Source organism: Ensifer sp. KUDG1, from assembly GCF_050434285.1.
GTDB lineage: Bacteria > Pseudomonadota > Alphaproteobacteria > Rhizobiales > Rhizobiaceae > Ensifer.
This window is the reverse complement of the sequence record NZ_JBNDIG010000010.1, coordinates 1-57,671: the sequence shown is the minus strand read 5'-3', so window position 1 is coordinate 57,671 and position 57,671 is coordinate 1. Positions and strand designations below refer to the sequence as shown.

Here is a 57,671-nt window from a genome sequence, read left to right as displayed (position 1 = left end):
CAGCGCTTCGGCCATCAGATCGCGGCTGGTGCCGAGCTTGATCGAAAGCGTGTCGAGTTCGGCCTCGGTGTTCTGCAGGTCCTGGGCCAGTTGGGCGTCCCAGTCGTTGCGAAGATTGGTCTCGTCCTGCCCCGCCTTGCTGACATCCTGCTTCGCCTTCAGCGAAGCGGTGTCGATGTCGAGAAGAGCGGCCTGCAATTCGGCAACGCGCTGCTCCAACGACAATTTGCGCTGGCTGAGCGCCAAGCCTTTTTCGGCAAGGCTCTCGACCTTCTCGCGGTCTTCGACGACGAGTTCGAGCTGTCGATTCTGGGTTTCCGTCTTCTTTGCCAGCGACTGGATTTCGCTTTCGAGCAGGGACTTCAGATCGGCGAGCGCTTTCAATTGCAGCTTCTGCTTCCTGTCGCGCGACGCCATCAGCGCCGTCTCGTTGGCGAGAAGCTTGTCGATGCCCGGTACCCCTTGAAGGTCCTTCGGTAGCTCGATGCCTTCCTTTTCGGCGATCTCGGCCTGAAGGCGGGCGCGCCGGATCAACAACCGGTTACGCTCGGACGTCTGGACGCTCGAATCGCCATGCGCGTTGATGTAGTCGCGGGCAAAGCGCTGACCGCTTTCGGAGCGACGCAGACCGCCGCCGAGGCTTACGGCCTTCAGCACCGTCAGATTGGGCGCAAAAGGATATTCGCCGGGCTTCTGCACCTCGCCCGCGAGATAGACCGGGCGGTATTGCGCAAGCTCGACGGAGGCGGACGGTCGGTCACGCAGACCGAAGAGCGTCTGCATCTTCTCGCCGATCGCTTCGCCGACTTCGGTCGTCGTCTTGCCGGCTGCCGGCAGGTCGCCGATGAAGGGCAAGGAAAGCGCTCCCGACGGACCGACCGTGTACTCGCCGCTGACAACAGACCAGTCGCGGACGGCTCCTTCAGCGGTCTGCCATTCGGCCACACGGATCCTCAGCCTGTCCATGGTGCCGAGTTGGTACTCGTCGGCCCAAGCCGGAAGAGCGAAAGTGAGCGCCGCGGCGATGAGAGCGGCGCGACGCAGGAAACGGGGCAGCGTACGCGGCATGCGCGACTTTCCCGACAGATTGTGTTTTTTCATTTGGGCTTCCCGAATGAAGGGGCGCCGTCCCGCGACCGGTCGCGCGGGCTTTCCAGGCGCTGTTTCGTCAGTAGCTGCCGCGCGAGAGGCAAACGGCGGGAATGGTCCTGACAACAATGGAAAAGTCGCTCAGCAGCGACCAGTTCTGGACGTATTGGGTGTCGAACGCGATGCGGGTTGCGTAGGAAACGTCGTTGCGCCCGCTAATCTGCCAAAGGCCGGTGAGACCGGGGCGGGATTGCAGGTAGTAGACGGCGGCGCTGTCGTAGAGTTCCAGTTCGTCCTCCACCACCGGGCGCGGACCAACGATGCTCATTTCACCGCGCACGATGTTGAAGAGTTGCGGCAGCTCATCGAGGCTGAGTTTGCGCAGGACGCTGCCGACGACCGTGACACGCGGGTCATCCTGCAGTTTGCGCGTCGCGCGCCATTCCTCATAGGCGGCCGGGTTGGCCTTGAGATAGTCCTGCAGAATCCGGTCTCCGTCAGGGCGCATCGTGCGGAACTTGAGGCACCGGAAGTACTTGCCGCTATGGCCGACGCGGCGGTGGCCGTAGAAGATGCTGCCGCCGTCGGAAAACTTGACGAGCGCCATGAGCATCAGGAACAGCGGGCTTAGAAAAACGAGGGCGAGGGAAGCGGCAAGCACGTCGAAGCCACGCTTCGAAACACCACCCACAGGCGGAACTGCCGCAAACTCTGCGGCACTGAAAAACGGCGAATTGGCCGATCTGGTCGCAGACTTCATAGAGGTGACTCCATTTACGTTTGGCGATTTGTCGGTCTCCCCAGAAGGGGCCTTTAGACCACGCTGAGGCGCGCTCATCGTGAATAATGAACGTTTGGTAAGGATTTGCTTTTTGAAGGCGAAATAAAGGCGGGCATCGGCGCCGTGGCCAAAATGCGTATATCACCACTTTCGAATATGAAATATTTCCCGTGACGGCTGCCGTTATATTATTGCTAGAAAAAGTATCACCTCGCACGTATTCCTGTATTGTTTTCGACATGCCAAATTACATTTCCGGAGAAGTAGCGATATCTTCGCAGGCCGATGTTTTCCTTGAGCTTCGGGCGCGTGATTTTCCCTGCTCCGGAATTGCCGGCAGCCGATATTTCGCAAATTTTGTTGCGGCGCACCAAGTCTTTGCGGCGCACACAAACGCTCGCGACATCGTTCAAACTTGTAATAAAAGTTGATCAGCACGTGAGTGCGGCGGCAACCATCGGGGGACGCGCCGACCGCTTTCCGACGGGAGGTGGAAAATCAGCTGCCGACGTAGGCTCGCGTCACAATGGCGCTTGGGCCAATCAACTGATTTTGATTCGATCGTCGCTGTTCGAAACGCGACATAAAGATTTGCCTGTTTCTATGGAGCAAAGCGGCGGCTATTGCCGGTTGCAGCCGATGTCCGTCGCCAATATATTAACATTTGCAGAGGAAAGGCCGATTTTGCGATGACGTCTGCAACGATAGAACCGATTGCGAGCTAGTGCCATGTACGCACCACGCGTCTTCGTGAGTATGATCGGCGCCCTAACGGTTTTTGCTGTCGTCACCTATTTCCTCAATGGCTCGCTCACATCCACCCTGATCCAGACGGCGATCTGTGCGGTGCTCATTCAGATCGGCTACTTCCTCGCCGTCGTCTTCCTCATCTGGAGGAAGGCGCGCGAGCGTGGAAAAAAGCAGGCTGAAGTGCTGCAGTCGGCCAACGACGACAAGCCGGGCAGCAATAGCCACCGTCTGAACCGCCCCGGCCACTTCAACCGTTGACCGCAAGGCCGGGTCGGCCCGCCTTCCCATTCTTCAAAAAAATCTCTTTCGACGCGGTTGCGACATGATCGCCCTGCATGGTGCCGCCCGTTACGGCAAGATTCAATGCCGGCACTGCATGAACTAAGTCACCGATGATCCGGCTTCATCATGCAGCGATCGAGAACTGGTGCAGTCCATTTGGCCGATAGGCGCCGCGCTGCCCGCGAGACAGGATACTGGAGGCCCCCCATGACCACAGTCGCCCGGACAGATGTCTGCGTCATCATTGCTGCAAAGAATGCCGAGGCGACCATCGCCCGTGCTGTCGCGTCGGCGCTGGCCGAACCGGAAACCGCCGAAGTGATCGTGGTGGACGACGGGTCCACCGATCGGACCGTCGCTGCAGCACGTTCTGCCGACGACAATAGCGGCCGACTGACGATCGCACGCTTCGAGAGCAATCACGGCCCTTCAGCGGCTCGCAACCATGCGATCGCCATCAGCCGCTCCCCGGTTCTGGCGATCCTCGACGCCGACGATTTCTTTCTGCCGGGCAGGCTCGGCCGGCTGCTCGCAGAGGACGAATGGGATTTTATCGCCGACAACATCGCCTTCATGGGCGAGGCCGCAGCGACTGGTGCGGCTCCAAGGGTCGATGACTTCCCGCCGCGGCCGCGCCTTCTCAGCCTCATTGATTTCGTCGAGGGCAATATCTCGCGGCCGGGCGTGAAACGTGGCGAGATCGGCTTCCTGAAGCCGCTGATGCGCCGCCGCTTCCTCGACGAGCATGGCATCCGCTATCAGGAGGCGCTTCGGCTTGGGGAGGATTACGACCTCTATCTTCGCGCGCTGGCCAAGGGCGCGCGCTACAAGGTCATTCAAAGCTGCGGCTATGCGGCGATCGTACGCGGCAATTCGCTGAGCGGCAGCCACCGGACCGAGGATCTCAAGCGCCTCTACGAGGCCGACCGCGTCGTCCTTGCCGCAAACGACCTCGACGGTGAAGCGGCGGCTGCCGTGCGACGGCACGAGCGTCACGTGCGTGGCCGCTACCAGCACCGCCACTTTCTCGACCTGAAGAACGAGCGCGGCGCAATGGCCGCAATCGGCTATCTGATGCGCCGCCCAGGCGCCGCACCGGCCGTGACGGCCGGCATCTTCGCCGACAAGACGGAGCGCTTCAGACCAGGCCAGGATGCGGCACCGAACAGCGGTGCGTCTGTGCGTTACCTTCTGCCCGTCGGCGCCAAGCACGCGCGCTAGCAGCAAGCTTGGCGGCGTCACCGCCGCGCCGAACCATCGTGGGTGGAAAACGCTCCGGCATCCAGTCCGGAGCGCGTTTGCGACGTGCTAGAGGTAGGCGCGCCGCACGGCGGCCAACGCCTCCTGGAAGCGTTCCTTGCGTTCCGCGAGCCGGCTGTCGCTGCTCAATTGCGGCGCTGCCCGGCTCGCCTGCCACAGTGCCAGCGTCGACGGCGCCGCGAGAACCTGCTTGGCAGCACTGCGCAAGAACGTCTGACGCGGTTCTCTGGCCGCAACGATCACCTCGTCGTCAGCGGATCGCAGGTTCGCAGCCTCCGGCACGGTCTGCGCCTCGAAGCCCATGCCCCAGAAACGCGCGCCCTTGATCATGGCTTCGGTACGGCTGGAGACCGGCACATGACGGGGACGGTATTCGACCCCGACGGTTTTTGCCCAGTCGTTCCACTTGAAGCTGTTGATGCTTTCGGATGTCGTCACCGCCACCCAGGGAACGCGGAATGCGTCGGCGAGAATCGCCCCGTGCATCGATTCGGCCACAATGAACTCCGACTGCGCGATCTCGCGGATCACGTTCTTGGCCTCTCCGCGGGGGTCGATGTAGTGCAGGCCGACAGTGCCGCAGGTGACAGGCCACATGCCGGCGATCGCACTTTCCCAATGGGGAATGAAACTGCGCTTGTATAGCTTAGGCAGGTTTTGGAATTCCGGCATGTCGGCGACCATGACCGCGGGATCGACAATGCCGCGCTCCGGCGCAAGGCCGATCTTTTCGGCCGTCAACGGCCCGCGCACGCAGCGAAGATCCCATTCGGCGGCATCGCGCATGTCCGGCAAGGTGCCGTAGCCAAAACCACTGCCGATCACGAGTTTGCGGACGCCGTCGGGCAGAAGCGCGCGGTTGAGCACCGTGCCAACGCCGACGAGGAGGATGTCGTCATGGACATCGCGAAAACCCGGCAGCAGGAAATCCCAAAGCCAGAGGTTGAGGTCGTCGCCGAAATTGCCGTGCTGAGATTCCCAATAATAGGGCTTCATGGGCGGTCCCTTCTTTCAGAATGCGAGATAGGTTCGATGCCGCGCCTGCGGCCTTGTTCTTCCTCCAAAAGGAGTTTCTGTCCGGATCAGCGTGAACGGGAGAACTTGCCGACGGCAAGCTCGAATGCGCTCTGCAACAGCTTCGGATCGCGCAGGACCCAACGCGCCAGCAGCCGGAACTGTGGCGACTTGCGCCGCTTCAGACGGCGCGCCTGGCTCCAGAGCGCCTGGCGCCGGGCCGTATGCTGGTAGGACTGGATCGACGCGACGGCCGATGGCCTGCGCGAAAGCCGGTGCTCCAGCGTTTCGAGGGCAACGAAGGTGTTGAACTGCTGCTGCAGGAACTGCGGCGAATCGTTGTCGATCGAGTGGAAGATGTTGATGCCCTCCCCGCGCACGGCACCGGCCGCATCGCAAAGCACGACGCGGCTGGAAGCCAGAATGCAGTCGCAGAAGAACAGCACGTCCTCGGCGGCAAGACGCAACTCGGCATCAAAGCGAACCGTCTCGAAAAGCCGGCGGCCAATCACCATGCAGGAGAGGTGCAGGAAGCTCCAGTTCCGCAGCATGACATTGGAAAGATCTGGAATTTCGACGACAAGCGGGCTTTCCTGCAGGCGCACGACCGTATCGCTCTCTGCGAGATCGGCGACGCCGAAATGGTAGTAGAACGCCTCGCTGCCGGTGATCGTCGCCCAGTAGCAGTCGGCGCCATAGCGGCTCATGCTGTCGACTGCATTCTGGAGGTGATCGACGGTCCAGATATCATCGGAATCGAGGAATGCGGCGAAGGTCGCGTCGGCCGGAACGTTGTCGAGCCCGGTGTTGCGCGCACCGCCGGGACCCTTGTTTTCCTGACGAATGACCGTCAGGCGCGCCCGCTCGCTATCTGCAAGCGGGCTCAACTCCTCGTCGATCGGGTAAGGAGATTGATCGTCTATCACCAGGACATGGAAGTCTTGATAGCTCTGGGCAAAGACGGACGCGAGCGCGCGCCGAAGAATACCCGGCTCCTTCTGGTAGTAGGGAATAATAACAGTCAGCTTCGCCATCTTTTCGCCCCTGCGGTTTCTCTAAAAGAGTAGTGCGTGGTCTCCTCCCACCGGGTCGCGACCTCTAATCTAGCGCTTGCCCTTTGTCGGAAATCCTTCAAAGGCATCACGGGATGCTCACATGCCTTCAAACGTAAACGCCAAGTCTGTGACTCGGAACGTCGGCTGGAGCGTCCTTTCAAAGACAGGCACATTCGGGCTGAAATTTGTCACCGTGCCAATTCTGGCGCGCATCCTGACGCCGGAAGAGTTCGGAACGGTCGCCGTCGCGCTCACCGTCGTGCAGTTTCTGGCGATGATCGGTGGCGTCGGTCTTGCATCGGCTCTGGTCATCCAGCGCGATGAGGACATGGAGCTCATCCACTCCGCATTCTGGGCCAATCTGGCGGTCTCGCTGATGATGGCGCTGGGGCTTTTCGTCTTCGCCGGACCGCTCGCGACCTTGCTCGGCGCACCGGAGGCAAGCCATCTGCTGCAGATCATGAGCCTGCTCATCCCGCTGCAGCTTGCGGGCGATGTCGCCTATGCGCTGCTTGCCCGCCGGATGAATTTCAGCAAGGACGCAGTCTGGACGATGCTCTCGGAAATCCTCGGCGCCCTCGTCGCGGTCGGGGCAGCGCTTCTCGGCTTCGGGGTGTGGTCGCTGCTTGCGCAGCTTTTCGTTTCGGCGTTCATCCGCCTTGCCGGTCTCTATGCCGTCTCCGGCTACGTCCCGCGTTTCGTGTTTTCGGCACGGCGCGTTCTTTCGCTCTGCCGCTTCAGCTTCGGCATGATGGGCTCCGAAATAGCCAACTTCGTCACCTTCCAATCGCCGATGGTCGTCATCAGTCGCTATCTCGGCCTCTCGGATGCCGGCGCCTTCTCGGCGGCGAACCGCTTTTCCAGCATTCCCAACCAGATCGTCCTTTCGGCGGTTATGGGCGTCCTCTTTCCCGCCTTCAGCCATATGGGCGAAGACCGGCAGCGGCGCTCGCAGGCGCTGATGCTCAGCACGCAGGTCACCACCGTGATGCTCGCGCCGATGATGTTCGGCCTCTGGGCGCTTGCCGAGCCGGCGATGCTCGTGCTCTTCGGCCAGCAATGGGCCTCAGCCTGGCCGGTGCTCGGCTTGCTCGCCCTGTCAAAGGGGCTGCTGACACCCTGCAGCACCTACATTCCCTATCTCAAGGGCATCGGCCATGGCGCGACCCTCTTCTGGTGGGCCGTGATCCGGGCGATCGCCACCACCGCCGCCGTCGCCTATGGCGCGATCGGGGGATCGTTGGTCGAAGCGATGATCGCGCTCTGCCTCGTGAACCTCGCGACGCTTGTCGGCTATTCCTGGGTGGTCTTTCGCGCTGACCAGCTACCCTTCCTGCGCGGCTTCCTGATTTCGGTGAGGCCGCTGGCCTCGGCCTTCATAATGGCCGTCATCGTCCGGCTGCTGCTGGACCACTACGGCGCGCTGCTTCCAAGCGCGGTGCTCCAGGTTCTCGTCGGTGCGGCGATCGGTGGCCTGATCTATCTGGTGCTGGTGCTCGCTACCGAGCGGCCGCTGTTGGCGAAGCTCAACGATATGGTTCGTTCCCGGGGTGCTGCGACCTCGGTGCCGGCCGCAGCCGAGTAGCGGCTGGTAAAGCGCCAAAGGCTGCCCCACCCTTGCCGCATTTCGGCGAGGAATAACGCTTGCGTGATCGTTTCTACTGAAAAGCTGAAGAAAAAGCGCACAACTTCTCAGCGTTACACAGACACTTCGACAAGCATAAGCATCAGAAAATCAGCCGTTGGCAATATTCTCCAACTGACGCCCAGGTCGTGGTTTTTTCCCACTCCGTGCGGGGCGATAGGCCTATTTTCCTAGAATTGTCGCATCTCCTAATGTTGCACCGCAGCGAACCAAGGCCGATTCGTTTGTTGCGACGCCATATTTTGATCCGCGCCCGAGCCTACTCTTCTGGGTGCGGGCTCTGGTCTGCTCTGTTGAAACGGCCGCTTCAAAACGCGCTGCCAGATGGGGGTGACGGACATCGTTGATGTGAACGCGAATATCTCCTCGCGGATCAATCTGATGCGCATCGTGCTGATCTCGGGCATTGTCTTCGTGCATGTGCCCTATGATCCGGCGACCACTCCGTATGTCGGCACCTATGGCGGCATCGACTGGTTGCGCATTTTCCTGGGCGACAGCCTCTTCCGTGTCGGTGTCCCGTGTCTCAGCGCGATTTCCGGTTATCTCCTGTTCCGCCGCGGCCTCGACAATTTCGACTATGGCCGGACGCTGAAGACCAAGGCACGGACCGTTCTGTTGCCGTTTCTGTTGTGGAACCTGGCGTTTCTCGCGTTGGTTTTCGTCGCGCAGACCAAGGACATTAGTTCGGGCTACCTGCCCGAGGTCGTCGGAGCCAGCCCCAGGGAATGGCTGAGCCTGGCCTTCGCGCTTGAGGATCTGCCGATCAATCTGCCGCTCTATTTCCTGCGCGACCTCCTGCTTTGTATCGTTGTTTCGCCGGTGCTCGCCTGGCTGATCAAGCGCTATCCGGCACAGACGCTCGCCGTCCTCTTCGCCTATGCGGTTTTGCCCGTTCCGAACGGCATCTTCCTAAAGAAGTCGATCCTCTTCGGGTTTAGCGCCGGCATTTACATGAGCCTGCATCGCATCGACGTCCGCAGCTTCGATCGCTTTTCCTGGCCTATTACCATCGCGTTCCTGAGCGCAGCCGTGCTCTTGTCCGTCCTGCTCTTTCAGTTTGGGCCGAACTTTCCCGTGTGGCTCGAAATGCTGCGCAGCCTGATTGCGATTTCCGGCATCGTCGGTTCCTGGGCCGTTTCCGCACTGCTCGTGCGCACGAACATCGGCGCGGCGCTCTCGCGCGGCAGTGGCCTCAGCTTCTGGATCTTCTGCACGCACTTTCCGCTGCTCGTGCTCCTCTGGATGATCTGGAACCGATCGGACATCGGCTACTATCCGGCGTTCTACTGCGCGGTTCCGCTCATCACGATCGCCCTCCTCGCCGGCGCCTACGCGCTTTCCGAGCGCTGGCTGCCCGCCCTCACCGCCATTCTCACCGGCAGCCGGACCGGCTCCGCCCGCGACATGCGTGCGCGGACAGGGGCTGTTCGCGCCGGTCCCTCCCCCCAGCAAAGGACCTGACCATGAGATCGAAACGACCTCACCGCCTCGCCCTGCTCACCCTCCTCGCCGCCGGCCTTGCCGGCCCGGCCCTGGCCGAAGGAACCGCTACGGGTACCTCTTTCATCGACAATTTCGATACGCTCGACACTGCCGTTTGGTACGTCTCGGACGGCTGGAACAATGGCGCGCATCAGAACTGCACCTGGTCGAAAAAGCAGGCGAAAGTCGCCAACGGCATCGCCGAACTGACGTTTACCGAAGGAAAACTCGGCGAGCGCAATTACGCCTGCGGCGAAATCCAGACCCGCAAGCGCTTCAGCTACGGCACCTACGAGGCGCGGATCAAGACGGCCGACGGCTCGGGGCTGAACTCCGCCTTCTTCACCTATATCGGGCCAGCCGACAAGAAGCCGCATGACGAGATCGATTTCGAAGTGCTCGGCAAGAACCCGGCGAAGGTGCAGATCAACCAATACGTCTCGGCCAAGGGCGGCAACGAGAAGCTGGTCGATGTGCCGGGAGGCGCCAACCAGGGCTTCAACGACTACGCTTTCGTCTGGGAGAAGGAGCGCATTCGCTATTACGTAAATGGCGAACTGGTCCACGAGGTCACCGACCCCGCAAAGATACCGGCCAATCCGCAGAAGATTTTCTTCAGCCTTTGGGGAACGGACACCCTGACGGATTGGATGGGCGCCTTTGCCTACAAGGGGCCCTCGATGATGCAGGTCGACCGGGTGGCTTTCACCGCACCGGGGGACGACTGCCAGTTCCCTGAGTCGATTGCCTGCAAGACGAACTAGCCGACGAGCGGGAGCACGGTCGGCCGCCTGGCTCTGGCCGCTGCACGGCGCGAAATTTGAACCATGCCCGGCACGGCCGGACAGAAAACTGGATGTTCATGCTGAAGATACTTTACTTCGCACAGGATCTTGCCGACCCCGCCGTTCGCCGGCGGGTGCTGATGTTGCTTGCAGGCGGCGCACAGCTGACGCTTGCAGGCTTCAGGCGCGACGCAAACCCGCTGGCGACGATCGAGGGAATCGTACCGGTCGAGCTCGGCACCACGCATGACGGTCGGTTCGTCCAGCGTGTCGGTGCGATCGCGAAGAGCTGTCTCTCGCTGAAGCAGGCGCTGCGTGGCGTCGAACGTCCAGACCTGATCATTGCCCGCAACCTCGACATGCTGGCGATCGCCAGAATGGCCGTCAGCCTCTTCGGCGGTGACGTGCCGATTGTCTACGAATGCCTCGACATTCACCGCCTGCTCCTGTCCCCCGGCATCGCTGGCAAGACCTTGCGGGCAAGCGAACGCCTGCTTGGGCGCGAGGCGCGCCTTTTGATTACCAGTTCTCCCGCCTTCGTCGAGAACTATTTCCGCCCGCTATCGGGTATCTCGGCCCCGACTATGATGCTTGAGAACAAGGTGCTCGAGCTCGACGAAACCGATGCGCGGCCATCGGTGACCGCCGCCGCCGCGCCGACGGATGGCCCGTGGCGGATCGGCTGGTTCGGTGCCCTGCGCTGCCGCAAATCGCTGGCGCTGCTGGCGTCCTTCTCGCGCCGCATGGAGGGCCGCTTCGAAATCGTTTTGCGCGGCCGGCCGGCCTATCGCGAGTTCGACGACTTCGACGGCTTCATCCAGAACGAACCTTTCATGACGTTCCACGGCCCCTATCGCAGTCCGGAAGAGCTTGGCGCGATTTATTCCGACGTGCACTTCACCTGGGCAATCGACTTCTTCGAGGAAGGCCAGAACTCCAAATGGCTGCTGCCGAACCGGCTCTATGAAGGCTGCCGCTTCGGGCGGGTGCCGATCGCGCTGCGCGGCACCGAGACCGCGCGGTTCCTGGCCATACGCGGCCTTGGCGTGCTGCTCGACGAAGCTGATCCCGCCGCACTTGCCGCGCTCATGGGGTCGATGACCTCAGAGATTTACGACGCCACGTCCCGGAGGATCGCTGCCTGCGCGCCGGAAACCTGGATCTTCAATCGCAGCGATTGCGAGGGTCTCGTGCGCCGCCTGTCGGCCGTTACGTCCGCCGCCCCGCCGCGCATCGCGCTGGAATTCCCGCAAGCACATCAAAATGCCTCAACGCCCCAAAACGAAGGTGGATTGTCATGAGCATGCGTATTCTCATCGTCATTCCCTGCCTCAACGAGGCCGAACATCTGCAAGGCCTCGTTGAGGCCTTGCTACCCGCGGCAACGCGCCTCAACGGTGCCATTCTGATCGCTGACGGCGGCAGCACCGACGGCACCCGCGAGATCGCGGCGCGTCTGGCCGAGAAGTATACGGCCGTGCTGGTGCTCGACAATCCGAAACGCATCCAGAGCGCGGCGATCAATCTCGCCGTCGCGCGCCACGGCGCCGACTTCGACTACATGATCCGCATCGATGCGCACGGCACATATCCGGACGATTACTGCGAGCGTCTCGTCGAAGAGGCGCTTCAGACCGGCGCGGACTCGGTCGTCGTCGCCATGCAGACGGTTGGCTTCACGCCCTTCCAGAAGGCCACGGCCTACGCCCAGAATTCCAAGCTCGGCAATGGCGGAGCCAAGCACCGGCTGGGCGCGACGAGCCACTGGGCCGATCACGGTCACCATGCGTTGATGCGCGTTTCCGCCTTCGAGGCGATCGGCGGCTATGACGAGATCTTCAGCCACAACGAAGATGCGGAGTTCGACTATCGCTTCCGTCAGGCAGGCTACCGCATCTGGATGACCGACCGGACCAGCATGGTCTACTACCCCCGCGCCAAGGTCGGGCCGCTCTTCCGCCAGTATTTCGCCTATGGCCGCGGACGCGCGCGCAATGTGTTGAAGCACCGCGCCTGGCCGAATCTCAGGCAGCTGCTGCCGCTGGCAGTCGCTCCGGTCGCCGTCGGCGCGTTGCTCGCGGTCGTCAGCTGGCTTGCGGTCGTTCCGGTCGCGCTCTGGGCTGCGGCCTGCATCGGCTACGGCATGTGGATGGCGCTCGGCCAGAAGAACCCCTACGGCCCGCTCGCCGCCGTTTCGGCAATGGTCATGCATTTTGCCTGGTCGGCCGGCTTCTGGCGGGAATTGCTCACCACGCGTAACCGGAGGGTGGCACCATGACCAACACCGTCGCGCAGACGCAGATCGACATAGCGGTGTGCACGTTTCGCCGGCCGGAGCTTGCAGAAACGCTGCATTCCCTCGCGCTCATCACCGTGCCTGCAGATGTTGCGATCCGCATTATCGTCGCCGACAACGACGTGACGCCGAGTGCGGAGGCGCTTGTCAACCAGATGCGCCCGACCATGCCTTGCGAGATCCTCTACGTGCATTGCCCGGCGTCGAACATTTCGATCGCCCGCAACGCCTGTCTCGACAACTGCACCGGGCACTATCTCGCCTTCGTCGACGATGACGAGACGGTGTCGAGGACCTGGCTCGTGCAATTGCTCGATACCGCGCAGACGACCGGCGCCGATGTCGTGCTCGGCCCGGTTCGCGCCGAATACACGCTGTCTGCCCCGAATTGGATGCGCCGCGGCGATTTTCATTCGACCCGGCCGGTTTGGGTCGATGGAGAGATCCGCACGGGCTATACCTGCAATGTCCTCATCGATCTCACCCGCGCAGTCGTCTTCAACAGGCGGTTCAACCTCGCGCTCGGGCAGACGGGCGGCGAGGATACGGAGTTCTTCCGCCACATGCATGCGGATGGCGGGCGTCTGGCCTACGCACCCGATGCGCTGGTCTTCGAACCTGTGCCGGAGAAACGTGCGCGGCTTGCCTGGCTGGCGAAACGCCGATTCCGTTCCGGCCAGACCCATGGCCGGCTCTTGGGTGAACCGGGTCAAGCCGGCAGCCGCGTTGCCGAAATCGTCCGCGCGACGGCGAAATCAGGCTATTGCGCGGTCGCCAGTCTGCTGCTGCTTGGCTCGCCGGTCGCCCGCTCCCGCTACGCGCTGCGCGCAATCATGCATGCGGGCGTCGTCAGCGGCCTCATCGGCGTGCGCGAGCTTCAGCAATACGGAGCAGCGACCGCCTGATGACGCAACGCGCCCCCGACGTCAGCTTCGTCATCGCGGCCTATAACGCTGCCGAAACGGTCCGACGCGCGATCGACAGTGCGCTTGCGCAGAAAGGCGTCGATGTCGAAGTGATCGTCGTCGACGATTGCTCGAAGGACGAGACCTGCGCGGTCGTCGAGGAACTCGCAGATCCGCGCGTGCGGCTGCTGCGGCTTGCCGAAAACCGCGGGCCTGGAGGCGCGCGCAATGCCGGCCTCGAAGCGACGCGCGGCACCTGGATCGCCATTCTCGACGCGGACGATACCGTCAGCCCAGAGCGCTTGTCGCGCATGATCGACCTTGCTTCCGCGACCGAGGCTTCGATTGTGGTCGACAACATCGACGTCCTCAATCTCGACGGGCGGTTGGAGCGCATGTTTCCCGAGGCTGAGCTTGAGCGCCGCCGAACGCTGACGCTTGCGGCCTTCATCGGTTCGAACGTGCTTTTCCGCTCGACCTTCAATTTCGGCTACATGAAGCCGATCTTCGAGCGTCGGTTCCTCAACGACCATCGCTTGCGCTTCGAGGAGACGATCCGGATCGGTGAGGATTACATCCTGCTCGCCTCGGCGCTTGCCCGTGGCGGCCGCTGCGCCATCGATCCCTCCGCGGGCTATTGCTATCACATCAGAGAAGGCTCGATCTCGCGCGTGCTCGAACTGCGCCACATCGAAGCGATGATGACGGCCGACCGGGAATTCCTAGCCAGGCACACGCTCGATGTTGAGGCAATGGCGATGCAGCGCCGGCGCGAGAGAAGCCTCGTGGAAGCGCACGCCTTCCTTCGCCTCGTCGAACACCTGAAATCCAGATCGCTGGCCGGAGCCACCCGGGTGGCTCTGACCAACCCCAGAGCGCTTCGGCACCTCAGAATGCCGATCGCCGTGCGAATGCGCCGGCTGCTTGCGCCAATCGCACGCATGACGCCTGCCACCTCGACGGTGGCGGCCGAACGACCCACCTCGGGCGGAAGCCCGCACGTAAGTAAAGGATAAGACCATGGACCGTATCAGGACCGTCAGGAAAGCTGTGATCCCGGTCGCCGGCAATGGAACGCGGTTTCTTCCCGCGACGAAGGCGATACCGAAGGAGATGTTGACGATCGTCGATCGTCCGGTCGTGCAATATGCGGTCGATGAAGCCCGCGAGGCGGGCATCGAGCACATCGTTTTCGTGACCAGCCGCAACAAGCAGGCGATCGAAGACCACTTCGACGACACGCCTGAACTCATCTCGTCGCTGACCCGCTCCGGCAAGAACACCCAGATTTCCGAACTGGAGGAGATGCTGCCGCGCGCCGGTTCCGTCAGCTTTACCCGGCAGCAAGCGCCGCTCGGTCTCGGCCATGCCGTCTGGTGCGCCCGCGATGTCATCGGCGACGAGCCCTTCGCGCTGCTCCTGCCGGACATGCTCTGCCACGGCGGGAGCGGCTGCATGGCCGGTCTTGTCGACCTCTACCGCCAGACCGGCGGCAACGTTGTCGGCGTCGAGCAGTGCGCTCCGGAAGATGCCTCGAAATATGGCATCGTCGGCAAGGGTGCCGCCGTCCCCTATGGCTTCGAAGTCACGCAAATGGTCGAAAAGCCACGCATGGGCGAAGCCCCGTCCAATTTTTATCTGAACGGCCGCTACATCCTGCAGCCGCAGATCTTCGACATCCTCGCCCACCAGCCGCGCGGCGCCGGAAACGAGATCCAGTTGACCGACGGCATGCTGAAACTGTCGCAAAATCAAGCGTTTCACGCCCATCCCTATGATGGACGCACGTTCGACTGCGGCTCCAAGGAAGGCTTCATCGCCGCCAATGTCGCCTTCGCGCTGGCGCGTTCCGATCTCGGCGACGCGGTCTATGCTTCGGTCAAGGACATGGTCCTGTCTCACGAAGGCCGCATCCGCGCCGCATAACTGGCTTCGGCGCCTCTTTTGAAAAGAAGAGGCGCCAGCCTTCGGACCAAAGGGAAACGGACAGAGCGACCCAATGAACCAAAGAAGTCTCCCCTTCAACAGTGTCGTACCGCGCAACGTGGAGGAGCCCGACGGCTTCATCGACCTCGATCGTCTGTTTTCGGTCGTCTTGCGTCGCGCCAGAATGGTCGGCCTGTTCGTGGCGCTCTTCATCGCCCTCGGTGTCGCCTACCTGTTCTTCGCAACACCGCTCTACACATCGGCAACGCAGGTCCTTCTCGACGAGAACCTGTCGAAATTTGCCGAAGAGCAGGCGCCGCCGCAAAACAGCGCCCTGCTCGACACCCAGATTGCCAGCGCCGTGGAAATCCTGAAATCCGGCGAACTTGCCCTGCGTGTCGTCGACAAGATGAACCTTGCCGACAACGATACCGTCCTCAATCCGCCGCGCTCGCCGTTCGACGTCGTCAAGGACGGACTGAAGTCGGTTACGAGCATATTCTCGAGCGGGCCGGAGATTTCCGAGGACATGGCCCGTAACGGCCGGAGACAAAAGGCAGCGGCACTTCTGCAGCAGGGACTGGCCGTCGAACGCGTGACGCGAAGCTCCGTCGTTTCGCTGGCCTATCGCTCGAGCGATCCGCAGCTCGCCGCTGGCATCGTTCGCACCTATGCCGACGCCTATCTCAACGACCAGCTCAACGCCAACTTCGAGGCGACGGAACGAGCCTCTGTCTGGTTGCAGGAACGTCTTGCAGACCTTCGACAACGCACGCAGGCCGCCGCGCTGGAGGTGGAAAAATACCGCAGCGAAAACGGCCTGACGCTGGCGCGCGGCGAACTCATGTCGGAACAGCAACTGGCTGATCTCAACAGCCAGCTGATCATTGCCCAGGCCGATAGCGCAAGCGCCTCGGCGCGCTACAAGCAGTTCCAAGCGATCGTCGACCAGGGACCGGAGACGGCCGTCAAGAATGCAACGATTTCCGCCAAGGAAGGCGACAACTCGGTCATCCGTGATCTGCGCACGCGCTACCTTGCGGTCAGCAAGCGTGAACAGGACGTGAGCCAGAGTTTCGGCGCCGACCACCCGCAGGCCGTGTCGCTGCGCAAGGAGAAGACCGATGTCGGCCGCCAGATCTTCCAGGAACTGCAGCAACTGACGGCAAGCTACCGCAACGAATACGAGGTGGCGCGCTCACGCGAAGCGTCGCTGCGCGAAAACATCGAAGGCACCACCGGCCGCAACGCGAACGCCAATCTCTCGCTCGTGCACCTGCGCGAACTGGAGCAGAGGGCGGCCGCACTGAAGACGCTCTATGAAACCTATCTGAACCGCTACGAGCAGGCCTCGCAGCAGCGCTCCTTCCCGATTGCGAAGGCGCGGGTGATTTCCAGCGCCGGCGTCCCGACCTCGCCGTCGAGCCCGAAGAAGACCATGGTGCTGGCGCTTTCGGCGGTGCTCGGCCTGATGGCGGGCGGCGCCTTTGCCGCCTTCCAGGAATTCCGCGAGCGGACGTTCCGGCTCGAAGGCGACGTGCGCGCCATCCTCGGTCACCGGTCGTTCGGCTACATTCCGTTGGTTGGCCCCCGCCATCCGGGAACGACGGATCTCGTTCGCGCCAAGCTGATGAAGAACAAGATGCCGCCACCGGTCACGCAAGGGGCTCCATCGTTCGAACGGCTCAGCCGTATCGTGCTCGACGCTCCCCGCTCTTCCTTCACCGAGACCTTCCGCAACGCCAAGCTCGCCTGCGACAGGATGCTGACCGGCAACGGCTCGCGCGTCATCGGCATCGCTTCGGCGGTGCCCGATGAAGGCAAGTCGATCATCGCCGCGAACTTCGCGGCCCTTCTTGCCGCAAGCGGCAAGAAGACCCTTTTGATCGATGCCGACATCCGCAAGCCAGGTCTGAGCAAGATGATCAATCCGCCGCCGAAGGCGGGTCTGGTTGAAGCGTTGACCGGGCAGGCATCCTGGCCGGCGGGCATCAAGATCGACCAGCAGACGAAACTTGCGATCCTGCCGGTCGGCGGTGAAGCTGTGGACGGCAACGGGCCTTATGACAGCCATGAGCTGCTCGCCTCGCCGGCCATGGCAGAGCTCATCGACAACGCCCGCAAGTCGTTCGACTATGTCGTCGTCGATCTTGCGGCCCTCGCCCCGGTCGTCGATGCCAAGGCCTTCTCGCCGCTTGCGGACGGTTTCCTCTTCGTCGCCGAATGGGGACGGACGCCGTCGCGGCTGGTGCGCGACCTCTTGCATTCGGAGCCGCAGATCAACGCCAAGATCCTCGGCGTGATTCTCAACAAGACCGATATGCAGGAACTGGCAAAGTACAGCGACTTTGGCGGTGCCGAGCATTATCGCCACCGCTACGAGAAGTACTACATCGAAAGCGCCGGCACGCGCCGCAAGACCGAGGCCGCCTGACAGGGCGCGCCTCGTTTCGACCTGTCGCTCAGTTCCTCCAGAAGAGCGGTGTCAGGATGACGAGCACCGTCAGGATCTCCAGACGGCCGAGCAGCATCATGAGCGACAGGAGATAGAGCGCCGGGTCGGTGAGCGTGGAGAAGTTGCCGGCCGGCCCGATGATCGGGCCGAGCCCGGCGCCAACGTTGGAAAGCGCCGTTGCGACCGCCGACACCGCCGTGACGAGATCGTAACCCATGGCGCCCATCGCCAGGCTGCCGAAGGCCCAGATGAACATGTAGGCCGTGAAAAACATGAACACGGTGCGCTGCACGTCGATATCGACCAAGGTTTTTCCGTAGCGCACGGTGTGGATCGCGTTCGGGTAGATCAGCTTGAAAAGGCCTGCGCGGATCGAATTGAAGATGATGATGAAGCGGTAGGCCTTCATGCCGCCCGCCGTCGAGCCGGAACAGCCGCCCATGAAGGTGGCCGCAAAGGCAAGCGCGACAATAAACTCACCCCAGAGCATGTAATCGTCGCTGGCAAAACCGGTGGTCGACAGGATGGAGGAGACGGTGAAGAAGCCGTGCGCCAACGCCTCGTGCGCCGAGACCCCGTTGACGATCCGCTGGTAAAGGCTTGCGGCGAGCGCGAGGGCCGTCAGATAGGACAGAAAGACAATGATCTGCGGATCCTTCAGCGTGTCGAGCCGGCCACGGACAATGAAGAGGATGAGCACGGAAAACGGCAGGCTGCTGAGCGTCATGAAAAAGGTTGCAACCCAGAGGATCGGTACGCTCTTGAAATAGCCGAGCGAGGCATCGTGGGTGGAAAAGCCACCGGTCGCGACCGTCGACATCGCGTGGTTGATCGCGTCGAAGCGGCTCATGCCCAGATAGGAAAAGATGATCGTGCACGTCACCGTCATCACGACATAGATCAGGATGAAGGCGCGCGTGAAGGTGACGATGCGGGCGAAGGGCTTTTCGGTGGTGTCCGAGGACTCCATCTTGAAGAAGGACATGCCGCCGACCCTGAGATAGGGCATTACGAAGAGCCCAAGCGCCACGATCCCGATACCGCCGAGCCAGTGCAGGATCGAGCGCCAGAGAAGAATGCCTGGAGGCGCATGGTCGAGGCCGCTGATGACGGTCGACCCCGTCGTGGTGATGCCGGACACCGATTCGAAGAAGGCCTTGGCGAAATCGAGCTTCAGCGACGACAGCCAGAAGGGCATGGCGCCGACCAGCGAGACGACGATCCAGAGAAGATTGACGACGAGAAAGCCCATCTTGCGGCTGAACAGCGGCGAGCCGCCCTGCGTGGCAGCGATCGCCAGGAGCGACAGCCCGCCGGTCGCAAAGGCCGAACCGGCAAACACCCTCCAGTTGGGGTGGCCATAGAACAGATCGACGGCGGCCGGCAGCAGCATCGCGAGCGACAGATAGAACGCGGCCTTCGCGGCGATGTTGATCGCGGTCTGGTAGAGGGGTGCATGCAACGGTTGATCGCCTCAGCGCTTTGTCCAGGACCGAATCGGTCCTCGGAATTTGCGGCCATTCAACCTCAAAGGCGCGCGATTCGCACCGGTTCGGGGCAGAGAACCCCCTGCTGAGCGACAGTCAGTCCCGCATTTTTGCCGATTTGGCTTCTTGGGCGTGGCAATCGGTTCCAGGCGTTCCCGGCAAATGCCGTGTGAAAGGCGCCAAACGCATGCTGCGCTGCGGCATTTTGCCCAATCAATTCTAACTCACGAAAAGATCACGGCTTTTGGCCGCGGCAAGTCATCACCTTGACTTATTTCGACGTGTAAAGCCTGCTTCATCCATTCCACATGCAACCTTGAGCACGACCGATGACACCCGCCCGTTTCACCCAATGCCTTCTCGTTCTTCGTTGGACGCCGATCAATCTGGCAAGCGCCCTCCATTGCAACCTGGCATGGATCGAGGCGATGGAGACGGGAGACGAAAAGGTGCCGGAGGAACTGGCGACGTGGCTGGAAACGCTGGCGCGGACCCACGAGGAACTCGGCATTCCCGTCACCTACCGCGGCAAGGGGCTTGAGCCGGCGACGAGCCGCGCAACGCGGCGCTGATCCAACACGCTTCGGCCCGCGCGACCTGTACGGTTTTCAACCGTCCTTGGCCGGTTCGATCGCGAGCACGCCGGCCGGGCTCAGACGACCGCAGCGCCATAACCGGTAATTCTGCTGAGTGTCCCAGTCATAGTAGTAGGCGGCATCCAGGCGTTTTTCCTCGGCAAACCGCTCGAAGACCGTCCGCATGGCCGACATCGCCCCTTCGCGTTCACGATCGTCGACGGGGCAACTGCGCGCCGTGTTGGCAATCCCCCATTCCGTCACCCAGCAGGGCCGTCCCCGGTCGGCAGGTGCGCAGAAATCGAGAAGTCTGGTGACGATCGACGTGATCGCAGCCTTATCCTTGCGCGCCGGATAGATGTGAATGCCATAGGCATCGACGAGTTTGTCCATGCCCCGCGCCTTCAAAAGCGCAATCACCTCGGCCGGGTCCAGCCGCTCCATTCCTTGCCGGTCTGCTTCCTTGGGCCCCATGTCGGAGAGCCCGGCGGAAACGATGATCGCCTTGCTGTTGGCGCTGGCCTGAACGGCGTCGCGGGTGACCTTCAGCGCCGCGACGTAATTGTCGAGCCCCTTCTCGAACGCCTGGGGATCCTTGAGTTCGCCGAGATGTCGCGGCGTGGCCTGGCCTGGCTTCTCGTAGACGACGAGATCGCCGTTATAGCCAGCGAGATTGATCTCGTTTCCGGGTTCCACCGCTTCCAGGCGAATGCCAAGGGCATCGATGCGCTGCAGCGCCGACGTCAGGCCGGCGCGGTAACGCTCAAGATCGAGATCAGACAGCCGATTGATGTCCCAGATGCGCCCGAAGCCGGTGCGCGGCCAGACGCGGTCCGGATAATAGCTTTTGTTCGACAGCTGGATTTCGAGCAGGATCTGCAGACCGAGCCGATTGGCGATCTCCAGCGCGTCGATGCTTTTGTCGACGGGGCGCGACAGCGACAACCGCACATGCGTCGCGCCGCTGTCGGCAATTTCGCGAAGGATGCGTTCCTGATCCGCGTGCTCCAGCCAGGCGAGGTTGAGCCGGTTGACGCCGAAGCGTGCAGCTGCAGTCTCGGCCGCCCACGCCGGAGCGCCACGCGAAAGCGCCGCCCAGGAGACCAGGGCGGCAAGGAGCAGCGCCAACGGCGCTGCCCGGGTCAGGGGCAGATTAAATGCCAACCTGTTTCAGCGCACTTTGGAAGTTCGCCTCGCACGCCGAATAACGTTCGGTAACCGCCTGCGCATCGATCTTCGACAGGAAGCTGGCGAGATGCGTCTTCTTGTCCGCCTCACGATTCCAGACGCCCGCCTCGATATAGGGGAAGCCGATGAACTCGAGCATCTCGCGCATGCGGTCATCGACGGCGATCATCAGCGAGGGCGTGCCGGCCTGCATGCCGATGACGCAGCCATGGAAACGACGGCCGATGCAGAGGTCCCGAGTCGATGACCAGGCGCGCCACTGGTTGGTGTCGAAGAACACCATCAGTTCATTCTGCCGCTGCCACTTCTCCTGATGCTTGTATTCGGTCTTGCCGGTGATGCGGCCGCTGGAGCGGTCATAGACCGGCGCGTTGTCATCGACGGGCAACGTCAGGTTGTAGGCGACGATCTCGTCCTGGATGACGTAGCTTGCCACGCTCTCGGGCTTCAGGAGTGCGTGGGCATCGACGATGGTGTCGGCAACGCTGCCGAGATAGCCGCCGAGCGCGAGCTTCTGTGACGACGCCAAATCGGCATTGGCAAGCGAGGTCAAGGAGTGGCGCATCTCGTTGGGCGCGAAGAAGAGCGAGGGGCAGCCGGTCGGCTTGACGAACTTCATGCCCTCAGCCCGCAGGAACTCGGCGGTGAAATAGCCGCGGGTCAGGAAGAAGCTTTCCTTCTGCTTCAATACCTCGAGGAACCGCAACGTACCGGCCGGTAGGTTTTCCTTGAGACCCTCACGCTTCTGGATACCGATACCCATCACCAGGACGGGCATCTTCAGCTTCTCGAACACGTCCGCTTCGAGATCGGCTGAGTATCCCGGACGCAGCAGGTTCGCCGAGGCGAACACGCACATGTCGAATTCCTTGTTCAGGGCATCGTAGACGTCGTTGGCGCCGCGGCTGTTGACCAGATGCCAGAACGGCACATAGGTCACGTCATGACCGCGCAAGGCGTAAGCTGCACCCTCGCCGATCAGGTAGTTGCCGGTGTTGGCGATCTTCTTGACCTGGTCGACCAGATCCTTCTTGCTTCGGATGTCGTCGAAATAGGGCTTGTGATGGACCGTCGCACCGGAAACGCGCGCGACGGTACGCTGGAGGTAGGAGGGAATTCCGGTGAGCAGGATACGCATCGATACACCTGGTTTGTGGACTGGCCGACAGAGTTGAGGAAGAGCGAGGGCGGCACGAGGAAGCGGATCTGCAATCCTCACCACGCCGCCCTAACTTCATGAATTGAGCGCCTCGGGTCGAACGTGCCCAAGGCATCCGTGTTTAGAGGCCGATGCCGATCTCGCGCAGCACCGTGCGGAAATTGCGCTCGCGATCGGAATAGCGATCGACCAGCTCGGAGGCGTTCAGCCCGGCCAGATGGCTGGCTACGAACTCCGCGCGGTTTTCCGCTTTTTCGAGCTCCTGGACGTCGACCGACGGCAGGCCCGTAAAGCCCAGCATTTCGCGCATGCGGTCGTCGACGGCCACCATCAGGCTCGGCACGCCTGCCTGCATGGCAATGATCGAGCCATGGAAACGACGGCCGAAATTGAAGTCCATGTGCGAGGCCCAGGCGCGCCACATGTTGGTATCGAAGAAGGTGCGCACATCGAAGGGCACCTTCTGGCGCTCAGCCCCTGGGAAAGCGAGTTCGCCGAGCATCTTGCCCGAACTTGAATCGAAGACCCTGCCATCGGCATCCGGCTCGACCTTCATGTCGAAGTGCAGGAATTCGTCCTGGATGATGTATTGCGGCGTGGCGCCTTCCGGGTTGAGCGCGATCGCATCGACGATACAATCGTGATTGGCGCCGAGATAGCCCGAGAAGATCGTCTTTGCCTGGCCGATCTTGACGTCGGGCAGCTTCTTCATTGACGCGCGCATGTTGTTCGGCGCGAAATAGACCGAGGGGCAGCCGGTTGGCCGGACGTATTTGAATCCCTGGTCCTTCAGGTAGCCGGCGGTTTCGTAGCCGCGGGTCAGGAAATAGTGCTCGCGGTCCTTGAGAACATCGAGCAGACGCTTCGTCCCCTCCGGCAGGCCTGTTTCCAGGTCCTTGCGGTTCTGGTGGCCGATGCCGAGCATGACGATCGGCATCTTGAGCTTGCTCAAGACATCAGCCTCGGCATCCGCAGAAAGCCCCTTGCGCAACAGATTGGCGCAGGTGAACACGCAGATGTCGAAGTTGTTGTTGAATTCATCGAAACCGGTGCCGTTCTTGTGGGCGTTGTAAAGATGCCAGAACGGGATCTGCTTGGCGTGGGGCGCAATAGCACGCAGAGCGCCCTCACCGATCAGATAGTTGCCGGTGTTGCTGATGTTGCGAAGCTCCTGAAGAAACTCGTCCTTGGATTCGGGCTGTTTTTGCCGTTCCGAATAGGAAACCGACAGGCCATTGGCGCCGTTTGCGAGGCGCGTGTAATGACCAGGAATGCCCGTCAGGAGGATTCTTGGACGCATGCGTAAGTCCCTTCTCTTTGAAAAGTCGTACGGGTCGATCAGCCTGCAGCTGCGACGCCGGTATCGGATGTCTCACGCGCCCGGATGACCTTGGCGCGCGAAAGTGAGGAATTGTTCACGGCGCCATCGCACCAGCCGAGGAACTCCGAGAAGGAGTTGGACCAGGCGCGGCGGGCCGCGGTTCTGAGGCACCCTTCCATAATCGGCGCAAGCAGGTTGCGATCACGGGAGACCTCGGCGATAGCTTTCACCATGTCGCGCACGACCTGGGGATCCGAGGAGGCGTCGATCAGGATGCCGTCCTCGCGATCGACGATCAGTTCGTCGACGGCGCCAACCGCGGTCGCGATCGGCACGCAGCCGAGCTGTTGGGCTTCGGCGATCATCAGCGGGGCACCTTCCCAGCGCGAAGGCATGATCAGCACATCGGCCCAGCCGAGCGCCTTGATCAGGTCGCGGCTGGCAAAGACCGGAGGACGCACGTCGACGCCCAGCTCCTTGAGCCGGTCCGTCCAGGAGAACGAAGCGTCCGCCAGGATCTCGCCACCGATCGCCCGCGCGTCGAACGACACGTGTGCGGCCCGCAATTCGGAGATCGTCGCAGCCAGACGGTCGATGCCTTTCTGCTGGTCGAGACGGCCCATGTAGAGCAGACGCAACCGGTCGTCCTTGCGCTCGATCCGCCGCACCTGCAGCACATCTGCAAGCACCTTGGGCGGCACGGAAAAACTTGCGCCGTTCGGAACGGCGAAGATCTTTTCGAGCGGCACGCCGAAGCTGTGCAGGTAGAACTTCAGTTGTTCCGAACAGGTGAGGAAAGCGTCGTAGCAATGCTCGTGGGCGATGGCGGCAAAAGGCTGGCCGGCCGGGCGCTTGAACGGCGTGTTGTCGACGACGTGCAGATAGCAGGCCGTGCGCGTGCCTTCCGAGCGCAGCCGCGCGATCAGCGGATGCATCGCCATCACATGGTTGTTGATGACGAGATCGAAGCCCGAAAGCTGGCCCTTCAGCGCACCCCAGTCGACTTCATGGTGGTCGGCGATGAAATCCTGGCCGAGGAACGAGCCGGAGCCGCCCCAGGCCGGGATGCCCTGATCCCAGAAGTGAACATAGTCGAAGCTCGAATCGAACTCGTCGATCACGTCCATGCGGCTGGTGCCGAGCACGAACAGATGCGTCTCGTAGCCTGCGGCCCTGAGCTCGCGCGAGGCGGCATAGATGACCTTCTCGGCGCCACCAAAGGACGCGTTCGGCACGAGAAGTGCCGCGGTCTTCTTGCCGGCTTCACTATGCCCGAGCGGCAGCACCGGCGAACCGCCGATTTCCGTTCGCAAGGCCTTGTGCAGGTCGGAATAGGGCATGAGCCGTGCGGGTCGCCAGGTCCAGCGACGGCCGGCCGTGCGGCGAAGCGGACTGGTGGCGATCGCGTTGACGCAATTGATCATCACCTGTTGCGGCGTGATCAGCGTGCGGCGCGGAAGGGCGCGCGGGAACGGGAAGCGCACATTGAGCACCGCCGAGGTCGGCCAGACCTGCTGCGTGCCGATCGAGGCGAACCAGTCGAGCGCGTTGTTGCGGATGACGTCACGCAGGAGCGCCGTCGATATGAAGATGAGATCCGGCTGGCCGAGATGCTGGGCGCCGGCGTCGAGGAATGTCGGCTCGATCTTGCGCTGCGTCGCGTCGTTGCCGAGATGCACGAAGACGACATTGGCCTTCTCGCTCAAGCGCTCCAGGTGGCAAAGCACGTTGGGCAGCATGCGCGAGCGCAAGAGCAGATCGATCGTCGCACCGCTGCCGGCCATGACGAAGGGCGGGAAATGTACGTTGTCGGGCTCGCCGGTGCTTGCCCAGAAGGCCGGAATGATGTCGTCGAGCCGCAGCCGCTTCGGTTGCTTCGTCGGATCGGTGAAGAACGAGATCGCCGCGTCTTCGGTGCGCGCAAAGAGATAACGCGGGCACTCCTCATGCTCGAAATCGACGAGCATCGGCCGCTGGAACAGGGCCTTGTGGCGCTTTCTGAGGAAGCTCACGGAGGTTGCGCGGTCGCGGTTGGCTTCCTTGAAACGGCTTTCAGCGCGCAGGCGGTATTCGAACGTCGTGTCGTGGCAAGGCGTTCCGACGAAGCCGTGCTCGACGCAGGAAAGCCAGAACTCCCAATCCTCGAAACCGTTCTGCCGGTCGTCGTTGAACCGAACGCCTTCCTGGAAGACTTCGATCGAAATCATCGAGCCGGTGTCGCAGATGTTGTCGGTGATGCAGTGGACCAGCCTGGAATACTGGTTGCCATAATGGGCCCGCCAGCTCACCGAGAAGGTGTCGATGTTGGTATAGACCCAGCCGGCGCCGCTTTCATGCAGACGCCGATAGAGTGTCTCGATCGTGCCCGGCAGGACGCGGTTGTCGGCGTCGAGGAAATAGACGGCCTTCGCCTCGGGCAGGTGTTCGAGCACATAGTTGATGGCGCGGTTGCGCGCGCCGCCGGGGCCGGCATTGCGGCCGAACACCACGTGGATATCGGGGTGGGCCGCAGAATAGAGCAGCAGTTGGTCGAAGGTTTCCTGTCGCGGGTCGCCGTCGACCGAAACGACGATAGCAATACGGCAGCCCTCAAGATCCGAGGCGAGCGCGGATTCGAGTGCTTCGAGCGCCAGTGCCGCGTGGCCATAGAGCGGCATGGCGATCGCAACGAGGTCCCGTGGATCGCTATTGCTGGACATGAGACGCACCACCCGACTGCTTGACCATCCGGAAGCCCGACACCTTGAGCCAGGAGAAATCGACCGAGTCGGTTACCGCGCGGCTGAGGATCATCAGATCCATGGGCTGGCGCACCGGCTCGTCGAGCTGGAAGTTGATGTTGATCGGCTGCTCATTGGTGACTTCGCGCCAACCACTGAAGAAGGCCGAAGGCTTGACCGATCCCTTGCGGGCAAGCTCGGCCACTTCCGAGCGCGCGTTCGAGCCCGCTGGAGCGAGCAGGAAGCTGACGGCCGCCGGGGCGCCCTTGGGATGATCGACCACTGCGCTTGCGGAGAAGGATATGGTGCCGGGCTCGACAGCGCGACCGACGGCGCCGGCCGACACGCCGTTTGCAAGCGGGTGGCAGACGACGGCGTGTTCGTGTTCGAGAAAGCGCACCGTCTGGAATTCCGGCACGACCGGCGTCACCGAGACATCGACGATCTGGCTGAGCAGATCGACCGACAGACGATAGTCTTCGATGAAGTGGCCGTCGAGCAGCGCGGTCGGCGCGATCATGTTCGGCATGCGCGTCGGCTTGACGCCGGGCAGGCCGGTATAGACGCGGAACGCTAGAGGGCGCAGATCAAGGTCGGCGTGGCGGGTCTCGGACCGAGCCGTGTAGTGTTCACTGGCGATGGGATAGCCGAGCGAAAGCCCGATCGTTTCACTACCGGTCGTCGAAACGCGCAACCGCAGGGTCTTCGCGCCACCCCCGCAGGTGCGCGGCAGGGCAAAGAAGTTCCAGCCTGGAACGAGCTGCGAGAATGGAACGGCCCACTCGGCAACCCCCTCGCCGCTCTCGACATAACTCAAGACAACGACCAGTTCGCCGCCATCCCGCGGGACCGAATTGAAGTGAAGCGCGATGCCGGCGACGCCATGGCTGGAGACCGGCAGGAGCTGTTCGACAAAGGCATTGGCAATCAGATGGCCGATGCCCTCGTCCTTGGGATCGACGTAGGGGTCGTGCGCAAAGACTTCGGCGACCGGCTCCCAGTTGCGTGCCTGGAACGCATCTTCGAGTGCGCGATAGTTTTCAAGCAGCGTTTCACGCTCGCGGCGAAGCAGCGCAAGTTCGGATGTGATTGCCGACGAAAACCGGGCAAGCCGCCCGACACCACCGTCGACCAGCGCCTGAATGAGCCCAGCACTTTCGCTGACGGCCTCGGCGCTCAAGCGCTTGATCGGGATCTCCGGGACGGTGCCAAGCGCCCGCAACGAGACGATGCCGTCGGCGAGATCCGCCTCGCCCTCCCTTGAAAAAGCAAGCCCGATCAACGGAAATACGTTTTCCAGGGTCGCATCAGGCCGATCGCCTGCCGGAAGAAAATGAACCAGGTGCTCGATACCACTGCCCTGGACACTCGCCCTATCGTGATCCGAGGCCAACACCAGCTTTCTCTTCGCCTGCGAATACCTCACGCCAGAAGACACCAACCCTTGCACGCGCCACCCTCAATACAACCGAATTCTCTCTGTAGTTGAATCCGCCGATACGAAATAAACCGGCGAATTCAACGACCTAGAGAAAGCATATCAAGGTTATTTGCACTGCACAATAAGTTATATTTGCGTTTTTCGTGAAATAATACTTCGGGTTTTGAAGTATTATACAGATGAGACCCGTAATATTTGAGTGGATCCGGGATTTCCCATTGCCTTATCCAGCAACGTCATCTGCCGTGCAATGCAATCGCCCAGGCGGAACCTTTGTTCGACCGTGCGGCGGGCCGCTGCACGCAACTCCGAATACTTCTCCGGCTGCTGCAAGGCGCCGGAGATCGCCTCCGCCAGCGCATCCGTATCGAAGAAGGGAACGAGCAGGCCGTTGCGGCCGGAGCTCAACACCTCCTGCATCGGCGCCGTATCCGAACCGATGACGAGCGCGCCGCAGGCCATGGCCTCCAGAACCGACCAGGAAAGCACGAAAGGATAGGTCAGATAGATATGGGCGGCCGAAATCTGGAACAGCTGCCTCAGGACGCCATGCGGCACTACGCCTGGAAACAGGAACCGGTCGGCCGGGATATCCAGGGACTGAAGCAGGTAGTCTTTCCAGGAGCCACCACCGGGCGGCGGGGCGCCGTAACTGACGCCGTCGCCGCCGACGAAAACGAAGAGCGCGTCGGGATGGCGCTTCGCGACCTTTGCCGCTGCCTCCAGCGCCTGCGGGAAGCCGCGATAGGGCTCGAGATCGCGGGCGACGAAGGTCACGATCGGCGGATCGCCCGCCTTCAGCACCCGCCCGTCCGGAAGCTTCAACGACGCCGACGGGTCAGGACGGAAGACGCGGGTATCGACGCCCTCGTGGCAGACGCCGATGCGTGCGCGGTGTTCCGCCGGATAAAGGCTCCTTTGCCATTGGGTCGGACTGAAGCCGCCATCGATCGCATCAAGCGTCAGGAGTTGCACCATGTTGCGCAACCGCAGCCGCTTGCGCGTGTCCTGGTCGGGCTTGTCGTCAGGGGCAAAACCGATATCGGCCCCTTCGGAGCGGTAGAAAAACTCGCAATAGCCGAGCGCCGGAACGTTGGGCAGCACATCCTTGACGAAGGTCATGCCACCCCAGCCGATGTGCCCGACGATAACGTCGGGCACCTGTCCCTGGCGGGCCATGGCATCGAAGGTTTCGGCGACCCGGTGACCGATCCGGACATGATGGTCAGGCACACCGAGGTGCCTTGCCATCTGCGAATTGGCCTGCGGGCCGGGTTCTGCTCGGTGGCGAATGACGCGCGTTGACGGAATCCGCTGATCCACGGTTTCCGTCACGAGTGTCACTTCGTTTCCCGTCTGCGCCAGATGAGACGCGAGAGCGGCGAACTGGCAGAAGCCGCGCCGGTGTACAAATGCTACGTGCATATTCCCTGCCTATAGCCGTTGAAAGGACAGCCTGTGCGCGGGCATCTCAGATGCCGTAGCGCGTTGCATTCCCCCAAACCAGCTCGAGCCGGTGCAGCGTTTGAAATGCGGTTTCGAGATTGCGCCGGTCCTGCTCGCCGTGGCTGAGGACACGTTCATAGGCGCCGGCCGCTTTGCGCAGGGCATCGCAGAGTTGCCTGCCCTTGTCCGAAAGCTTGATGCGGGCCGAGCGCCGGTCGCGCTGGGAGGCAGCCCGGTCGATATACTCCCCGTCGCCCAACTGCTTCAGGTAGTAGGAAACGTTGGAGCCGACATAGTGTCCACGGTCCAAAAGCTCCGCCACCGACACTTCCGCATCGCCGATCGCCAGAAGGACCATCGCCTGCGCCGGACCGATATCGTCGACACCGAGCTTCGTCAGCTCGGCACGCAACAGGCCGGTAAAACGCCGGCTGGCCCGTTCCATCATCCGTGCCAGCTCGAAATATGTGACCACGGACGCTTCGCTCTCCTGGTCAATATTGTCATGTTCAGGGGCACTTCCAACTGCGTCATCCCCGGGGCGGATGGCAACAGCGCCGCCAAAATCTGCGAACGGATAGAGAATCCTTTGATTCATCCCTCTCTCCAACTGAGCATTACTACGATATTCAAAAATTACTTCAAATTTTGAAGCAATTTTTCGCCCCCTTTACTCCCCCCGAATACGACTATCTTGAGCATTCCACCATTATTGTGTCACACTTATCACGGCAACACTGTGATTTAAGTGATAACCAACAAAATAGCTTCCTCAAGACCCCAACGAACTTATCCAGAAAATCGCCACGCGTGACAGCAAACGAGGCAATATGATTAGCAAGAACCAAATTGGGCCAAAGAAGGTGCAAAATGGAGCAAACGATCCACAGCTGCTTATTTTGAAGGCACGCCGCGTGTTCGTTTTGGCACTTATTTATGCAGCCCTGCTGAGTGCTTGCATCGGCATATTGCAGCTCTCGACACCGCTCTACATGATGCAAGTTCATGACCGTGTGTTGAACAGCCAGAGCATGGACACGCTGACCATGCTGACGATTCTCGTCATCGGCGCGCTCGTGATCTACGGCATACTCGAATACATCAGGGCTCTGACATTCCAGGCGATGGGCAGTGCGGTCGTGCGCTGGCTGAACTTGCCGGTCCTGACCGCCGCCGTGCAGGCGGCCGCCGATCAAGGGCTGACCCGGGCGACCCAGTCGCTGCGGGACCTGGCCGAATTGCGAAGCTTCCTCACGACATCTGCCGTCAGCGCCCCGCTCGATGCCGCCTGGTCACCGATCTTTCTCGGGGTGCTGTTTGCGCTGCACCCGATGTTCGGCCTTCTTGGTGCCGTTTCCATTGCTCTGCTCGTATGCTGTGGATTGCTGACTGACCTGCTGACTCGCCGGCTGATGAAAGAGGCCAATCAAGCCAATATCGAGGCCGTCTCGAAAATTGGTTCAAGCTTGCGCCATGCCGAAGCGATCGAAGCGATGGGCATGCTGCCGGCGCTCGCCCGCCGCTGGCGCACCGCGCAACTGCATGCGCTCGACGCTTTGGAGACCAGCGGCAGCCGCAGCAAGGCGATGGCTTCGATCACCCGTTCGCTGCGTTTCATGATCCAGGCGGCCGCACTGGCAACAGGCTCTATCCTCGTGATGAAACAGGAGATTTCCCCCGGCGCAATGATGGCAACGACCATCCTCGTCGGACGCCTGCTCGCCCCGTTTGATTCGATGATCGAGAACTGGCGCCAGTGGGTGCTCGCCATCGCAAGCTGGCGCCGGATAGAGACCGCGCTGAACCAGGATCTGGCCGTACGCCAGACGATGCCGCAGCCCCGCACGCAGGGCGATCTTGTTGTGGATAAGCTCGTTTACGCCGCGCCCGGCCTCGATGTGCCGATCATCAAGGGCGTCTCCTTCTCGCTCTCTCCCGGCGAAGTGCTCGGCATCGTCGGCCCCTCGGCGGCCGGAAAATCGACGCTGGCCAGACTCCTCGTCGGCATTCAGAAGCCGACCACCGGCGGCGTCTTCCTCGACGGCAACAATGTCTATCTGTGGGAACGCGCTTCCTTTGGCCAGATGACCGGCTACCTGCCGCAGTCCGTTTCGCTGCTTGAAGGAACAATCCGCGACAACATCTCGCGCATGGAGGAAGGCGAACCCCAGAAGGTGCTCGAAGCGGCTCGGCTTGCTGACGTGCACGACATGATCGGCCGCCTGCCGCTCGGCTACGACACCCCGGTCGGGGATGGGCACCTGACGCTTTCGGGCGGCCAGCGCCAGCGCATCGCCCTTGCCCGCTGCCTTTACGACCGCCCTCGCCTGATCGTTCTCGACGAGCCGAACGCCAATCTCGACGCCATCGGCGAGCGCGCATTGATCCGCGCGATCGAGCGGGCGCGCAACGACGGCGCGATCGTCATCATGATCGCCCACCGGCCGACGATCATGCAGGCCGCCGACAAACTGCTCGTTCTTGAAAACGGGCGCATCACCCAGTTCGGCCCGCGCACCGACGTGGTCGCATCCATGACACCCGGCGAGCCGAGACGGGAAGGCGTATCCGCATGACGAACAAACAGAACCTGCCAGCCTCTCGCGAGGCGCGCACACTCGTGGCCAAGGACGACCGTGCGAACCTGCCAGCGATCCCCGAACGGCCCCACCCGCTGCATGGGCTGGATGCGGACGCGGAGAGCAGTGCCACGGCACCGCTGCGCGGTGTGGTCCTTGCGGGCCTGACGACGATCCTTGTCGCCTTCGGTGGTTTCTTCGGCTGGGCCTTTTCGACGGAACTCAGCAGCGCTTCAGTTGCAAGTGGCACGATCGTGGTCGATTCGAAGCGCAAGACGGTCAGCCACTTCGAAGGCGGCATCCTCGACCGCCTCCTCGTCCAGGAAGGCGACCGAGTCACGTCCGGCCAGCCGCTGGTCAAGCTTGCCGACACCCGCGCCCGGTCCGACCTTCAGGCACTGCAAAGCCGGCGCCTCGGGCTGATCGCAAAGCTTGCCCGCCTCAAGGCGGAGCAGACGGAAGCCAAGCAGATCGACTTTCCGGACGAGCTGATTGGCACTTCGGAATCGGCCGCCGACGACGCGGTCAAGGCGGAGACGAACTTCTTCGAGCGCCGGCGTGAAGCAAAGGCCGGCCGGCTCGAGGTTCAAGGCAAGACCATCGAAGAGTACTCGGAAAGGGCCAAGTCGCTTGCCGAGCAGATAAGGGCAACCGATCGCCAGATCGAACTGATCAATGAGCAGCGCACCGCAATCGCAACCCTGGTGGCCAAGGAATTTGCGCAGCGCTCCAAGCTGATCGAGATCGATGCCAAGCTCAGCGAACTTGCCGCTTCGCGCGGTGAGCTTGCCGGCAACAAGGCGCAGGCCGAAAAGGCGGAAGCCGGAGCGGAACTCGGGCTGACCGGTATCGAGAACGAATTCCAGTCGGAGATCGCCGGCGAAATTACGACGGCCCGCCTCGAACTTGCAGATGTGGGACAGCGGCTCGTCTCGGCCAAGGACGTCTTGAGCCGCCTCGAAATCCGCTCGCCGCAGACCGGCATCGTCACCAACATTCAGTTGCGCACACCCGGCAGCGCGGTCTCTGCCGGCCAGCCCTTGCTCGACATCGTCCCCGAGGACGAGCCGCTCCTCGTCGAGATGCATGTCGGGACCCGAGACATCGATAGCATCGGCATCGGCTCTAAGACGCAGATCCGGCTGACCGCCTACAACCAGCGCTCGCACCTGCCGCTCGACGGCGAAATCAGCTACGTCGCAGCCGACCAATCGGTCGATGACAAGTCGAACGTCTCCTACTACGTGGCGCGCGCCCGCATTGCGCCGGCGTCGCTCACCGCCAACCCGGACATCCGCCTCTATCCCGGCATGCCTGCGGAGGTGCTGATCGTCCACAAGCCGCGCTCGGCGATCGATTACATGGTCTCGCCGATTGCAGAGAGCCTCAATCGAGCCTTCCGCGAAGACTGATCCAGAAGGCTCCAACACCACCTGCGCCGGCGAAATTCAATTTCGCCGGCAATTTGTTTCTAATTTTGAATTTATTTCTAAGTAATAACAAAACTATCTCCCCTTAGATCTCAGGGATAATCATCAAACTGATACAAGATATACATCGTAGGTAGCAGATAATAATACAGTACAGCTGTTTTTATTTCTTTTTTGCTGTTGCCATATGTTTTTTTGCAGTGCAATGTCGCCGCGCTCGCCACCGGTTTGAGACCGGGGATGAGCGCAAGCAACAACCAAGATGACGTAAGCAACAACTAAGAGGAGTAGCATATGGCCACGTTGGAAGGCGGCGCGTATGATGACGCCCTTTTTGGCTCACGCTTCGACGACTTCATCCATGCCCGTGGTGGCGATGACTTCGTGAACGGAGGCAATGGCGACGACACCATTTTCGGCGACGAAGGTGATGACATGCTGTTCGGCGGTAACGGCAGCGATACCCTGTTCGGCGGCTGGGGCGACGATGTTCTCCATGGCGACAACGGGAACGATGTCCTGTTCGGCGGCCAGGGCAACGACCTGCTCTACGGCGACAACGGCAACGACATTCTCATTGGCGGCGACGGTAGCGACCTGCTGATGGGCGGCCGCGGCAGCGACATTCTGTTCGGTGGTGCCGGCAACGACATCATCAACGGCGGCCAGGGCGACGACGTCATGACCGGCGGTGAGGGCAGCGACGTGTTCGTGTTCGACGGTGGTGGCGGCAACGACGTCATCCTCGACTTCACGCCCGGCGAAGACCTTCTGCAGATTTCGAAGGACATCAACGGCCTCGACATTTCGTCGCCGGAAGATCTGGCATCGCGCGTCACCCAGGTTGGTGGCAACGTGGTCATTGACTTCGGCCATGGCGATACGCTGACGCTCGTCAATGCGGACGCCGACGACATCCAGGCGAACCCGAACCACTACTTCACGATCCATTGAGATTGACTGGTGCGCCCCACTTCCTCCCGTGGGGCGCCCTCCCTTTTCGTCCTTCAGGAGTAGCGCGTGACGGCAGACGACCGTATCAGAAGCTTCGGCCTCGACTTCACAAGCGCCGCAGCATTCAGGCTCGGCCTCGACGTTGCTGTGTTGATCTGGGACACACCTTCCGAACTCTCGGCTAAGACCAAATACGCACTTTCCGCGTCGCGGTCCCTCGTGCCTCTCGTCAGCATGGCGCTTCCCCGCGCCCAAGGGGGCCAACGGATCTTCTGGGCGATGCGCCCCGGAAACGAGCGTGAGCTCGCCGAAATCGCCGCGGATGGCGAGGTTTTGCACACGGTTGTCCTGGAACCGACCGCCAAGCTCCCCTTCCTCGATCTGGCGGCCCAGCTTTCCGACCTTCAGCCCGAAGGTCGTCTCAAGTTTCTCAACAATCTGCTCACGGTCTGGCGCAGCGCGTTTCGCCTGTCTCGTGACGAATTCTTTATTGGCCTCGTCGATGACGTGATCCACGCCCTGAACCTTGGGCAGCGCCCCGCAACCATCGCCTGTCGGCTCGCGCATGGACGCTACCTGGCAGAGACGACCGTCAATGCCGAACTCGGCGAGATCAACGCGATCTATGCGCTCGGCGCCGAGGCAATCTTGCCGCTGCCGCAGCAATTCGGCGTGACCGGCCGAACCGATCGCGGCCAGCGCCGCTGCCATTTCGTTCTTGAATCGCCGCGCGCGCCGCAGGCGCTCTCGCTCATCATCATGGGAAAGCGCGGTATCGCCGTGCGCGAGCTTTCGCCGCGCGGCTCCCGCTATCCCAACCTCCAGCAATGGTGGCCCGAGCACGGCGCGGCGGCGGGCTTGCGCGAGTTCGTCGTGCGGTCCTTGAGCGAGGTTCCGGAAAGCGGCACGGCCCTTGCGATCGACCTGCAGCTTCGCTCAGCCCTGCCAGCAAAGCAGGCGGGTAAATCCGCAGTCCATCCGGGTGCTGAGATCGACCTCGCCCTTGCGATGTCGGAAGGCCTGCTCGTCGGCGGCTGGACACGCGACGCAAACGGCGTCCTTGCCGGCATCGACTATCTCCAGGAAGACGGCACGGCCTTGCCGCTCGATGGCAACTGGTATGAATTTCCAGGCTGGGCCCGAGGCGCTGAGGACGGCTCCAAGACCGACGTGACCGGTTTTGTCAGCTGGCTGCCGATGCGCGACCCGCTTGGCCCCCTTCTCCAGCCGCGCTTCCAGTTGCGGCTGGCGTCCGGCGCGGTCAAGCCGCTGGTGCCGAAACCGCAACCCTTCGATCCGGCAACGCAACGCAACCGCATCCTGCGTGCCGTTCCGCCCCAGCACGCCAACGATCAGGCATTCCGCACGATCCTTGCGCCGGCGCTGAGAGACGTAGAGCAGCGACTGGGCAAGACGATCAGGGTCGATCAGACCAAGGACTTCGGCCCGATGATGGCCGCGCCGCTCATCTCGATCGTCGTTCCGCTCTACCGCGTGCTCGACTTCCTGCGCTTCCAGCTGTCGGGACTGGCGACCGACCCCTTCGTCGCGGCCAATGCCGAGATCATCTATGTGCTCGACTCGCCCGAGATCCACGACGAGACGGAACACCTGCTCGGTGGCTTCCATCTGCTTCACGGGCTTTCGATGAAGCTCGTGGTGATGAACCGCAACGGCGGCTATGCGCGCGCCTGCAATGCCGGCGCACGCTTTGCCCGCGGCTCCGTCATCGTCATGCTCAACTCGGACGTCGTGCCATGTGGGGCCGGCTGGCTGGAAAAGCTTGCGCTGCCGGTGCTGAAGGAAAAGTCGATCGGCGCCATCGGCCCGAAACTGCTGTTCGAGGACGGCTCGCTGCAGCATGCGGGCCTCTATTTTGCCCGTAACAAGCAGGACATCTGGCTCAATCACCATTTCTACAAGGGAATGCCGGGCGCCTATGCGCCGGCGCAGGAAATGCGCAGCGTGCCCGGCGTCACCGGCGCCTGCCAGGTGATGCGCAAGGAGGTGTGGGACCTCGTCGGCGGCTATGCCGAGGACTTCGTCATTGGCGACTACGAGGACAGCGATCTCTGCCTCAAGATCCGCCAAGCCGGCTTCGACATCGTCTATGAGCCTGCAGCCTGTCTCTATCATCTGGAGCGGCGCTCGATCAGCCGCAGCCAGGATTACACGCGCGGCGTCGCCAGCCAGTACAATGCATGGCTGCATACCGAGCGCTGGAACCAAGACATTTCCACCCTGATGCCATCCTACCTCGGCGCCGAAGAGGCGGCAGCGCCGAGCACCCGTAAGCCTGCCGCCAGGAGCGCCGCATGAACCAGCCCGCACTTCGCCACGCAGACAACCTGCAGCCGGCCTGGCAACAGAACGAAGACCGTATCGAAGGCATGCTTCAGACGGTTCTCACCAATCGTTTCCTGCCGCAGCCGGACCAAAACAGCGTCTTCGTTGGAGATGGCAACTACCGGGCTGTCGGCGCGGAGTTTCTCGGCCACTTCATCCGCATGGGCGGATTGCAACCGAAAAGCAGCGTGCTCGACATCGGCAGCGGCATCGGCCGCATGGCCGTTCCGCTGACGCAGTATCTCGATACCGATCACGGGCGCTATGTCGGTATCGACCCGGTGGAAGGCGGCGTCACCTGGTGCCGTCAATCCGTCACGCCGGTCTATCCGAACTTCACCTTCCAGCATGTCGACATCACCCACGAACTCTACAACCCGTCGGGCAGGATCAACGGCAAGGCGCTGAAGCTGCCTTACCCGGATCGCCAGTTCGACTTCGCCATCATGACGTCGATCGTCACCCATCTGCCGCCGGACGAGGTGCTCGTCTATTTCAGCGAGATCAACCGGATGCTGAAACCCGGCGGACGCCTCTTCGTTACCGCTTTCGTGGTCGACAGCATCGCCGCGAAGGATGAACACGGCCGGCGGGATCCGCGTCTTGCCTTCGTTCGCAGCGGCGACGGCCCCTGCTGGTTCGTGCCCGGCTTGCCGCCGCTTGCCGCCGTCGGCTTTGATGATGGCTTCCTTGACCGGGCGCTGGAACGGGCAGGTTTCACGACGGTCCTGAAATCGCTCGGTCACTGGCGGGGCCAAAGTGCCGGACACTACCAGGATGTCTTCGTCGCCGAACGCCGGAGTGTGAGCGGATGAAGAAGCGCATTCTGGTCGCCGCGCACAACCATCCGGCACTCCATCCCGGCGGCACGGAGATTTTTGCACACGACCTCTTCCGCGCCTATCAGCGGGCCGGTCACGAGACGCTCTTCCTCGGCGCCACCAACCAGACCCACCGCCAGGTGCGGCCCGGTACGAGCTTTCAGGCGATCGGCCCCGAAGGCGACGAGGTGCTGTTGTGGTCCGGCCATTTCGATCGCTTCTTCATGAGCCAGATCGACCTCTATGGCGTCGTGCCCGACCTTACCGAGCTTTTGCGCGACTTCCGGCCGGATGTAGTTCACATCCACCATCTGCTGCTGCTTGGCGCCGAGTTTCCGCACATCGTCCGCCGCACCCTGCCCGACTGCCGGATCGTGATGACGTTGCACGACTACTATCCGCTTTGCCATCACGACGGGCTGATGGTGCGCACCAGCGGCAAGGAGCTTTGTCACAAGTCGAGCCCCGACCGTTGCCATAGCTGTTTCAAGGACATTCCGCTCGATCGTTTCGTGTTGCGCGAGCAGCATCTGAAAGCGTTGCTCAGAACCGTCGATCGCTTCATCTCGCCGAGCCAGTTTCTGAGGCAACGCTTTATCGACTGGGGTCTTAACGGCGACCAAATCGACGTGATTGCCAATGGCCTGCCGCCACGAGACGCGCCGTCGCGCAAGGGCCAGCCGGAGAACGATCGGCCGGTCTTCGGCTATTTCGGCAATCTCAATCCCTGGAAAGGCACGTCCGTGCTTCTCGAGGCGGCACGACAACTGATCGACGAGGGCCTGCGTTTTGAGCTTAGGGTGCACGGGGGCGCGCCCTTCCAGGCGGACAGTTTCAAGGACGAGATCGCACGGCTCTTCAAGAAGACGGCGCCCTCCGTTCAGCAGCGCGGCGCCTACAGGCGCGAAGACATCGGCGACCTCATTGCCGCTGTGGACTGCACTATCGTACCGTCGATCTGGTGGGAGAACGCACCGCTCGTCATCGGCGAGGCGCAGTCCCAGCGCAAACCGGTGATCGCCAGCAATATCGGCGGCATGGCAGAAATGGTGCAAGACGGCGTCAACGGCATCACCGTTTCGCCGAACGATCCGCGCGCGCTGGCCGCCGCCATGCGGCGCATGGCGGAAAGCCCGGACCTTCGGCGCCGCCTTTCGGCCAATGCCCGCAAGCCCAACGATATCGATACCACGGCCCGGCGTTATCTCACGCTCATCGACGCGATCGAGCCGAGAGTAACCGTCGCCGCCTAGAGGGAAGACCATGTCTGTAGCAGCCGACAAACCGGACGTCGCACCGGAGCAGAACAATGCAAAGCCGCTGAAGGGCCGCGTGGACGCAATCGACCAGGGCCGCGTCTTCGGCTGGGCCTTCGACCCGGAAACGCCGGAAAAGCGGCTTGCCATTCGCGTGCTTCTCGACGGCAAGGTGATCGCCGAGGCGCTCGCCGACCGCAACCGGCCCGATCTCAAGCGCAACGGGATTGGCGACGGCAACCACGCGTTTGAAATCGCGTTGCCTGAGATGGCGAGCGCGCGCAGCGGCGAACTCGTCGTGCTTGCGGCGACCGGCAAAGGCGGCGAATTGCCGCTTCGTGTTCCCAAGCCCGACGAACAGGCGGCCGAAGCACTGATTGCAGCACCGCTTGCAAAAGTGCTCGACAAGCTCGACGTATTGATGGCAGCGCAACGGCAATTGCAGGTCTCGCAACGTTCCGCGCAGCGGTCGAAAGTTGACGACGGCGATGAAGCCGAAAACCCCGGGCTTGCAGCAATCAGCGACGATGTCGCGAACCTCCGCGGAGAAATTACCCAGCGACTGACCGATCTCGACGTCCACTTGATGCGGCTCGACGGTGTGATCGCCGGCATGGAAAAGAGCCTCAACGCATTAAAGCAGCGCTCGAACGGCGATCTGAAGCCGGCGTTTCTGCTGCTATTCGTGCTTGCAGGCTTTGCGGCAGGCGCGATCCTTTCCGTCTTTCTTCGGACCTGAGGCACATCTCATGCCTAGTTCGGAACTCAGCCTTTCCGCAAGCCCCGCACCGCTTGGCCGCATCGCGCGCAGTGGGCGCATTATCGCCTGCCCGATCGACGAAACACTGCTGCTCTTTATCGGTACCGGTGGCCCGATGGCCGATCAGTTGTCGGTCGAGATCAATGAAGATTCGTCAAACCAGGTGATGGCGTCGGTCGTCGGCTGGCGGCTGGCGGCACCTCAGTCTTCCACCACGCATGGCTTTGCCGCGTTGTTACCGCTCGAAGGCTCTGATCGTCTGCCGACGACCCTACGCTTCGGCACGGCGGGTAACGGCAAGCGCTACATGGTTGCGCCACGCGCCGCTTCGATCGTTGAAGTGACCGCGATGCTGAAGGATTTTGCCGGTCCGCAGCTGGTCCACGTGCTCGGTCGCCTGGTCGACGTGCTGATCAAGCCGCCGCATGCCGATCAACGGCTCGCAGCCATCACGCCCCTTCTCAAGACGGGAGCTGCGAGCGACGGGTACATCGAGCTCCTTGGCGAGGGGCATGACGGCAGCATCGCCCTGAAAGGATGGGCGCACGACCTGCCTGCCGGCGTCTGCCGGGCGATCGTCAAGAGCGACGACGCCTTTCTGGCCGATTGCAACGTCGCCATTTTCCAGCGCAACGACGCCCCTGACGGCGCGGCTGGCTTCGTCGGCCTCCTGTCCGCAAACGACCTGCCCCGAGCGCGCGACATCAAGGGCATATTCTATCGCGGCCGTGGCGCCTGGCGTTATGCCGGGCTCCACGAACGCCGGGTCGTGACCGGTCCGCTCGAGACACCCGGCCATATCCGCGCGATGCTGCTCCAGAGCCAGAGTTCGCCTCAGGTCATGCTTCGCCTGCGCGATGCCGCGAGCGGATACGATGGCACCGAAACGATTTCAAGCCTTCCGGTTCCTGTCCGCCTTGGCGTGGATGCGCTCTACCAGGGTGAGGATGGTGCCTTCTTGATTTCGGGCTGGCTCTTGGACGCGGAAGGCCATGTTGAAACCGTGCGACTTTGCCGACAGGGCGGCGGGGCACGGCTAGACGCAGGCTGGACCCGAACCGAGCGGTCCGACGTCGAAGAGGCCTTCGTCGATCGCCCGGAATTCAAGAGCGCGATTTCCGGTCACCGCCGATCGCATGGCTTTATTAGTCGAGTCGAGGTGCTTAATGGCGAGGCGGAGGGACCAGTTCACATCGAACTCACCCTCAGGGACGCCCGCCGCGCCTACATGCCACTTTTCCCGGTCCGGCTGCCCGCACGCACCGCCGCCCTACGGCTGCTTGGCTCGATCGATCCGACAAGCTGGGCCCTGCCCGATATTATCGACCGGCAGATCGTCCCTTTCCTGACGGCGGCGCGCAGCACCGCACCGACCATCGAGACCGTTGTCGACATGGGCCTCTTCGACCAGGCCGAGGGTACCGCCATCCTTCTTGTCGCCGGAGAAACCGAAACGGATTTCGCACCGCTCCTGGGGCTGCTCGCGCTTGATCCGCAAACGCGCCGAGCCCCGATCGCGCTCGTGCTGCAGACCGAGCGGTTCCGAAGGCATGCGGTCCACATCCGTCAACTCTCGGAATTCTATCGCTTGCCGCTGCGGCTCATCTCCGTCGAAGGCGCCGGCGATGCATGCGACCTGGCGCAAGCGGCCGCCGAAAGCGTGAACAGCGACGCGGTCGTTCTGCTTTCCTCGTCGCTGACGCCAGCCAATGCCGGGTGGTATCAGGCACTCGTTTCCGCTTACGAGGCAAAGACGGGAAGTATCATTTCTCCGACCCTTGCCTATGAGGATCACTCGATCCGCTGGGCCGGCAGCACGTCGCTGGATCGTCCCGACCATCTGCAATCGAGCCGCTACGCGGGCTATCCTGTCGGCGCCGTCAATCGTCTGAAGCTGACCAGGGTTGCATCCGCATCGCTCGATTGCTGCATCCTGCCGCGCGAAGCGCTTATGGAGGACGCAGGCCTGTCGCCGACCTATCTCGGTGCAGCGCTGAAGGGCCTCGACCTCGCTCTTCGCCTCAGCGGAAAGGGATACGAGGCCTACTGGCTTCCTTCCCTGCAGATGGTGGGATCCGACGAGGTGCCCGGAGAGGGTTCCGCCGCCACCGCGCGCTTCGTCGAACGTGTCGATCGGACGCTGTTCCGCGGCCGATGGATGCCCGCCTCCGAAACTGCCAAAACATTTTTCGAAGAGGCTGGCGCATGAGCGAAAAACTCCGCGTACTCGTGGTCTCCCATGGCCACCCGACCCATTCGCTTGGCGGGGCGGAAATTGCTTCGCATGGTCTTCACAAGGCGCTGAACGGCCTGTCGGGCGTAGAATCGATTTACCTTGCCCGTGTCGGCAATCCGGTTCCGCGCCATGGCGCCTCCGCGCTGATGAGCCTGCGGCTTGCCATGGACGAAGTGCTCTACCACGCCGAAGACTTCGACCATTTCTTCCTCTCCAACGGCGATACGGACGCGATCCGCCGCGACCTCCTGCGCTTCGTTGGCGATATCAAGCCTGATGTCGTTCACTTCCATCATATTCTCGGCTTCGGCCTGGAAGCGCTCTATGCCGTTCGCGATGCCCTGCCCAAGGCGCGCATCGTCGTGACGTTCCACGAATATCTGCCGATCTGCCACAATCACGGACAGATGGTGAAACGCCCCTCGGGCCAGCTTTGCAACGGCGCCTCGCCGATCAGCTGCCACACGTGTTTCCCCGAAATCCCGGTATCGAGGTTCGTTCGCCGCGAGCAGTTCGTGCGCGGCATGCTCAATCTCGCCGATGCCTTTATCGCGCCGAGCGCCTTTCTCGCCAATCGCTATGTCGAGTGGGGGCTCGAAGCCGCAAAGATCTTCGTCATCGAAAACGGCATCGTGATGGGCGACAAGGCGCCGGCCCGCGAGCTGCCGTCAGCGACGGCGCGGCGTAACCGCTTTGCCTATTTCGGGCAGATGACGCCGTTCAAGGGCGTTCACGTGCTGATCGACGCGGTATCGCGCGTGCCCGACGACGTCTGGGGCGACGATTCCTCATTGATGATCTTTGGCGGGAACCTCGAACGTCAGCCGAAGGACTATCAGGAGAAGGTGGCGAAGCTGATCGAGGACGCCGGTCGTCGCGTCCGCTTCTACGGCGCCTACCAGAACCAGGACATGCCGCGGCTGATGCGCTCGGTTGACTGGGTAATAATGCCCTCTGTTTGGTGGGAAAACTCCCCCGTCGTTATACAGGAAGCGTTGCATCACGGCCGGCCGATCCTGTGTTCGGACATCGGCGGCATGGCGGAAAAGGTCCGCGATCGGCTGGACGGCTATCACTTCCGCGCCGGCAGCGCCCAGGATCTGGCCGACCGTCTGATCGACGTCTTGGCCGCCCCGCGGGCATGGGACAATCTGCGTGCGACGCTTCGGCGGCCGACGAGTCATGTCGATTGCGCACGGGAGCATGTGGCGCTTTATCGCAAGTTGCTCAAGGGCGAGCAGCAGTCCCTGCCCAGCGCGGCAGTGGCCTGAGGTAGGGCCGAAGCCATGCCACACTGCTCAGCCTGATCGCGACAACCGGCTAGGACTTTGCTTGGCTTCGGCTACGTTCGAAGCCGCGGCGCCCGACCCTTGTCGTTGCCCCACCAATGATGAAAGTGATGAACCGGCCCATTCCCCTGGCCGATGGTCAGGCCATCGGCCGCCACCAACGCGGCATGCAAGTAGGCCTTGGCTGCCACAACCGCATCGTCAATCGGCATACCCTTGGCAAGCCCCGAGGCGATTGCTGCCGAGAGAGTGCACCCGGTGCCATGATCATTGCTGGTTTCGATCCGTGGCCGCGACAGGATGAGGACACCCTCCCCGCTATAGAAAATATCGATCGCGTCCTTGCCCTTGGCATGACCGCCCTTCATCAGCACTGAACGCGCACCGAGCTTCAGAAGGATCTCTGCCTGACGCGCGACCTCGGCTTCGGTTTCGGCGATTGGGCGTCCGGTCAACAGCGCCGCCTCGGGCAGGTTCGGCGTCAGCACAAGCGCCAGCGGCAGTAACTCCTCTTTGAGCGTCGCGACCGCATCCGAGCGCATCAGATGGTCGCCCGAGGTCGCCACCATCACCGGGTCGATGACAGCCAACCGGCCATAGCGTTTTAGACCGGCCGCAATCACCCCGATCGTCTCCCGGCGAGATACCATTCCGATCTTCACCGCACCGACGGCAAGATCGGAAAACACCGCGTCGATCTGAGCCGCAACGACGGTCGGGGAGATATCCTCCACCGCAGATACCCCGCGGGTATTTTGCGCCGTGACCGCCGTGATCACGCTGGCGCCATAAACGCCGAGCGCAGAGAACGCCTTCAGATCCGCCTGGATGCCGGCCCCGCCGCCAGAATCCGACCCTGCGATGGTTACGGCAATCGCGGTCATAGCCCCACCTGCAAGAGGCTTGAGCCTTTTCGGTTTGAGTCAAAAACGGACACGAGCAAAGCGACCTCCCGGAAATGGACGGAGATCCGGTCGGCAAGCGCAAAGACGGCTGGTGAGCAGAAGGGCCCTCGCCGTTCCTACGCCGGTATGATCCGGATCAGGTTCAAGGGTCTGGCTCACCGCCATCTCAGCACCGTGACAGTGCGCCCCTCGGCAGGAGGGATGCTAGGGGCGGATGATCGGGGATGTCAATGGCCGGAGTTTGGAGCTCGCATGCGTGATTCGATGCAATTCGCGAGAAATCCAAGCTTTCACAAGGACAAAAAAAGGCCCCTATTGCCGTTAGAGCGCAAGGGACCTTTCGTCTGAGCGTTCGACTTCACAGACACGCTGACATTACGTTTTTCATCCGACAAGGCAAGCGGGACGCACACGTATGCATCTCAGGAATCAGAGAATTCCGGGGTACATAATGGCCGGATACATCGTGCGCTGCACGAAAGTGCGGCTCAGTCCTCATCGCCGATCGTTTGGGGTGTGGCATTGCCGTCATTGCGGTTTTCAATATTGCCCCATCGATGACGACGCCACCATTCACATACTTCCGTAAGGCGACCAGCAGTTTGCGAGCGAGCACCACGATCATCGTCTTTTTGAATCGCCCGCCATTCTGTGTGACGCGCTCCTTAAACCAGCAGGACAGGCTGGAGCCCGGCTGGTAGCGCAGCCATAACCAGGCGAGCTCGACCATCGCCGTTCGCAGCCGCGGATTGCCCGCTTTCGGACGCCCTGCTCGCGATTGATCCGCGCCGCTCGATTGAACGGATGATGCCACCGGTCGAGCCGCTCTTCATATGCAGCGCCACGTCGGGGAACTTCCCGCCGATGCGGGCACGAAACGCTGGCAGCACGCCGATCGTCGCCGGATAGACGGTCCCGATCTTGATTGTGCGGGCCGCCTTACCGGCAGCAAATCGCGCCACATGCATCGATAAGCCGATATCGCCGATGATCCGCATCGCCCTATCGTAGAACGCCTCCCCTGCCCGCGTTAACTCGCCCCTCCTTGTCGACCGCTCAAGCTGCCGGACTCCCAATTCCTTCTCCAGGGCCTGGATATGTGAGCTCAGCGCTGGCTGGGCGATGTGCAAACGGACTGCTTACCCGATTGAAGTGCAGCTCCTCGGCGACGGCAACGAAGAACGAGAGGTGGCGAAGTTCCATCGCAACCTCCTGTGAACGTGCAGCCGCGACGCCACACGCAACGGACGCTTTCATGGTCCTAAAATACGTGGTTCCATAAATTGTCAAATGCTGTTTTGCAGCCATGGACGTACGGCAGCTGGGCGCTCTGAATCTTCGACGATTGCGGGTTGCGCGACAGATATTGCAAGATGATCTGGTGCTGGCTGCAGGTATTGAGCGCTCGTATGCCGGCCACCTAGAGCGCGGTACCAAAAACCCCACCATTGTTACACTTCAAGAAGTTCGCTCAAGCTATGGAATGCGAAATAGGCGAACTCTTTGGGAAAGTTCCGGAAGGCACAACTGCTATAGAGCCGCTCACAAGCGGGCGGCGAGCGGCAGCAAAAGGGACAATGTACGTGTTTGGAAAAAAAGAGAAATTCCGTGGGTCGGACATTCGCCGAGGCGCCAGTTTCCGCAAATACCCGTCCCAAACTTTATGCGATACGAGTAATTTCGGGAGCAAGTTGCCCTGAATTTGCTCTCAGGCAGACACGCCCCGTGTTTTTGCCGCAGGCACACTCGACAATGCTACTAAGAGAGGTAGGGGGCAATTCCCGCAGTCAGACGGAGGGCTGTTGCGCGTTTGTTGATCCAGCCATGGCGTCCCGCCACCACCGGGACGCTGCCATGCGCGTCGAACGCTTCCCGCAACAACTCTACCCGCGCTCGCTTGCGGATGCCTTCGAGGCATTACCGAGTGGGCCGCACGCAGTCGAAAAAGCAGAAAGGTCGACGGCAGCACCTTGAAGCGAGCGCCCTCGGCCAAGTCCAAAGTGCGTCTTATGACCACCCGTCGCGACGACCCGCTCCGCTGCTCGTTGAGGCTGGGGATTTGATCGGCTCATTCGCCACGGCGGCGCAAAAAATCGTGCAGACCGTCAGCGCCGCAATTACTTCACCACGGTCAAACGACCTGACGGAGAGGCAGGTCACCAAGCTCAAACTTGTTAAACGCCAGGTTTATCTCGCGCAAAGATTCACCTGCCCCAAGCCCAAGTCATCGGAACGGGATAAAATCTATCACCACCAAAACTGCGTCAGAACCTAATTTGCACGCCGGAACACATCTACGAATTATCTTGGATTGGAAGTCGTGAGTCCCGACGCCCGCTGCTGAGGCCGATTAGGACGCTTTGGTGCGCCCCCATCGGAGTCGCTCAATTGTTTCGTGCACGCGCCAAGCAGTAGATGCCCGAATTCGCCTAAGTTCGCCTGCCAACCGTTCGACTTCGGCCGCCAGACACCTGGATTCGTGTAACGCTTCGTTAAGGCGATTATCCAAAGAATCAATTTTCTTTCGGCACGCTTCTATTTCGATATCCGACGTTGCCCAGCCGTCTTCCGCTATTCGCGACTGGGCTTGATAGGTCGCAGTTTCCGTGCGCGCTGCTGCGAGTTCCTTTTTCGCAGTCGCGGACTTTTCGTTCGCAGCCTTCAATGCTGGGCGAATAATTTGCAAGTCGTCCCAGGCCAAGCGAGCAGTAAGATCTCGCCCCGCCTGCCGGATTGCGGCAGTCCACTCCTCTGGATCGGCGTTTAGGAGGTCCGCGTAGGCTTGCTGCTCAGGTTGACCCGAGGGAATTGGTACCCGTAGTGCCGCGGGCCACCAATCAGCAACATCTGCGATAGACAGCATACTCGCTAATTGCCTCATCCCAGTTTCTCGAGAGCGCTTCCATTTGGCAGAGAAGTGCAACACCGTGGGCTGCCGACAATGGGCCACGGCGGGTTCCGGGTTTTCACGGACTATGCGCTGCCATAAGCGCCAATCGGCAGCAGCCGGAAGGTCTTCCGGCCAAGAATCCAATGATGGCAGGCAATCAGCTCGATAAAGAAAGCAGCTCGCCGGGATCGTATTCTTGCGCTCCATAAAATGCGAGAGTTCGTCCGGCATTTCAAGGTTCGTCAGGAATGGAGCTGCTATGCCGTCGGTCGAAACCCAAAAGGCCTGACTGTGAGCAATGGCGGCGCCGTGTCCGAGAGCCTTTATCAGAAGTTCAAAATGATCCCGCAGTACAATGTCATCATCCGCGGCAAAGCCTATGAACCTCCCCCGCGCTTCGCGAAGAGCGATGTTCCGATTCGCATAGCCGAAATGAGGCGCCTTCGGCAGGTCGAAGAAACGTATGCGATCATCCTTGAAGCCATGAACCACATCCGCGGTGCCTGGGGCGCAGCCGTCCCCAACTACAAGGAGTTCGAAATCACCAACGGTTTGCTTCAAGACAGATTCGATCGCGATTCCGATGACGTCGACCCGCGTATGGGTCGGCATTAGAATGGAAATTAGAGGCTGGCTCACCATCCCTTGGCGCCTTCAAAGCTGTACGGGATTAGATCGGTGTCAATCGGAAGCCGATATTTGTCAGGGCTCGAATGATCGTATTGGATCGTTGGGAAATTAACGACAACAACGTCGGAAGTACCGATGTTGTGATCCGCATGCCAAACGAATTTCGGTACGTTGACAAGTCGAGGTCGGGTGCCGGACAGATAGACCTTGCAGATTTTGCCGTACGTGCTCGATTTTGGCCTTGGATCGTACAGTACAAGTTCCAATTCGCCGCTCAAGACAAAGTAACGGTCCTCATGTTGCTTGTGTAGTCCCCATCCCTTTACGATTCTGGGCCGGATCGTAAAGACGTAGGAAAAGACGAGCGGATCGGGATGCCAACCCCACCTGGGATCATATATCTCGGTGACGCTACCGCGATCATCGTCGTGTCTGATGCTCTCGTGAAAGGACATCCCATCTAACAGGGGCGCAGTACTTCTCCTTTGCTCATCGACAGTTCGCTGGTCCTGAACGGCGGTTGCCAAAGTCTCTTCTAGCAGATCACGTGGTTGCCCTGTTTCAGCCTTACCCTGCACGTATTCCCCTCCAAAGAACTATGTTCAGCGATATGCCATGCTTGAAAGACGGACGCCATAGCTGGTGTCGCTACGCGCAATTACGAAATTAGTAGCTCGTCCGCCAAATTTGTGATCGAGTGTAGTCATCACTCCTTCTGATCAGAGTTATGCCCCACGTTTTGTCTGCTTGATGCCCATGTTCGGTTAAGCCTCCGGATGGATCGTCTCGAGGCGACAGACATCTCATAGAATACGGCCAGGTACGCAATGACGTACACGGCATGGTGCCCCTGAGTTTCGGTCATCGGAAACTTGCCGGTAATCGTCGTCGGCCGTGTCCGCGTTGTCAGCTATCGTGTGGTCGCCGCCGACCACGTCCGAATCCGTTGATGTTGAAGTGATAGTGCGCCTTGTCGAGTACTCAAACGCGCGATGATGGTTCATCAGATCATAATCGGCTGAAGCCATTCTAACGGCAGGCGGTCTTTAACGTGATGTCCTTGGGTGGGTTAGTCGAAAAGACGTGGGTAGCCCTCGATGAAATCCAGCGCAAGATTTACCTGGAGCGCCCAGATATCGCCATGTTGACTCGATGGAGAGGAGCACAGTTAAGTCAACATCCTCCGGCTTCCAAAATGATCAAATCACTTCCGAAAAAAATTCTCGCTGGGACCGTTCTACTGCACTTGCTCAGCTACAATCAGTCCAGCGCTTCTACGTGTGAAGCAGGCATTCCGGTGTCTGTTGGTGACGGCCGCAAGGGCATACAAATCGATAGCAGTTGGTCCGGCGCGACCGTCCCATTTGATGCGATCGCTCGCGGCGACGTGGTCTACTTTGGCTACTACGATGCCGATAGGTGGCTGACCGTTGCGGATCTCAATCTTTATTCGAGTGTCGTATGTCGCTCCCGTCTACCGTCTCAATTTTCGGGCTGGGACAGCCACAATAGGGTGGCCCTTGCCTTTGACCGGAACGGACAACTTCACATTGCCGCCAACATGCACGGCAGCCCTTTGGTCTACGGTGTGTCGGCTAGACCGGGTAACATCAGCGACATCTCCATGTCTCCAATGATCGGCCGTGATGAGGACAAGGTCACATATCCCAACTTTATCAACGGGTCGGACGGCAATCTGTATTTCGTGTACCGCAACGGCTTAAGCGGTGACGGCGGATGGTTCGTGAATGTGCGTAACGGAGAAACCTGGCGACGCGCGCTTAACGCTCCAATCTTTGCCTCGACCTGGGAAGGTTCGCCGACGAGCGCCTACCCTTCCGTCTTCCGAGTGTCGAAAGATGGCTACGTTCATTTAGCGGTCGTTTGGCGACGCTCCCCTGACTTGGCGACCAATTATGCGATAACCTATGCGCGCACCCGCGATTTTGTGAGCTGGACAGACCAGAACGGCAAGCCAATTACGACGCCAATTGACCCGGGCAGCAGCACGATGATCGAAGCCACCGGAGAAAACCAGGGTCTACTCAACTCAGCGCGAGTCAGTGTGACGCCTGCCGGGGTCCCCATTGTGACGTACACTCGCTATGGTCCCGACGGGAAAAACATTATTGTTGCCGCATCACCATCCGCAGGAGAGTGGCGTCGGTCAACCATTGCGACCGCCGGCAACCAATCGCTTGCTGCGGGCCTAGGGACGGTGCCAAATTTACCAACGTTTGGAGATCTGAGCTTTAGCGGCAGCACGATAGCCAGCGTAACCATCAATTTTCCCGGAGAACCGCCTCGACGCGTCTTGTTCGACGCTGATACGCTCTTGGTCGCTGATGCGCCAATCATAGGCTCTAGACCAGTTGCGGCAGCTCCCCTTAAAGTTTCAGCCCCACCGGGTCTCACCGACGCACGCCTAAACGCACGCAAAATTAGAATCGACGGAATGGGCGAGAGGACGACCGGTTCAATGGTCTACTTTTCTCAGGGCCTCAATCGAGATCAGCCACGGGAATGCACCTCATCCGAACCTAGGGTGTGCGCCCCACCTCCATCACCGCTGATATTCGTGCCCTAGGCCTTGGCCTCATGAAGCGCACTGCGCGAGAGCAATTTCCGCACACGGCAGTGGCGAAGCGATAGACGCGGCCTCCATTCCGCTATTGGCTTATGATTGCTTTCCCCTTTGGGCGGTTGCCTAAGAGAGAATGGATGCTGTGGGCGTGGGAAAAGTTTAAGTGCACGAGCCCTTTCGCCGTGCTCTAACCGTTGTAATTGATAGATCGCCAGATAAGACTGAGGAGGTGGACTTTGATCGGATCGGACGCGCGAGCGTAATGATGCGGCTCCCCAATCGAAAGAAACTTGCTGATGGAAACTTCCTCGCGCTTACTAACTTGATCGAAAGCTACGGCGCCGCAATGATCGCCAAACAAGAACGCGACTGCCAGGCCCTAGAAGAAAAAGTCGATCGCCTTCTTTCATTCCGGGAAACTTGATAATACCGCCGCCCGAAATGAACGCCTAGCCAATGCTGCTGCTAAGGGGGAACACATGCGCTCGGTGCCTTGGATGACGGATGACTCCGTCGAATTCATTTGCAATTTCACAGCCGGGACGAAGGATCGGACGCATCAATTGCCCCGAGTTCTGGAGTTCGGTTGTGGGGCAAGCACGCTCTTTTTTGCGTTCAAGTCCTCGGTACTCATAAGCTTCGAACACGACGCCGCGTGGAGCAAGAAAGTGACGGGACACTTAGAAATCGAAGGGATAGATCACGCGCGCGTGCACCTTCTCCCGCGACCATACTCAACCAAGGTTGCAGAGCTTGTGGGTGGTTCCAAATTTGACTTGATATCTATCGACGGGCGAGACCGCCTCCTCTGCCTTAAGGAGGCATTGGAGCAAGACCTTTTGGCAGCCAACGGGATAATCGTAATCGACAATACGGAGCGCATTACCACAGAAGACAAGCGATACGCTCCTATGATCGACGAGCTCGACAATCACGGCTTTAGGTACACCCACTTCGAGCAGCTCGGCATGGATCGTACCGGATGGATTGCCCCGCATCGGTGGCTGACAACTGTTGCATGGAAGGCGGCGGGATTGCAGTACACCTCAAAAGGGCTTCAAATCTGAAAGACTGTCGAAGCGACTGCGGACTAATATGTCCGTCTTCGCAACCTATCTCGTGAGCAAAGCGATCTGAAACCGAAGCTTTGAGAACCGGGTTAGCCGGTTGTCACAGGGATGGCGTACGCGCCGGCCCGGCTTCCCCAATTGGCCGATCTGATCGAACAGGATCGCCTAATACGAGCGCACGTCTCAGAAAAGCGAAACCGCCTATTCTCAGTTGATTATCAACCGAGGCGAATCATGGTCCCTGACGAAATTGCCAGAGCAGCATGGAGCTTTTCGGCCCGTCACCTTACGCGCGGGCACGCGACCCGACGAAGATGTTCGCTGAGACTATTGCTCCGGAACGGCAACGCTGTTTGGAAATCGCCACCGAATGTTGCGGCGAAAGCAGCGACGTCGTCAGAGAAGTCGCTGAACGGTAAACGAGAGGGCCGGCATGGACAAGCACCCCAAGCGCGATCGGGAACTAATAACGATTGCTGTAGCAGCGATCGCCACATTGCTGGTAATCGCGAGCGCATTGCTGTTCGTCGTGATCTGAATTCGCGAAGGGCACTGCCGCCGCTGCTTTCGTGGTGCGTTGAAGACCTCACATAATATCGGGCAAGAAAAGCCCCTCTCGTTAGCAGGGATGCTTCACGTGCTATGCAGCTTGAGCGTCAGTCGCCCATATCTGAGGCGAAAGGCGAAACATAGAAACATAGAAACATAGAAACATAGAAACATAGAAACATAGAAAGATAGATGATGTCGCGATTCTTCATCGGGAACGTCTGTCCTGCCAACAGACTGTCTGGGCGGCTCATGTCGAAACTGCAGACCAGCGAAACTCGGCCATCTCTATCTCGGCGTCATTTAAATGTCGCAACGGTCGCGCTGGCCAATAAGACCGCAAGGGTCGCATGGGCAGTGATGACCACCGGCAAGACTTATCGCGCGGCTGCGTAAGGCAACCGTGCCCGAATTTCGGTAATGCGAGGGCGATTGAAGTGATGGCAATCCGGTCGGACCGGAATCGACCGAACCCGTTGGACCTATCGGGCGACTGTGCCCGTCAACGTAATTGAGTGTCAATCCGCGTATCTCATCGAGGTCAGCAGCAAGCGCTGCAAAAGCTCCGAGATTTCAACGGCGACGGTCGAGCGAATGGCGACGCTCTGGCAGATCGAGGAAACCACCCGCGGCAAAAGCCCTGAGGCCCGTGCCGCGGCGCGTCAGCAAACGGTGGTTGTCGCCGATTTCTACGCCTCTGGCAGAAGACCCTGCCGCGGGTCTCCGGTAAATCGAAACTGGCTGAGGCGCTCCGCTATGCCATCTTGCGTCGCGCCATCTTCGAGCGCTTCCTGACCGACGGCCGCATCGAGCTCGACTCCAACATCGTCGAGCGAGCAATCCGACCCCAGGCGATTACGAGAAAGAACTCCCTCTTCGCCGGTAGCGACGGCGGGGGACGGACCTGGGCAACCATCGCGACGCTGTTGCGGACTGCGAAGATGAACAATATCGATCCGCTTAACTGGTTCAGCCAGACCCTCGAGCGCATTGCCAACGGCTGGCCGAGCAGTGAAATCGACGCGCTGATGCCGTGGAACTACGCCCGCTGAACGGCCTCAGCTTGGCTAGCATCCGGGAACCCGCTTCGTCTCGGTTGGAAGACTTATGACGTTGATGGGGTTTCCAATATCGTTACGAATACTCCCGTGAACATCCAAGGCTATGGCTTCGGAAGGAGCGTTCTCCGGTTCATTGGCGTCACGAGTGGGTTGAGAATATCTCAGTCTAACTACGCATTCCCGACGCACATCAGAAGCATTGAGCTGCAGACGACCCGGCAGGAGAACGGAACGGCGCTGAAGATAAGCTATTCGGCGGCTGATAGCATAGGCAACCGAAACGTCCCGCGTTGCTTGCTCGAGGATGTCAATATCTTCGGCTCTAACCTTGACACGGCGGGTTGGCAAAAGGGGATCATCCTCGAAAACGTGCACCGACCGCATCTCGTGCGACCGCAAATTTCTGGCAGGAAAGGGGCTGAGCCTTCAGGTAACTTTCGTTTCAAGAATGTGCTCACGGGCATTGAGTCTTCGGTTGCGACGACAGCTCGATTAAAAATCTTTCATTGATCAACCAGGCATCTGATGCTGCAGTTAACGGTCAGTGGAACGGGGTCGACGTGAAGAACTAGGTTCGCGTGACCATGGATGACATCCGTCACACGGCTCCCTCGAAAACGGTACTTGTTAGCGGGTCTTCAACGTTCGTAAAGACCAGCCGCATCACTGCAACAGGTGTTTTCCCGAATGCAGTAGCGCAGGTTTATGAGGATAGCTCGGGCGGCAGCAATCACTGCAGGCAACATAGAAATCGCCAATGTCAAAAACGGAGGTGCAGTGACAATTACTGCCACGGCCGGGGCCGTCGCGACTTACGGGAGCTTGAAGGTATGCAAAGGCGAGAGATATCTCACTTCTGGCTTTGTGCGTGCACTTAAAGGCGGCACTGCAGGAGACCTGGTGTCTTACCTGGGTTTCTCCGGAACAGCCCTGGCAGCGTTCGGGTGGACAGATCGTCGATCTCTGAGTGCAATGCGCAAGCCGCTGGCGCTACTGTCTCGCACTGCCCAAGTGGCGTCCTGCGTTTATCCCTGTCGGGCGACCTTACTTCCAGCTCTAGGCGGAATCCTCGGGAAGCAACTCCTCGGTAACAATTGGTGATGCCCAGATGAGGATAACCCAACTTTGACACTGGTATCGAAAAGGTTGCATCATCCGAGCGCAACGAAAAAGGGGCGGGTCGAGATGGAGCACCAGACATTCAAATACAGGGACTATGATGTCCCTGTTCACCTGGCGAACATGACGGGTGGTGGGCCGGAAAACTTTGGTGAGATAGCCCTTCATCATCAGAGCCTAATCCATCATTGGATCGATATTCGCCCGAGTGACCGTGTTTTTGAAGTTGGTTGTGGGATCGGGCGTGACGCCATTCCACTTGCTGAAACACTCACGACCGGTGTGTATCAAGGGATCGATTTGATCCGGCCATCTATTGATTGGTTGAATGAGAATGTCGCGTCGAAGTATGCAAACTTCTCTTTCCACCACCTCGATATAGAAGACGATCTACACCACCCAACCGGGAAAATGCGGGTGGAGGACGTTCGGTTGCCGGCGGGGGCGCGGAGCGTAGATAAGATCTTTCTTTTTTCGGTATTCACTCACATGTACCGAAATGAGATCGGCCACTACCTGAAGGAATTCAATCGAATTTTAGCGCCTGGCGGGAAGGTTTTCGCGACCTGCTTTTTCGTGGATGACGCAATCCTTGCGAAGGCGAGGGAAACAAACCTCACCCAGTGGGATCTGCGATTTGAGCACGAGATCGAGCCGGGATGCTATATCAACAATCCAGAGTCTCCGCGCGGGGCGACGGCTTTTACGAAGGGCGCCATAGAGGCAGCAAACGCTTCCTCTGGACTTAAGATAGTCAACTCTTTGAACGGGACTTGGTCCGGGTACCACGAACATTGCGATGATGGGCAAGACGTCATCATCTTGCAAAAGCCCCAGTAACAACCTTTCTGTTTGCTAGTGGTAGGTCTCTTGGCTAACAGAGTAGAAAACATGCGCCCCATCAAGCTGGAATCTTCAGCAGCCGCTAGTTGTCATCGGCTGAAGTAGCCTCCACAGCATTGCACCTCAGCTTGTTTCCGTGGTAAGGCGGCCGCGCCTTTCGGGAGAAATGTAGTGAATCGCATTCGCGTCTTGTTTCTCGTTGCGACACTCGCGGCTTGTAAGTCAGCTGTTCCCGGCGAGGGGCCGCTAACAGGTGCAATCCTCTCAGAGGCTGGCAAATCGGCCAAAGAACTAAACCGCGACGCCACGGTCTACGAAGTCGTCGATGTGGACAGCCGATCAGCAGGTACGATTTCCGCGTATTCGCAGACGACATTAGCCAAGCGGCTAGGCTTTGGCGGACGCCCCGGAAACGCGACGATCGGCGTAGGCGATCGTCTCGCTGTTTCAATATTTGAGGCTGGGACGGATGGGCTGTTCTCTACTTCGAAGTCAAAGGCCTCTAAGTTAGTCGTGGTGGTTCAGCCCGACGGGAAGGCGGCTATTCCTTACATTGGCGAGGTGCGGTTTTCAGGTCTGACCCTAGAGCAAGCACGACATGGGATCGTTGAAGCTCTTAAAGGCAAGGCGGTCGAGCCTGACGTCATTGTCACCTCGCTGGATACCGCGTCTCGCAAGGTGACGGTCACCGGCGCTGTTAAAGCGCCGTCTGTCGTGCCGTTGAATTTGTCCGGTGACCAACTCACGGATGTCATTGCCAAGGCGGGTGGCGCGCGCGGGGAGACATACGACACGTTTGTCAGCATCACCCGTGGAAACATGTCTGGCACGGTCTTGATGAGTACTCTCATTGCCAACCCATCTGAGAACATCTGGGTTCGGCCGGGCGACGAAATCACGCTCGTGGAGGATCCACGGCAGTTTACGATTCTTGGTGCTACCAAGTCGAACAAGCGACTAGCTTTCGGTTCTCGTGACCTCAGCCTCATTGAGGCCGTGGGCATGGGCGGAGGCGGCGATGATAACGCGACTGCTCAAGGTTTCTTCCTATTCCGGTACGAAGAGCCCGAGATCGCGGCCACTCTAGTGGGAAGATCCCGCTATGACGAGATGCTCAGAAAGGGAATGCGTCCAGATAAAAATGGCCGAGTTCCGCTCGTCTACCGCTTCGACGTGAGTCGCCCGGACAGCCTCTTGGCTGGACAGACTTTCCCGATAAAGAACCGGGACATCATCTATGTCTCCCGCCACTTGACGACAGATATTTCCAAATTCCTTGGCATCGTCGGGAAGCCCCTGCAGGTGGCAAACACTGGTGTAAGCGCGGTCAACCACGCCGTGGATATGGGCGATTGACTTAGATCACGACGAACAGCGCGATCTTCATACGGCGGCTTGAGCGCCATTCCAATCATAGCCCACCATGCCCCCCCGACGGCATCATGCCGTCGCTGGCTTCACATCCCGTCGTCAAACGTAAGCGACAAGCTGACCCCATCTGGCGTTGGTAGCGTTGGCGCCTGTATTGCGGACGGACGATTCACAATCGGTGAGCTTCTATGTCTGCGCCTAGCTCTGGAACTCTGGAACTAGAAACTTCGTAAGCGACAAGCTGGGGCCGTTCAGGCGGCGTAGTTCCACGGCATGAGCGCGTCAATATCGCTGCTGGGCCATCCATTTGCGAGGCGCTCAAGTGTCTGGGTAAGCCAGGCTTGCGGATCGACGGCATTCATCTTTGCTGTCTGCAGGAGTGTCGCGATCGTCGCCCAGGTCCTGCCGCCGCCATCGCTGCCAGCGAAGAGGCTATTTTTCCTGGTGATGGCCTGGGGTCTGATGGCTCGCTCGACAATGTTGGAGTCGAGCTCGACATGGCCGTCGGTCAGGAAGCGCTCGAATATGTCGCGACGCGATATGGCATACCGGAGAGCTTCGGCGAGTTTGGATTTTCCCGATACCCGCGGCAGGGTCGCCTGCCAGAGTGTGAAGAGGTCACGGACGATCGCCGCCGAACTTTCCTGACGCGCTGCGACACGAGCTTCGGGACTTTGGCCGCGGACGGTTTCTTCGATTTCCCAGAGCCTCGCCATACGCTCGACCGTCTCTGTGGCGACCTTCGAGCTCTTCGCCGCGTGCAATTCGTAGAACTTCCGCCGGCTATGTGACCAGCAGCCAGCCAGGACAACGCCGTCGTTGCCTCCATCCTTGCGGACAAGCTTGCTGTAAGCACCATACCCGTCAACCTGCAGGATGCCGCGATAGCCGCTCAGATGTCGTGCGACGCACTCGGTCGCTCGACTGTCTTCAAAGCGATAGGCCACCAACGGCGGACCGCTGCCTCCGAAAGTGCGGTCATCCCTGGCGTAAGCCCATAGCCATGCTCTCTTTGCCGACCCGGACCCAGGCGCAAGTGTCGGCAAGGTCGTTTCATCGGCAAAGATCCGCTTCGCCTTCTTGATCTCGTTCAGGATGTAATCGGCAAGGATGTCGAGTTCGAACCCCAACTTGCCCATCCATTGGGCCATGAGCTTGCGGTCAAGTTCGACCTTGTCATGCGCGTAGATCGCTTCCTGGCGATAAAGCGGAAGGCCATCGGCATATTTGGAGACCGCGATCTGGGCGAGAAGTGCTTCTGTTGGAATCCCGCCTTCGATGATGTGTGCGGGAGCCGCGGCCTGGATGACGCCGTCCTCGTTCCTAAAGGCGTACTTGGGACGACGCGTGACGATAACACGGAACCTGGCTGCGACGACATCGAGCCGTTCGGAGACGTCTTCTCCGATCAGGATCTTCTGCTTGCCCGCATGCTCCGGCAATTCTTCCGGCTCGATCACGATCTCGACGCGCTCAAGATGCGGCGCGAAGCCCTTGCGTGGCCGTGGACCACGCTTGCCGTCCGCATTCCCGCGGCCCTTCGTGACCTGGGCCTTTATCGCCGCAATGCCGGTCTCGATCTCCTCGAAGACAAAGGCATGCTGTTCGTCATCGACCGGGGATGTCAGCTTTTCCGAACGCCGTCCAAAGCGGGCCCGATCAAAAGCCTTCAGGATTTGCGTCAGCCGCTCGATGCGTTCGTCGGCGTCAGCGTTCCGGGCCTCGAGGTCATCAACCTGCTTTTCCAAAGCCTCGACGCGGACTGCCTTTTCGGCCATGGCGAGAACCATAGCTTTCAGGGCCTCTACATCATCCGGGTGCGTATTCCGATGATGCCGGACGGCTATTCCAATCTGAAGCCGGACAGGTATTCCGATCGCATACCGGACACGATTCCGATTTGAAGCCGGACA

General features: G+C 60.6%; 43 protein-coding genes, 3 pseudogenes and 1 riboswitch (1 of these 47 running past the window's edge). Of the genes and pseudogenes, 28 read left to right on the top strand and 18 right to left on the bottom strand.

Translation table 11 applies throughout. The annotated features are described in order from the left end of the window. Both M2267_RS22915 and M2267_RS22910 read right to left on the bottom strand, forming a co-directional pair. Positions 1-1,101, bottom strand: the 5' portion of a protein-coding gene (locus tag M2267_RS22915) for a polysaccharide biosynthesis/export family protein (RefSeq protein ID WP_429117391.1). Its footprint begins 171 nt before the window's first position; the window shows 1,101 of its 1,272 coding nt (coding positions 1-1,101); the start codon lies at positions 1,099-1,101; its stop codon lies off the left edge, out of view. A 67-nt stretch (positions 1,102-1,168) separates the two neighbouring features. Beyond that, positions 1,169-1,849 (bottom strand): sugar transferase, encoded by a 681-nt coding sequence (locus M2267_RS22910; RefSeq protein WP_043612706.1) that lies wholly within the window; start codon positions 1,847-1,849, stop codon positions 1,169-1,171. 306 nt (positions 1,850-2,155) lie between these two features. Here M2267_RS22910 and M2267_RS22905 point away from each other — a divergent pair, with 306 nt between their 5' ends. From M2267_RS22905 to M2267_RS22895, 3 genes are all read left to right on the top strand, one after another. Continuing rightward, positions 2,156-2,563, top strand: coding sequence for a hypothetical protein (locus M2267_RS22905; protein WP_429117387.1), 408 nt, complete (start codon positions 2,156-2,158; stop codon positions 2,561-2,563). Positions 2,564-2,599: 36 nt separating this feature from the next. Next, positions 2,600-2,878, top strand: a complete 279-nt coding sequence (locus M2267_RS22900; protein WP_043612708.1) for an exopolysaccharide production repressor protein — start codon at positions 2,600-2,602, stop codon at positions 2,876-2,878. A 231-nt stretch (positions 2,879-3,109) separates the two neighbouring features. Then, positions 3,110-4,123 (top strand): glycosyltransferase family 2 protein, encoded by a 1,014-nt coding sequence (locus M2267_RS22895; protein WP_429117384.1) that lies wholly within the window; start codon positions 3,110-3,112, stop codon positions 4,121-4,123. An 87-nt stretch (positions 4,124-4,210) separates the two neighbouring features. On the opposite strand, the gene M2267_RS22890 is transcribed toward M2267_RS22895, so the two are convergent. After that, complete coding sequence (locus M2267_RS22890) at positions 4,211-5,158, bottom strand: polysaccharide pyruvyl transferase family protein (protein WP_043612714.1); 948 nt, start codon at positions 5,156-5,158, stop codon at positions 4,211-4,213. A gap of 86 nt (positions 5,159-5,244) precedes the next feature. Next, positions 5,245-6,210, bottom strand: coding sequence for a glycosyltransferase family 2 protein (locus tag M2267_RS22885; protein ID WP_429117382.1), 966 nt, complete (start codon positions 6,208-6,210; stop codon positions 5,245-5,247). 121 nt (positions 6,211-6,331) lie between these two features. Here M2267_RS22885 and M2267_RS22880 point away from each other — a divergent pair, with 121 nt between their 5' ends. The 9 genes from M2267_RS22880 (at position 6,332) to M2267_RS22840 (ending at position 17,707) form a co-directional block, all read left to right on the top strand. After that, positions 6,332-7,816 (top strand): lipopolysaccharide biosynthesis protein, encoded by a 1,485-nt coding sequence (locus M2267_RS22880; protein WP_429117380.1) that lies wholly within the window; start codon positions 6,332-6,334, stop codon positions 7,814-7,816. A 408-nt stretch (positions 7,817-8,224) separates the two neighbouring features. Then, on the top strand, positions 8,225-9,340 hold the full coding sequence (locus M2267_RS22875; RefSeq protein ID WP_429117377.1) for an acyltransferase family protein: 1,116 nt from the start codon (positions 8,225-8,227) through the stop codon (positions 9,338-9,340). 2 nt (positions 9,341-9,342) lie between these two features. Next, positions 9,343-10,125 (top strand): glycoside hydrolase family 16 protein, encoded by a 783-nt coding sequence (locus tag M2267_RS22870; RefSeq protein ID WP_429117374.1) that lies wholly within the window; start codon positions 9,343-9,345, stop codon positions 10,123-10,125. 98 nt (positions 10,126-10,223) lie between these two features. Further along, positions 10,224-11,447 carry a glycosyl transferase family 1 gene (locus M2267_RS22865; protein ID WP_429117371.1) on the top strand — a complete coding sequence of 408 codons (1,224 nt, stop codon included), beginning with the start codon at positions 10,224-10,226 and terminating at the stop codon, positions 11,445-11,447. A gap of 2 nt (positions 11,448-11,449) precedes the next feature. Continuing rightward, entirely contained in the window at positions 11,450-12,424 is a 975-nt protein-coding gene (locus M2267_RS22860) for a glycosyltransferase family 2 protein (protein ID WP_429117782.1), read from the top strand. Continuing rightward, the gene (locus M2267_RS22855) at positions 12,421-13,347 is read left to right on the top strand and encodes a glycosyltransferase (protein WP_429117369.1); all 927 of its coding nucleotides are present in this window, start codon (positions 12,421-12,423) and stop codon (positions 13,345-13,347) included. The genes M2267_RS22860 and M2267_RS22855 overlap by 4 nt, the downstream gene beginning before the upstream one ends. After that, positions 13,347-14,363, top strand: a complete 1,017-nt coding sequence (locus tag M2267_RS22850; protein WP_429117366.1) for a glycosyltransferase family 2 protein — start codon at positions 13,347-13,349, stop codon at positions 14,361-14,363. The genes M2267_RS22855 and M2267_RS22850 overlap by 1 nt, the downstream gene beginning before the upstream one ends. A 4-nt stretch (positions 14,364-14,367) precedes the next feature. Beyond that, positions 14,368-15,273, top strand: a complete 906-nt coding sequence (locus tag M2267_RS22845; protein ID WP_429117363.1) for a UTP--glucose-1-phosphate uridylyltransferase — start codon at positions 14,368-14,370, stop codon at positions 15,271-15,273. Between the two features lie 73 nt (positions 15,274-15,346). Then, positions 15,347-17,707 (top strand): polysaccharide biosynthesis tyrosine autokinase, encoded by a 2,361-nt coding sequence (locus tag M2267_RS22840; RefSeq protein ID WP_429117360.1) that lies wholly within the window; start codon positions 15,347-15,349, stop codon positions 17,705-17,707. Positions 17,708-17,735: 28 nt separating this feature from the next. Here M2267_RS22840 and M2267_RS22835 read toward each other — a convergent pair whose 3' ends face one another. Further along, a complete protein-coding gene (locus M2267_RS22835; protein ID WP_429117357.1) occupies positions 17,736-19,190 on the bottom strand; it encodes a TrkH family potassium uptake protein in 1,455 nt (484 codons plus the stop codon). Between the two features lie 354 nt (positions 19,191-19,544). Between M2267_RS22835 and M2267_RS22830 the strand changes: the two genes are divergently transcribed. Beyond that, complete coding sequence (locus M2267_RS22830; RefSeq protein ID WP_043612741.1) at positions 19,545-19,787, top strand: hypothetical protein; 243 nt, start codon at positions 19,545-19,547, stop codon at positions 19,785-19,787. Positions 19,788-19,823: 36 nt separating this feature from the next. Here the strand turns inward: M2267_RS22830 and M2267_RS22825 are convergent, their stop codons facing one another. From M2267_RS22825 to M2267_RS22795, 7 genes are all read right to left on the bottom strand, one after another. Continuing rightward, positions 19,824-20,897 (bottom strand): glycoside hydrolase, encoded by a 1,074-nt coding sequence (locus tag M2267_RS22825; protein ID WP_429117781.1) that lies wholly within the window; start codon positions 20,895-20,897, stop codon positions 19,824-19,826. A gap of 46 nt (positions 20,898-20,943) precedes the next feature. After that, positions 20,944-22,116: a polysaccharide pyruvyl transferase family protein gene (locus M2267_RS22820; protein WP_429117354.1), complete on the bottom strand. Its 1,173-nt coding sequence runs from the start codon at positions 22,114-22,116 to the stop codon at positions 20,944-20,946. A 142-nt stretch (positions 22,117-22,258) separates the two neighbouring features. Further along, complete coding sequence (locus M2267_RS22815; RefSeq protein WP_429117352.1) at positions 22,259-23,437, bottom strand: polysaccharide pyruvyl transferase family protein; 1,179 nt, start codon at positions 23,435-23,437, stop codon at positions 22,259-22,261. A 38-nt stretch (positions 23,438-23,475) separates the two neighbouring features. Further along, positions 23,476-26,157, bottom strand: coding sequence for a glycosyltransferase (locus M2267_RS22810; protein WP_429117350.1), 2,682 nt, complete (start codon positions 26,155-26,157; stop codon positions 23,476-23,478). Continuing rightward, positions 26,144-27,616 carry a DUF6212 domain-containing protein gene (locus M2267_RS22805; RefSeq protein WP_197067100.1) on the bottom strand — a complete coding sequence of 491 codons (1,473 nt, stop codon included), beginning with the start codon at positions 27,614-27,616 and terminating at the stop codon, positions 26,144-26,146. The genes M2267_RS22810 and M2267_RS22805 overlap by 14 nt, the downstream gene beginning before the upstream one ends. Before the next feature lie 174 nt (positions 27,617-27,790). Continuing rightward, positions 27,791-29,044: a glycosyltransferase family 4 protein gene (locus M2267_RS22800; RefSeq protein ID WP_429117347.1), complete on the bottom strand. Its 1,254-nt coding sequence runs from the start codon at positions 29,042-29,044 to the stop codon at positions 27,791-27,793. 46 nt (positions 29,045-29,090) lie between these two features. Beyond that, a complete protein-coding gene (locus M2267_RS22795) occupies positions 29,091-29,663 on the bottom strand; it encodes a MarR family transcriptional regulator (protein ID WP_043612747.1) in 573 nt (190 codons plus the stop codon). 232 nt (positions 29,664-29,895) lie between these two features. Between M2267_RS22795 and M2267_RS22790 the strand changes: the two genes are divergently transcribed. From M2267_RS22790 to M2267_RS22750, 9 genes are all read left to right on the top strand, one after another. Further along, the gene (locus M2267_RS22790; RefSeq protein ID WP_429117343.1) at positions 29,896-31,641 is read left to right on the top strand and encodes a type I secretion system permease/ATPase; all 1,746 of its coding nucleotides are present in this window, start codon (positions 29,896-29,898) and stop codon (positions 31,639-31,641) included. After that, complete coding sequence (locus M2267_RS22785; protein ID WP_429117341.1) at positions 31,638-33,056, top strand: HlyD family type I secretion periplasmic adaptor subunit; 1,419 nt, start codon at positions 31,638-31,640, stop codon at positions 33,054-33,056. Before M2267_RS22790 ends, M2267_RS22785 begins: the two co-directional genes overlap by 4 nt. 312 nt (positions 33,057-33,368) lie before the next feature. Next, the gene (locus M2267_RS22780) at positions 33,369-34,028 is read left to right on the top strand and encodes a calcium-binding protein (protein ID WP_402322968.1); all 660 of its coding nucleotides are present in this window, start codon (positions 33,369-33,371) and stop codon (positions 34,026-34,028) included. 66 nt (positions 34,029-34,094) lie between these two features. Continuing rightward, the gene (locus M2267_RS22775; RefSeq protein ID WP_429117338.1) at positions 34,095-36,347 is read left to right on the top strand and encodes a glycosyltransferase family 2 protein; all 2,253 of its coding nucleotides are present in this window, start codon (positions 34,095-34,097) and stop codon (positions 36,345-36,347) included. Continuing rightward, positions 36,344-37,189 carry a class I SAM-dependent methyltransferase gene (locus M2267_RS22770; RefSeq protein WP_429117337.1) on the top strand — a complete coding sequence of 282 codons (846 nt, stop codon included), beginning with the start codon at positions 36,344-36,346 and terminating at the stop codon, positions 37,187-37,189. The genes M2267_RS22775 and M2267_RS22770 overlap by 4 nt, the downstream gene beginning before the upstream one ends. Beyond that, a complete protein-coding gene (locus M2267_RS22765) occupies positions 37,186-38,448 on the top strand; it encodes a glycosyltransferase family 4 protein (RefSeq protein ID WP_429117335.1) in 1,263 nt (420 codons plus the stop codon). The genes M2267_RS22770 and M2267_RS22765 overlap by 4 nt, the downstream gene beginning before the upstream one ends. 10 nt (positions 38,449-38,458) lie before the next feature. Continuing rightward, complete coding sequence (locus tag M2267_RS22760) at positions 38,459-39,190, top strand: hypothetical protein (protein WP_429117334.1); 732 nt, start codon at positions 38,459-38,461, stop codon at positions 39,188-39,190. A gap of 10 nt (positions 39,191-39,200) precedes the next feature. Then, positions 39,201-41,420, top strand: a complete 2,220-nt coding sequence (locus tag M2267_RS22755; RefSeq protein ID WP_429117331.1) for a hypothetical protein — start codon at positions 39,201-39,203, stop codon at positions 41,418-41,420. Next, positions 41,417-42,718, top strand: coding sequence for a glycosyltransferase family 4 protein (locus M2267_RS22750; RefSeq protein ID WP_429117329.1), 1,302 nt, complete (start codon positions 41,417-41,419; stop codon positions 42,716-42,718). Before M2267_RS22755 ends, M2267_RS22750 begins: the two co-directional genes overlap by 4 nt. A 71-nt stretch (positions 42,719-42,789) precedes the next feature. On the opposite strand, the gene thiD is transcribed toward M2267_RS22750, so the two are convergent. The 5 genes and pseudogenes from thiD to M2267_RS22725 all read right to left on the bottom strand — a co-directional run bounded on the left by thiD (position 42,790) and on the right by M2267_RS22725 (position 47,739). Further along, positions 42,790-43,620: a bifunctional hydroxymethylpyrimidine kinase/phosphomethylpyrimidine kinase gene (thiD, locus tag M2267_RS22745; protein WP_429117327.1), complete on the bottom strand. Its 831-nt coding sequence runs from the start codon at positions 43,618-43,620 to the stop codon at positions 42,790-42,792. Between the two features lie 117 nt (positions 43,621-43,737). Next, positions 43,738-43,841, bottom strand: a riboswitch (TPP riboswitch). 332 nt (positions 43,842-44,173) lie between these two features. Continuing rightward, positions 44,174-44,410 (bottom strand): annotated as a pseudogene (locus tag M2267_RS22740) (IS110 family transposase); the annotation flags it as partial. A 22-nt stretch (positions 44,411-44,432) separates the two neighbouring features. Continuing rightward, positions 44,433-44,844 (bottom strand): annotated as a pseudogene (locus M2267_RS22735) (LysR family transcriptional regulator); the annotation flags it as partial. A gap of 1,147 nt (positions 44,845-45,991) precedes the next feature. Next, on the bottom strand, positions 45,992-47,173 hold the full coding sequence (locus M2267_RS22730; protein ID WP_429117325.1) for a glycosyltransferase: 1,182 nt from the start codon (positions 47,171-47,173) through the stop codon (positions 45,992-45,994). After that, positions 47,167-47,739, bottom strand: coding sequence for a dTDP-4-dehydrorhamnose 3,5-epimerase family protein (locus tag M2267_RS22725; RefSeq protein ID WP_252160620.1), 573 nt, complete (start codon positions 47,737-47,739; stop codon positions 47,167-47,169). The genes M2267_RS22730 and M2267_RS22725 overlap by 7 nt, the downstream gene beginning before the upstream one ends. Before the next feature lie 617 nt (positions 47,740-48,356). Here M2267_RS22725 and M2267_RS22720 point away from each other — a divergent pair. The 6 genes and pseudogenes from M2267_RS22720 to M2267_RS22695 all read left to right on the top strand — a co-directional run bounded on the left by M2267_RS22720 (position 48,357) and on the right by M2267_RS22695 (position 55,743). Next, a complete protein-coding gene (locus tag M2267_RS22720) occupies positions 48,357-49,748 on the top strand; it encodes a BNR repeat-containing protein (protein WP_429117321.1) in 1,392 nt (463 codons plus the stop codon). Positions 49,749-49,908: 160 nt separating this feature from the next. After that, positions 49,909-50,169: a hypothetical protein gene (locus M2267_RS22715; RefSeq protein ID WP_252160621.1), complete on the top strand. Its 261-nt coding sequence runs from the start codon at positions 49,909-49,911 to the stop codon at positions 50,167-50,169. Between the two features lie 55 nt (positions 50,170-50,224). Further along, positions 50,225-50,812: a class I SAM-dependent methyltransferase gene (locus M2267_RS22710; RefSeq protein ID WP_252160622.1), complete on the top strand. Its 588-nt coding sequence runs from the start codon at positions 50,225-50,227 to the stop codon at positions 50,810-50,812. 1,110 nt (positions 50,813-51,922) lie between these two features. Continuing rightward, positions 51,923-52,416, top strand: a pseudogene (locus M2267_RS22705) (IS66 family transposase); the annotation flags it as partial. Between the two features lie 1,134 nt (positions 52,417-53,550). Next, the gene (locus M2267_RS22700; RefSeq protein ID WP_252160623.1) at positions 53,551-54,384 is read left to right on the top strand and encodes a class I SAM-dependent methyltransferase; all 834 of its coding nucleotides are present in this window, start codon (positions 53,551-53,553) and stop codon (positions 54,382-54,384) included. 174 nt (positions 54,385-54,558) lie between these two features. Continuing rightward, the gene (locus M2267_RS22695; RefSeq protein ID WP_429117318.1) at positions 54,559-55,743 is read left to right on the top strand and encodes a polysaccharide biosynthesis/export family protein; all 1,185 of its coding nucleotides are present in this window, start codon (positions 54,559-54,561) and stop codon (positions 55,741-55,743) included. Between the two features lie 266 nt (positions 55,744-56,009). Here the strand turns inward: M2267_RS22695 and tnpC are convergent, their stop codons facing one another. Then, a complete protein-coding gene (gene tnpC, locus M2267_RS22690) occupies positions 56,010-57,548 on the bottom strand; it encodes an IS66 family transposase (RefSeq protein ID WP_429117779.1) in 1,539 nt (512 codons plus the stop codon). Between the last annotated feature and the right edge of the window lie 123 nt (positions 57,549-57,671).

Bases quoted from the DNA above. Each gene is read 5' to 3' on its own strand.
- M2267_RS22760 (WP_429117334.1), top strand. From the start codon at position 38,459: ATGTCTGTAGCAGCCGACAAACCGGACGTCGCACCGGAGCAGAACAAT.
- M2267_RS22900 (WP_043612708.1), top strand. From the start codon at position 2,600: ATGTACGCACCACGCGTCTTCGTGAGTATGATCGGCGCCCTAACGGTT.
- M2267_RS22895 (WP_429117384.1), top strand. From the start codon at position 3,110: ATGACCACAGTCGCCCGGACAGATGTCTGCGTCATCATTGCTGCAAAG.
- M2267_RS22885 (WP_429117382.1), bottom strand. From the start codon at position 6,210: ATGGCGAAGCTGACTGTTATTATTCCCTACTACCAGAAGGAGCCGGGT.
- thiD (WP_429117327.1), bottom strand. From the start codon at position 43,620: ATGACCGCGATTGCCGTAACCATCGCAGGGTCGGATTCTGGCGGCGGG.
- M2267_RS22720 (WP_429117321.1), top strand. From the start codon at position 48,357: ATGATCAAATCACTTCCGAAAAAAATTCTCGCTGGGACCGTTCTACTG.
- tnpC (WP_429117779.1), bottom strand. From the start codon at position 57,548: ATGGTTCTCGCCATGGCCGAAAAGGCAGTCCGCGTCGAGGCTTTGGAA.
- M2267_RS22890 (WP_043612714.1), bottom strand. From the start codon at position 5,158: ATGAAGCCCTATTATTGGGAATCTCAGCACGGCAATTTCGGCGACGAC.
- M2267_RS22840 (WP_429117360.1), top strand. From the start codon at position 15,347: ATGAACCAAAGAAGTCTCCCCTTCAACAGTGTCGTACCGCGCAACGTG.
- M2267_RS22865 (WP_429117371.1), top strand. From the start codon at position 10,224: ATGCTGAAGATACTTTACTTCGCACAGGATCTTGCCGACCCCGCCGTT.
- M2267_RS22815 (WP_429117352.1), bottom strand. From the start codon at position 23,437: ATGCGTCCAAGAATCCTCCTGACGGGCATTCCTGGTCATTACACGCGC.
- M2267_RS22905 (WP_429117387.1), top strand. From the start codon at position 2,156: ATGTTTTCCTTGAGCTTCGGGCGCGTGATTTTCCCTGCTCCGGAATTG.
- M2267_RS22795 (WP_043612747.1), bottom strand. From the start codon at position 29,663: ATGAATCAAAGGATTCTCTATCCGTTCGCAGATTTTGGCGGCGCTGTT.
- M2267_RS22730 (WP_429117325.1), bottom strand. From the start codon at position 47,173: ATGGTGAGCCAGCCTCTAATTTCCATTCTAATGCCGACCCATACGCGG.
- M2267_RS22770 (WP_429117337.1), top strand. From the start codon at position 36,344: ATGAACCAGCCCGCACTTCGCCACGCAGACAACCTGCAGCCGGCCTGG.
- M2267_RS22765 (WP_429117335.1), top strand. From the start codon at position 37,186: ATGAAGAAGCGCATTCTGGTCGCCGCGCACAACCATCCGGCACTCCAT.
- M2267_RS22860 (WP_429117782.1), top strand. From the start codon at position 11,450: ATGCGTATTCTCATCGTCATTCCCTGCCTCAACGAGGCCGAACATCTG.
- M2267_RS22755 (WP_429117331.1), top strand. From the start codon at position 39,201: ATGCCTAGTTCGGAACTCAGCCTTTCCGCAAGCCCCGCACCGCTTGGC.
- M2267_RS22830 (WP_043612741.1), top strand. From the start codon at position 19,545: ATGACACCCGCCCGTTTCACCCAATGCCTTCTCGTTCTTCGTTGGACG.
- M2267_RS22800 (WP_429117347.1), bottom strand. From the start codon at position 29,044: ATGCACGTAGCATTTGTACACCGGCGCGGCTTCTGCCAGTTCGCCGCT.
- M2267_RS22870 (WP_429117374.1), top strand. From the start codon at position 9,343: ATGAGATCGAAACGACCTCACCGCCTCGCCCTGCTCACCCTCCTCGCC.
- M2267_RS22850 (WP_429117366.1), top strand. From the start codon at position 13,347: ATGACGCAACGCGCCCCCGACGTCAGCTTCGTCATCGCGGCCTATAAC.
- M2267_RS22785 (WP_429117341.1), top strand. From the start codon at position 31,638: ATGACGAACAAACAGAACCTGCCAGCCTCTCGCGAGGCGCGCACACTC.
- M2267_RS22845 (WP_429117363.1), top strand. From the start codon at position 14,368: ATGGACCGTATCAGGACCGTCAGGAAAGCTGTGATCCCGGTCGCCGGC.
- M2267_RS22780 (WP_402322968.1), top strand. From the start codon at position 33,369: ATGGCCACGTTGGAAGGCGGCGCGTATGATGACGCCCTTTTTGGCTCA.
- M2267_RS22710 (WP_252160622.1), top strand. From the start codon at position 50,225: ATGCGCTCGGTGCCTTGGATGACGGATGACTCCGTCGAATTCATTTGC.
- M2267_RS22820 (WP_429117354.1), bottom strand. From the start codon at position 22,116: ATGCGTATCCTGCTCACCGGAATTCCCTCCTACCTCCAGCGTACCGTC.
- M2267_RS22810 (WP_429117350.1), bottom strand. From the start codon at position 26,157: ATGTCCAGCAATAGCGATCCACGGGACCTCGTTGCGATCGCCATGCCG.
- M2267_RS22910 (WP_043612706.1), bottom strand. From the start codon at position 1,849: ATGAAGTCTGCGACCAGATCGGCCAATTCGCCGTTTTTCAGTGCCGCA.
- M2267_RS22790 (WP_429117343.1), top strand. From the start codon at position 29,896: ATGATTAGCAAGAACCAAATTGGGCCAAAGAAGGTGCAAAATGGAGCA.
- M2267_RS22855 (WP_429117369.1), top strand. From the start codon at position 12,421: ATGACCAACACCGTCGCGCAGACGCAGATCGACATAGCGGTGTGCACG.
- M2267_RS22750 (WP_429117329.1), top strand. From the start codon at position 41,417: ATGAGCGAAAAACTCCGCGTACTCGTGGTCTCCCATGGCCACCCGACC.
- M2267_RS22880 (WP_429117380.1), top strand. From the start codon at position 6,332: ATGCCTTCAAACGTAAACGCCAAGTCTGTGACTCGGAACGTCGGCTGG.